This window comes from Rhodococcus wratislaviensis (genome assembly GCF_900455735.1).
Classification (GTDB): Bacteria; Actinomycetota; Actinomycetes; order Mycobacteriales; family Mycobacteriaceae; genus Rhodococcus_F; species Rhodococcus_F wratislaviensis.
This window is the reverse complement of sequence record NZ_UAUI01000011.1, coordinates 285,534-343,204: the sequence shown is the minus strand read 5'-3', so window position 1 is coordinate 343,204 and position 57,671 is coordinate 285,534. Positions and strand designations below refer to the sequence as shown.

Annotated in this window: 46 protein-coding genes and 2 pseudogenes (1 of these 48 only partly in view); 31 read left to right on the top strand and 17 right to left on the bottom strand. The window is 67.7% G+C overall.

The features are described from left to right. Positions 1-29: 29 nt before the first annotated feature. The 4 genes from DTA22_RS15335 to DTA22_RS15320 are packed head-to-tail and all read right to left on the bottom strand — an operon-like array spanning position 30 to position 4,278. Positions 30-1,298 carry an NAD(P)/FAD-dependent oxidoreductase gene (locus DTA22_RS15335; protein ID WP_112299984.1) on the bottom strand — a complete coding sequence of 423 codons (1,269 nt, stop codon included), beginning with the start codon at positions 1,296-1,298 and terminating at the stop codon, positions 30-32. Between the two features lie 4 nt (positions 1,299-1,302). Beyond that, positions 1,303-1,494 (bottom strand): ferredoxin, encoded by a 192-nt coding sequence (locus DTA22_RS15330; protein ID WP_037230252.1) that lies wholly within the window; start codon positions 1,492-1,494, stop codon positions 1,303-1,305. 44 nt (positions 1,495-1,538) lie between these two features. After that, positions 1,539-2,738, bottom strand: coding sequence for a cytochrome P450 (locus DTA22_RS15325; RefSeq protein ID WP_112299983.1), 1,200 nt, complete (start codon positions 2,736-2,738; stop codon positions 1,539-1,541). Beyond that, positions 2,728-4,278: an APC family permease gene (locus DTA22_RS15320; protein ID WP_218027713.1), complete on the bottom strand. Its 1,551-nt coding sequence runs from the start codon at positions 4,276-4,278 to the stop codon at positions 2,728-2,730. The genes DTA22_RS15325 and DTA22_RS15320 overlap by 11 nt, the downstream gene beginning before the upstream one ends. A 162-nt stretch (positions 4,279-4,440) precedes the next feature. On the opposite strand from DTA22_RS15320, the gene DTA22_RS15315 reads away from it, so the two are divergent. Further along, the gene (locus tag DTA22_RS15315) at positions 4,441-5,193 is read left to right on the top strand and encodes a FadR/GntR family transcriptional regulator (protein ID WP_217999419.1); all 753 of its coding nucleotides are present in this window, start codon (positions 4,441-4,443) and stop codon (positions 5,191-5,193) included. Then, positions 5,190-5,930, top strand: coding sequence for a cache domain-containing protein (locus DTA22_RS15310; RefSeq protein ID WP_052033021.1), 741 nt, complete (start codon positions 5,190-5,192; stop codon positions 5,928-5,930). Before DTA22_RS15315 ends, DTA22_RS15310 begins: the two co-directional genes overlap by 4 nt. A 123-nt stretch (positions 5,931-6,053) precedes the next feature. On the opposite strand, the gene DTA22_RS15305 is transcribed toward DTA22_RS15310, so the two are convergent. Genes DTA22_RS15305 through gabT form a run of 3 tightly spaced genes read right to left on the bottom strand, consistent with a single transcriptional unit; the run spans position 6,054 to position 9,740 of the window. Continuing rightward, positions 6,054-6,887, bottom strand: coding sequence for a gamma-glutamyl-gamma-aminobutyrate hydrolase family protein (locus DTA22_RS15305; protein WP_217999418.1), 834 nt, complete (start codon positions 6,885-6,887; stop codon positions 6,054-6,056). Then, positions 6,884-8,350 carry an aldehyde dehydrogenase family protein gene (locus DTA22_RS15300; protein ID WP_037230250.1) on the bottom strand — a complete coding sequence of 489 codons (1,467 nt, stop codon included), beginning with the start codon at positions 8,348-8,350 and terminating at the stop codon, positions 6,884-6,886. Before DTA22_RS15300 ends, DTA22_RS15305 begins: the two co-directional genes overlap by 4 nt. A gap of 31 nt (positions 8,351-8,381) precedes the next feature. Then, a complete protein-coding gene (gabT, locus tag DTA22_RS15295; protein ID WP_112299982.1) occupies positions 8,382-9,740 on the bottom strand; it encodes a 4-aminobutyrate--2-oxoglutarate transaminase in 1,359 nt (452 codons plus the stop codon). A 163-nt stretch (positions 9,741-9,903) separates the two neighbouring features. On the opposite strand from gabT, the gene DTA22_RS15290 reads away from it, so the two are divergent. Further along, positions 9,904-13,089: an NAD-glutamate dehydrogenase domain-containing protein gene (locus DTA22_RS15290; protein WP_245973420.1), complete on the top strand. Its 3,186-nt coding sequence runs from the start codon at positions 9,904-9,906 to the stop codon at positions 13,087-13,089. Between the two features lie 26 nt (positions 13,090-13,115). Here DTA22_RS15290 and DTA22_RS37160 read toward each other — a convergent pair. The 3 genes and pseudogenes from DTA22_RS37160 to DTA22_RS15280 all read right to left on the bottom strand — a co-directional run. After that, a pseudogene (locus tag DTA22_RS37160) lies at positions 13,116-13,190 on the bottom strand (acyl-CoA dehydrogenase family protein); the annotation flags it as partial. 440 nt (positions 13,191-13,630) lie between these two features. Beyond that, positions 13,631-14,260 (bottom strand): annotated as a pseudogene (locus DTA22_RS15285) (TetR/AcrR family transcriptional regulator); the annotation flags it as partial. Between the two features lie 283 nt (positions 14,261-14,543). Beyond that, positions 14,544-14,807, bottom strand: a complete 264-nt coding sequence (locus tag DTA22_RS15280; protein ID WP_112299981.1) for a hypothetical protein — start codon at positions 14,805-14,807, stop codon at positions 14,544-14,546. Positions 14,808-15,559: 752 nt separating this feature from the next. On the opposite strand from DTA22_RS15280, the gene DTA22_RS15275 reads away from it, so the two are divergent. From DTA22_RS15275 to DTA22_RS15260, 4 genes are all read left to right on the top strand, one after another. Then, a complete protein-coding gene (locus tag DTA22_RS15275; RefSeq protein WP_112299980.1) occupies positions 15,560-16,843 on the top strand; it encodes an ice-binding family protein in 1,284 nt (427 codons plus the stop codon). Beyond that, entirely contained in the window at positions 16,840-17,547 is a 708-nt protein-coding gene (locus DTA22_RS15270) for a class F sortase (protein WP_112299979.1), read from the top strand. Before DTA22_RS15275 ends, DTA22_RS15270 begins: the two co-directional genes overlap by 4 nt. Positions 17,548-17,764: 217 nt before the next feature. Beyond that, the gene (gene proS / locus DTA22_RS15265) at positions 17,765-19,201 is read left to right on the top strand and encodes a proline--tRNA ligase (RefSeq protein WP_112299978.1); all 1,437 of its coding nucleotides are present in this window, start codon (positions 17,765-17,767) and stop codon (positions 19,199-19,201) included. Positions 19,202-19,365: 164 nt separating this feature from the next. Continuing rightward, positions 19,366-20,211 carry a hypothetical protein gene (locus tag DTA22_RS15260; protein WP_112299977.1) on the top strand — a complete coding sequence of 282 codons (846 nt, stop codon included), beginning with the start codon at positions 19,366-19,368 and terminating at the stop codon, positions 20,209-20,211. Between the two features lie 43 nt (positions 20,212-20,254). Here the strand turns inward: DTA22_RS15260 and DTA22_RS15255 are convergent, their stop codons facing one another. Then, positions 20,255-21,430, bottom strand: coding sequence for an MFS transporter (locus DTA22_RS15255; RefSeq protein WP_112299976.1), 1,176 nt, complete (start codon positions 21,428-21,430; stop codon positions 20,255-20,257). Positions 21,431-21,574: 144 nt separating this feature from the next. Between DTA22_RS15255 and DTA22_RS15250 the strand changes: the two genes are divergently transcribed. Continuing rightward, on the top strand, positions 21,575-22,936 hold the full coding sequence (locus DTA22_RS15250; RefSeq protein WP_112299975.1) for an amidase: 1,362 nt from the start codon (positions 21,575-21,577) through the stop codon (positions 22,934-22,936). Positions 22,937-22,959: 23 nt separating this feature from the next. Here DTA22_RS15250 and DTA22_RS15245 read toward each other — a convergent pair whose 3' ends face one another. Continuing rightward, the gene (locus DTA22_RS15245; RefSeq protein WP_112299974.1) at positions 22,960-24,147 is read right to left on the bottom strand and encodes a CaiB/BaiF CoA transferase family protein; all 1,188 of its coding nucleotides are present in this window, start codon (positions 24,145-24,147) and stop codon (positions 22,960-22,962) included. A 181-nt stretch (positions 24,148-24,328) separates the two neighbouring features. Here DTA22_RS15245 and DTA22_RS15240 point away from each other — a divergent pair, with 181 nt between their 5' ends. The 10 genes from DTA22_RS15240 (at position 24,329) to DTA22_RS15195 (ending at position 38,651) form a co-directional block, all read left to right on the top strand. Continuing rightward, positions 24,329-25,432, top strand: a complete 1,104-nt coding sequence (locus DTA22_RS15240; RefSeq protein WP_112299973.1) for an XdhC family protein — start codon at positions 24,329-24,331, stop codon at positions 25,430-25,432. Positions 25,433-25,523: 91 nt separating this feature from the next. Continuing rightward, complete coding sequence (locus DTA22_RS15235; RefSeq protein WP_112299972.1) at positions 25,524-27,227, top strand: PucR family transcriptional regulator; 1,704 nt, start codon at positions 25,524-25,526, stop codon at positions 27,225-27,227. A 164-nt stretch (positions 27,228-27,391) separates the two neighbouring features. Further along, a complete protein-coding gene (locus tag DTA22_RS15230; protein ID WP_037230240.1) occupies positions 27,392-28,819 on the top strand; it encodes a uracil-xanthine permease family protein in 1,428 nt (475 codons plus the stop codon). A 76-nt stretch (positions 28,820-28,895) separates the two neighbouring features. Continuing rightward, entirely contained in the window at positions 28,896-29,807 is a 912-nt protein-coding gene (locus DTA22_RS15225) for an FAD binding domain-containing protein (protein WP_112299971.1), read from the top strand. Between the two features lie 2 nt (positions 29,808-29,809). Continuing rightward, complete coding sequence (locus DTA22_RS15220) at positions 29,810-30,454, top strand: (2Fe-2S)-binding protein (RefSeq protein WP_037230237.1); 645 nt, start codon at positions 29,810-29,812, stop codon at positions 30,452-30,454. Next, positions 30,451-32,949, top strand: a complete 2,499-nt coding sequence (cutA, locus tag DTA22_RS15215) for an aerobic carbon-monoxide dehydrogenase large subunit (RefSeq protein ID WP_112299970.1) — start codon at positions 30,451-30,453, stop codon at positions 32,947-32,949. Before DTA22_RS15220 ends, cutA begins: the two co-directional genes overlap by 4 nt. After that, complete coding sequence (locus DTA22_RS15210) at positions 32,946-33,602, top strand: SRPBCC family protein (protein WP_112299969.1); 657 nt, start codon at positions 32,946-32,948, stop codon at positions 33,600-33,602. The genes cutA and DTA22_RS15210 overlap by 4 nt, the downstream gene beginning before the upstream one ends. Positions 33,603-33,785: 183 nt before the next feature. Further along, on the top strand, positions 33,786-35,888 hold the full coding sequence (locus tag DTA22_RS15205) for a hydantoinase/oxoprolinase family protein (RefSeq protein WP_112299968.1): 2,103 nt from the start codon (positions 33,786-33,788) through the stop codon (positions 35,886-35,888). Next, positions 35,885-37,834: a hydantoinase B/oxoprolinase family protein gene (locus DTA22_RS15200; RefSeq protein WP_112299967.1), complete on the top strand. Its 1,950-nt coding sequence runs from the start codon at positions 35,885-35,887 to the stop codon at positions 37,832-37,834. Before DTA22_RS15205 ends, DTA22_RS15200 begins: the two co-directional genes overlap by 4 nt. A gap of 4 nt (positions 37,835-37,838) precedes the next feature. Beyond that, the gene (locus DTA22_RS15195; RefSeq protein ID WP_112299966.1) at positions 37,839-38,651 is read left to right on the top strand and encodes an SDR family oxidoreductase; all 813 of its coding nucleotides are present in this window, start codon (positions 37,839-37,841) and stop codon (positions 38,649-38,651) included. Between the two features lie 40 nt (positions 38,652-38,691). Here DTA22_RS15195 and DTA22_RS15190 read toward each other — a convergent pair whose 3' ends face one another. Then, complete coding sequence (locus DTA22_RS15190) at positions 38,692-40,758, bottom strand: PhoX family protein (protein ID WP_037230377.1); 2,067 nt, start codon at positions 40,756-40,758, stop codon at positions 38,692-38,694. Positions 40,759-40,915: 157 nt separating this feature from the next. On the opposite strand from DTA22_RS15190, the gene DTA22_RS15185 reads away from it, so the two are divergent. After that, on the top strand, positions 40,916-41,932 hold the full coding sequence (locus tag DTA22_RS15185; RefSeq protein WP_037230223.1) for a PHP domain-containing protein: 1,017 nt from the start codon (positions 40,916-40,918) through the stop codon (positions 41,930-41,932). Then, positions 41,929-42,735: an alpha/beta hydrolase gene (locus DTA22_RS15180; RefSeq protein ID WP_112299965.1), complete on the top strand. Its 807-nt coding sequence runs from the start codon at positions 41,929-41,931 to the stop codon at positions 42,733-42,735. The genes DTA22_RS15185 and DTA22_RS15180 overlap by 4 nt, the downstream gene beginning before the upstream one ends. A gap of 43 nt (positions 42,736-42,778) precedes the next feature. Here the strand turns inward: DTA22_RS15180 and DTA22_RS15175 are convergent, their stop codons facing one another. Genes DTA22_RS15175 through DTA22_RS15165 form a run of 3 tightly spaced genes read right to left on the bottom strand, consistent with a single transcriptional unit; the run spans position 42,779 to position 45,620 of the window. Then, positions 42,779-43,390 (bottom strand): LutC/YkgG family protein, encoded by a 612-nt coding sequence (locus tag DTA22_RS15175; RefSeq protein WP_112299964.1) that lies wholly within the window; start codon positions 43,388-43,390, stop codon positions 42,779-42,781. After that, positions 43,387-44,868: a LutB/LldF family L-lactate oxidation iron-sulfur protein gene (locus tag DTA22_RS15170; RefSeq protein WP_112299963.1), complete on the bottom strand. Its 1,482-nt coding sequence runs from the start codon at positions 44,866-44,868 to the stop codon at positions 43,387-43,389. The genes DTA22_RS15175 and DTA22_RS15170 overlap by 4 nt, the downstream gene beginning before the upstream one ends. Beyond that, the gene (locus DTA22_RS15165; RefSeq protein WP_112299962.1) at positions 44,865-45,620 is read right to left on the bottom strand and encodes a (Fe-S)-binding protein; all 756 of its coding nucleotides are present in this window, start codon (positions 45,618-45,620) and stop codon (positions 44,865-44,867) included. The genes DTA22_RS15170 and DTA22_RS15165 overlap by 4 nt, the downstream gene beginning before the upstream one ends. A 79-nt stretch (positions 45,621-45,699) precedes the next feature. On the opposite strand from DTA22_RS15165, the gene DTA22_RS15160 reads away from it, so the two are divergent. The 5 genes from DTA22_RS15160 (at position 45,700) to DTA22_RS15140 (ending at position 50,938) form a co-directional block, all read left to right on the top strand. Continuing rightward, positions 45,700-46,407 (top strand): FadR/GntR family transcriptional regulator, encoded by a 708-nt coding sequence (locus DTA22_RS15160; protein WP_112299961.1) that lies wholly within the window; start codon positions 45,700-45,702, stop codon positions 46,405-46,407. A gap of 169 nt (positions 46,408-46,576) precedes the next feature. After that, the gene (locus DTA22_RS15155; protein ID WP_112299960.1) at positions 46,577-47,224 is read left to right on the top strand and encodes an IclR family transcriptional regulator; all 648 of its coding nucleotides are present in this window, start codon (positions 46,577-46,579) and stop codon (positions 47,222-47,224) included. Positions 47,225-47,391: 167 nt separating this feature from the next. After that, a complete protein-coding gene (locus DTA22_RS15150) occupies positions 47,392-48,612 on the top strand; it encodes a CaiB/BaiF CoA transferase family protein (RefSeq protein WP_112299959.1) in 1,221 nt (406 codons plus the stop codon). An 81-nt stretch (positions 48,613-48,693) separates the two neighbouring features. Further along, positions 48,694-50,025 carry an SLC13 family permease gene (locus tag DTA22_RS15145; protein WP_112299958.1) on the top strand — a complete coding sequence of 444 codons (1,332 nt, stop codon included), beginning with the start codon at positions 48,694-48,696 and terminating at the stop codon, positions 50,023-50,025. A gap of 28 nt (positions 50,026-50,053) precedes the next feature. Beyond that, on the top strand, positions 50,054-50,938 hold the full coding sequence (locus DTA22_RS15140; protein WP_112299957.1) for a hydroxymethylglutaryl-CoA lyase: 885 nt from the start codon (positions 50,054-50,056) through the stop codon (positions 50,936-50,938). Between the two features lie 16 nt (positions 50,939-50,954). On the opposite strand, the gene DTA22_RS15135 is transcribed toward DTA22_RS15140, so the two are convergent. Continuing rightward, positions 50,955-51,668 carry a GntR family transcriptional regulator gene (locus DTA22_RS15135; RefSeq protein WP_037230199.1) on the bottom strand — a complete coding sequence of 238 codons (714 nt, stop codon included), beginning with the start codon at positions 51,666-51,668 and terminating at the stop codon, positions 50,955-50,957. A gap of 169 nt (positions 51,669-51,837) precedes the next feature. On the opposite strand from DTA22_RS15135, the gene DTA22_RS15130 reads away from it, so the two are divergent. The 6 genes in view from DTA22_RS15130 to DTA22_RS15105 are tightly spaced (at most 43 nt apart) and all read left to right on the top strand, a layout consistent with a single transcriptional unit that may run on beyond the window. After that, positions 51,838-53,106: an MFS transporter gene (locus DTA22_RS15130; protein WP_112299956.1), complete on the top strand. Its 1,269-nt coding sequence runs from the start codon at positions 51,838-51,840 to the stop codon at positions 53,104-53,106. Continuing rightward, positions 53,099-53,887 carry a putative hydro-lyase gene (locus DTA22_RS15125; protein WP_112299955.1) on the top strand — a complete coding sequence of 263 codons (789 nt, stop codon included), beginning with the start codon at positions 53,099-53,101 and terminating at the stop codon, positions 53,885-53,887. The genes DTA22_RS15130 and DTA22_RS15125 overlap by 8 nt, the downstream gene beginning before the upstream one ends. After that, a complete protein-coding gene (locus DTA22_RS15120; protein ID WP_112299954.1) occupies positions 53,877-54,632 on the top strand; it encodes a LamB/YcsF family protein in 756 nt (251 codons plus the stop codon). Before DTA22_RS15125 ends, DTA22_RS15120 begins: the two co-directional genes overlap by 11 nt. After that, positions 54,629-55,279 (top strand): 5-oxoprolinase subunit B family protein, encoded by a 651-nt coding sequence (locus DTA22_RS15115; RefSeq protein WP_112299953.1) that lies wholly within the window; start codon positions 54,629-54,631, stop codon positions 55,277-55,279. Before DTA22_RS15120 ends, DTA22_RS15115 begins: the two co-directional genes overlap by 4 nt. Next, the gene (locus DTA22_RS15110; protein ID WP_112299952.1) at positions 55,276-56,139 is read left to right on the top strand and encodes a 5-oxoprolinase subunit C family protein; all 864 of its coding nucleotides are present in this window, start codon (positions 55,276-55,278) and stop codon (positions 56,137-56,139) included. The genes DTA22_RS15115 and DTA22_RS15110 overlap by 4 nt, the downstream gene beginning before the upstream one ends. A 43-nt stretch (positions 56,140-56,182) precedes the next feature. After that, positions 56,183-57,671, top strand: the start of a protein-coding gene (locus DTA22_RS15105) for an NAD-glutamate dehydrogenase domain-containing protein (protein WP_112299951.1). The gene runs 1,904 nt beyond the window's last position; only the first 1,489 of its 3,393 coding nucleotides appear in the window; its start codon is at positions 56,183-56,185; the stop codon falls past the right edge of the window.

Below are 57,671 nucleotides of genomic sequence, written 5' to 3'. Positions count from 1 at the left end.
TCTCCTTGTGGTGTGGGTAGGTCGCGGGGTCAAGAAGTGAGGACTGCGGCGCGCGAGGTTTCGATGGCGTCGCGGTATTTCCGGGCCGACGCGGGTGCGGGCGAGATCATGACGACCCCGACCAGCTGACTCCCGCGGTAGTAACCGACGACGGTGCCGTCCAGTGCGGACGGGTCGTCGTCGATCGGGGCCGACAGGTCCCCCTCGAGTACCGAGACGTGGTCGGCGTCGCCCGGTGAGCCGTAGCCCTGCAGTCGTAGCCCGAACTGATCACTCCAGAACGACGGCAGCGGTGAGAACACGGTGGTGTCCTCGCCGGCACCGTTCAGGTGGTGGATCAGCGAGACCGCGGCTCGCTTGGCGGTATCGGTGGGGATGCACCAGTGTTCGATTCGGCGCGGGATGTTCCCGGTGGCCGGATCGGGGAACCGGGCGATGTCGCCGACTGCGACGACGTCGGGCCGCGATTCGACGCGCAGGTGGTTGTCGCACAGGACACCGTTTCCGAGGTCGAGGCCGTTGCCGTCGAGCCATTCGACGTTGGGGTGGGAGCCGACCGATTCGATCAGCACGTCGGCGTCGAGTCGGGTGCCGTCGGACAGGATCACTGCGGACAGCCGGCCGGAATCATCGCCGCTGGCGACCGCCCGTTCGACGGATACCCCGGTGTGGACGTGCACGCCGAATGCTTCATGCACTCGCCGTAGTGCGTTGCCGAATTCTTCGCCGAGGGGCCGGATCATCGGGACGGCCAGCGGCTCGACGATGTGCACCTCGCACCCGAGTGTGCGGGCGGTGGCTGCGGTTTCGCATCCGATGAATCCGCCGCCGACGACAACGACCCGGTTTCCCGGCTCGAGTTCCCCGCGTAACCCGATGGCGTCGTCGAGGGTACGAATGACATGCCGGCCGGACTTCGGTCCCGGCAGGTCCAGGCGCCGGGGGCGCAGGCCGGTCGCCACGACCAACCCGTCGTAGTGCAGTACCTCGCCGTCGGCGAGGGTGACGGTCTTGGAGTCGAGGTCACTCGACACCGCGGGTGTTCCGAGTTTCCATTGCACATCCGCGATGCTCTTACGTTGGCGGAAGGCGACCGAGGAGTGCCAGTGGTCGAGGGTGGAGTTCTGTTCGTCGCGTTCGGCGGCGAGCACGTCCTTCGACAGGGGCGGGCGGTTGTACGGCATGTGCTGTTCGTCGCCGACGATGGTGATGATTCCGTCGAATTTGTTGGCGATCAGCTGTTCGGCTGCGCGGAGACCGCCCATCGATCCACCGACGATGACAACGTGCGAAGGCATCGGTTCAGCTCTCGTCGAGGAAGATCGCTTGGACGGGGCAGACGTCGGCTGCTTCTTCTACCTCGTCGCGTTGGGAATCCTCCGGATGCTTGTCGTAGACGAGCTTGCCGTCGTCATCCATCTGGAAGACCCTGGGTGACGCGATGGCGCACTGTCCGTGGTCCTGGCACATTCCGTAGTCGACGCGAACGTCCATTTCTTTTACCTCTCTTACCGATAAAGTACTGATGGTGTTGGGTGTCAACCGCGTTCGAACGCGATCGGCAGGAAGATCGGGCCGGTGTTGCCGCTGAGCGGCAGCCAGGTGGCGATGCCGTCGATGGTCGGGTTCTTCAACCGCTGGGCGAGGAGTGGAAGGGCTTCGCTCATGTCGCTGCGGGCGACGAAGTGTCCGAGGCAGTGATGTGCGCCGCCACCGAAACCGAAGTGCGGCGGTCGCTGAGCAGTCAGATCGAAGGGCTCACCGTCGATCACCCGCGGGTCGGTGCCGGCTGATTCGGACAACAGGTGGATGGTGGTGCCGGCCTTGATCTCGACGCCCTGGTACTCGAAGTCCTCGAGTGCTTCGCGTGTCACCCACGTGACGGTCGGGTTGACGCGCATGACCTCTTCCACCGCCGCCGTGCCCAGTTCGGGGTGTTCCCCGAGCAGCGTCCACTGGTCGGGATACTTCATGAACGTTTGCAGGGCCAGGCCCAGCTGGTTGCGGGTGGTGTCCATCCCGCCGAAGATCAGCAGGACCAGCGACACGCGCAGCTCGTCGTGGCTGAGATGTTCACCGTCACGTTCGGCCAGAACGAGCCGGCTGACGAAGTCGTCTCCCGGATTCTTGCGCCGGTCGGCGATCAGTTCGTCGGCATACTCGTAGAGCCCTTCGAGCGCGGCCTCGACCTTGGTGAGGTCCTGCTTGAGTGTGACGCCCAAGGCCAGGCCGATGTCGTTGGACCAGGCGGCGATCTTCTTCCATTCGCTCTCGGGGATACCGAGCATGATCGCGATGACGCGGGCTGCGTACGGTTCGGCGAACTCGGAGGCGAAGTCGCATCGGCCGCGGTCGTAGAACCCGTCGATCAACTCGTTCGCGAGGGCTTGGAACCTCGGGACCAGGCCACCGATCAGTTTCGGCGAGAAGGCGGGGTTCATCAGTCGACGCAGGCGATGGTGGTCGTCGCCTTCGAGGTTGAGCAGCGCGCTCGTCCACCAGTGCGCGAACGGCCCGTCGTGGACGCCGTTGTGCGCCGGCCATGCCCAGCTTCCCTGCCGCAGGCGACGGTCTTTCATCAGCTTGCCGACCTCGTCGTACCGCAGGACGGCGAGTCCGTAGCTGGTATGGGCGTACCAGCTGGCCTCGCGCGCCTGGCGGACGGCATCGGATTGCACCGAGAAGGTGGGATCGGCCAGGTTCAGAAACGGCGCCTGGGTCAGTTGATCAGTGGACATCGGTTGCTCCTGCGGGTTCGGGCTGCGGTTCGACAGAAGCCGCGTGGGTGGGGTTGGGGCGCTGGGGGATCGCGTCGCCGAAGGGTGCGGTCCCGTTGCTGTGGGAGCGGGCGAGTGCCATGTAGAGCAGGCCGGATCCGATGACCGCGGCGCACAGCAGGGCGACGATGTAGTTGTCGTACCAGACGGCGTCAGGGGTGCGCGGCCAGCTGATGTTGACGATGGCGGCGACGCCGTAGACCAGTGCGCCGATGTTGATCGGCATCGCCCACTTGCCGAGCTGGTATTTCCCGTTCGGGATCCAGCCCTTGACGCGGGCACGCAGCGCGGCGAAGACCACCATCTGGAAGGCGATGTAGATGCCGATGGCGCCGAAGCTGATCAGCTTGGTCAGGGCGTCGGTGGACACGGCCGACCCGATGATCAAGATTCCGGGGACGACGGCGGCGAACAGCAGCGCGTACGGCGGGACCGCGCGGTGGTGGTCGAACTTCGACCAGAGCCGGCTGCCGACGATCATCCCGTCACGGGCATAGGAGTAGATCAGTCGGCTCGCCGCCGCCTGCAGGCTCAGGGCACAGGAGACGAACGAGATCAGCACGACGACGATGACGATCTTCGAGCCCACCGGACCGAACGCGTCGCCGAGGACGGTCGCGACCGGATCAGGGTCTTCGCCGCTGATGACGGCACCGAAGTCGACGACCGACAGAATCAGGCTCAGGCACACGAAGGTTGCCGCGGCGCCGCCGATGTAGATGGTGCGGCGCATGGACTTCGGGATCTGGATGCCGGGATTCTTGACTTCCTCGGCGACGTCGCCGCAGGCCTCGAAACCGTAGTACTGGAAGACACCGATCAGGCTGGCGGCGAGGAACGCATACAGGAAGCTGTGCGAGCCCTGCGCCCCGAAACTGTCGAAGAGAACTCCCAGTCCGTGATGACGCTCGGCGACCAGCAACCAGATTCCGACGACGAGTGCGCCGAGCAACTCGGCCCCGAAACCGAAGATCGCGGCATAGCCCAGGACCTTTGTCCCGCCGAAGTTGATGACCGTGGCCAGGATCAGCACCGCGAGGGCGCAGGCGATGGTGGTGGTCACCGAGGGGGTGAACCCGACCACCGTGGCGACGAACGGGCCCGCGCCGTAGGCGACGCCGGCGATCGTGGCGAGCAGGGCGAACAGGTACACCCAGCCCGTCATCCACGCCCACTTTCGGCCCCACAAGCGGCGGGCCCAGGGGTACACCCCACCGGCGACCGGGAACTGCGCGACGACCTCGCTGAAAACCAGGGCTACGAGGAACTGGCCGACACCGGCGATCAGCAGGCTCCAGATCATCGGAGGCCCGGCAGCGACCAGCGCGATCGCGAAGACGGTGTAGATGCCGACAACAGGGGACAGGTAGGTGAAACCGAGGGAGAAGTTCGCCCACAGGCTCATGTCTCGTTTGAACTCGGACTCGAAGCCGAGAGCGGCCAGTTGGGCGTCGTCGTCGGAAATGGCGTCGTCAGGACGCTGAAGAGGTATCTGGGACACGGGTCTCGTTCTTTCGTCGGGAGGTACCGCGGGGCCGTGAGAATCGAATGTCCGGTTTGTGGGGCCGGTCACATCCGTCGCTTAAACATATACAGTGATAGTTCATAGTTCAAGGTGTCAGCGTTACGATCTTGTGTAGCTCTACGACCTCAGGGGGTACCGGTGCCGATCGACCAGCTCGGAGGCTTGACTGCGCTCGGCGCTGTTCTCGCCCCGCTCGATGGCGGCGGCCCCCGGACCGATGCGGTCGTCCAGCGCATTTCCGCAGCTATCGGGCTCGGCGTGATGGTCGACGGCGAGCAGCTGCCGCCGGAACTGGACCTCGCCGGCCAACTCGGGGTTTCCACGGTGACCCTGCGTGAGGCGCTGGCGGTGCTCCGCAACGAGGGGCTGGTGTACACCAAGCGTGGGCGCGGCGGTGGCAGTTTCGTCAAGGCGTCGGCCGACGTCGTCCAGAGCAATTCGCTGACCAGGCTGCAGCAGCTGAGCGTGGAGGAACTGCGGGACATCGGCGACGAACACTTCGCGGTCTCCGGCGCAGCCGCCGCCCTGGCGGCCCGCCGCAGCCTGGCCGCCGATGTGACCCGGTTGCGGGCGCTGGTGACCAGGATGCGGGAGACCGCCGACCCCTTCGAGTGCCGACGCGCCGACAGCCGCTTCCACATCGAGGTCGCCGTGAGCTCGCAGTCGTCGCGGTTGACCCGAACCGAGGTCAGCCTGCAAGCTGAGTTGTCGGCGATGATCTGGCTTCCGCAGGTAGCGGTCGATCCAGCCGAGGAAGCCGCCACCCACCACGCTCTGGTGGATGCGATCGAAGCCGAGAATCCCGATCTGGCACGGGAACTGGCAGAATCACACAGCGTTGCCCACGTTCGCCGCCTGATCAAATTACGCATGGAGTTGAGGAACGAATGAGTCCTGTCGATGACTCTCGGCCGCAGGCAGCCGTCGACTCGGTCGCGGAAGCGACGACGGACCTCGTCGAGGTGATCTACGGTTCCCTCGTCTCGATCGGCGATGCGTTGACCGAGTTGTGGGCCAGGTTGCAGGCCGACGGAACGACACCGCGGTCCACCGACCTCGAGTCGCTCAAGGGCAGCGTGGTCGGCGAACTCGAATCACGCGGGCCGCTGTTCAACGGCGCAGGAGTCGTCATGGCCGACGGCAGCCTCGCCGATCGGCAGCATTACCTCGAATGGTGGCGCGCCGACGGAGGCGACCGTCCCGATTCGCAGCGGCTGGTCCTCGACCTCAATCCCCGTAGCGAGTACTACTACGACTATTCCGACATGGAATGGTTCGTGATACCGCGGGATCGGAACGAGAAGTGGGTCTATGGGCCATATCTCGATTACACCGGTGTCGACCTGTACGTCTGCACCTTCGCTGTTCCGGTCAGGCTCGGCGACGGAACCTTCCTCGGTGTTGCCGGCGCCGATGTTCCCGTGTCGAGTATCGAATCGAGGCTGTGGCCGCAACTTCGTCGCGCGGGGTCCGGTCTGGTCCTCGTCAATGCTGACGGACGGGTCATCGTGGGTAACGATCCGGAGTACATCACCGGTTCCAAGGTCGCTTCCGTGGCCCGGTCGGGCGAAGCGGTGCCGGTGCGGGCAACTCCCTGGTCGCTGGTGCCGCTTCGGGACGCGGAGTAGAACTCCTCCTGGATGAAAACCATTGCTGCACGGCATGTTTGGTAGGTCGGGGCGGCGTGAGGGCCGGGCGTGCTGATCGAGCTCGCCCGGCCCCAACCAGGGATCCAGTTGTACTGGACTTCCTTACACCGCGGGTGTGGTCCGTTGTCCGCGTTTCGCCGCAGCATGCGCCGTTGAATGCTCGACGAACGCGCCGAACAGGGCCCTCCGGTCCTCCTCCGACCCGTCGGTGTCCTCCGGATGCCACTGCACACCCACGATCCATTTGCTCTCGTGCTCGACTGCCTCGACGACACCGTCCACACCGCGGGCTGTCACCCTCAGTCCCTCGCCGACCTCGCCGACCGCCTGGTGATGCCCATTGCGGACGATCACCCGCGATCGTGACAGGATCTGCGCGAGGCGTGAATCTTCGACCACGACGACCGGGTCGTCGAGGAACATCGGCTCCCCGTCACCGCCCCGGTGGGGGTTGTTCTCCCCCAGATCCGGGATCAGCGTTCCACCGCAGGCGAGGTTGATCATCTGGGAGCCGCGGCAGATGCCGAGCATCGGCGCCCCGAACTCGAGCCCGAGATCGATCGCGGCGAGTGTGCGTTCGTCGGTTCCGCGGTCGACCCCGTAGAGATTGTCGACGAACCCGGTGTGCCCGTAGAGGGTGGGGTCGACATCTCCCCCACCGAGCAGCATCACCCCGTCGGTCTCCTCGTCGATGGTGAACGGGGCGTCCCGGGAGATGTCGATGACGTTGACCCGGGCTCCCAGCTCCACCAGCGTGGCCAGCGCCGAGCCGGTGAAGCGCACGATGAGGTCCCGGGTCTCGGTCGTCAGGCCGGGAAAGTTCAGGGGCGCCACGACGGCGATCAGCGGGCCGCTTCCGTGGCTGCCGCCGTCCGGGAGAACGTCCTCGAGCATGACCGGTTCGATGACCGTGCCGTCGAGTGCGCCGGGGCTCATATCGTCGACTGTCCGCCGCGCAGGTACACCGTGGTGGTGTGGGTGAAGAACTCCCGCGCCGAGCGGCCCTGTTCCTTCGGACCGTATCCGCTCTTCTTCGCGCCGCCGAACGGCACGTGGGGGTCGGCGCCGGCGGATTCGGAGTTGATGTGCAGGATGCCGACATCGATGTCGTCGATGGCATCCAGGGTGCGCGTGAGGTCCTGGGTGAAGATGGCGGCAGAGAGACCGAATTCGCTGTCGTTCGCCAGGGCGAAAGCTTCGCCGGCGCTGCCTACTCGCCGGGCCGCCAGTACCGGGCCGAACAGTTCGTCACGCCAGACATCAGGCAATTGCGACGGCAGCTCCAGGATGGTCGGCGGCACGAAATACCCTGTTGCCAAAGCGCCCTCGGAGTATTCGTGGCCGCCGGCGACGGGCAGCGCCCCCTGCTCGATCGCGCGATCGATGCCCGCCCGGATCGAGGCGCGGGCGGCGGCGTCGACCACCGGTCCCATCTCCGTGCCGTCCTGAACGGGGTTACCCACGTTCAGTGCGTCGGCGCGCTTGCCGAGTTCGGCGAGGAAGTCCTCGGCGATGTCGTCGGTGACGATCAGCCGAGAGGTCGCGGTGCACTTCTGCCCCGTCGAGCGGAAGGCACCGAACATCACCTGCTCGGCGGCCAGCTCGAGGTCGGCGTCGCCGAGGACGACCGCCGCGTTCTTTCCGCCCATCTCCGCCTGCACCGGAACACCGCGGGCGGCACCGGCCGCGGCGATCTTGCGGCCGACACCGGTGGAGCCGGTGAACGTGATCGCGTCGATGCCGGGGTGCTCGACGAGACCGTTGCCGACGGTCCGGTCACCGATCACCAGGTTCAGCACGCCGTCAGGCAGGCCCGCGTCGGTGAGGGCCTGCGCCAGGCGCATCGCCAGGAGCGGAACGGTGCCGGCCGGCTTCCAGACCACGGTGTTGCCGTAGGTCAGGGCCGGGGCGATCTTCCACGCCGGGATGGCGATCGGGAAGTTGAAGGGCGTGATCACACCGACCACGCCAATGGGTTTGCGGGTGACCAGGATGCGTTCACCGCGGCGCGGCGAGGAGAAGACCTCGCCTGCGTCGCGGTCGGCGTCGTTGCCGTAGTAGCGCAGGATCTGGGCCGCGCGCAGTACTTCGCCTATGCCTTCGGGTTTGGTCTTGCCTTCTTCGCGGGCGAGTTCGGTGCCCCAGTCCTGGGCTGCGCTCTCCACGATTCCCGCGGCACGCACCAGGATCGCGCCCCGTTCGTGCGCGGGAGTGCGCGCCCACTCTCGCCTGACCCGTCGGGCCGCCGTGACGGCCCCGTCGAGTGCCGCGGTGTCTGCCAGTCGTCCCTGGGCAACGACGACGTCCGGCTCGGCCGGACTGGTGCTGACGACGGTATCGCCGGCGCCGTCGAGCCATTGTCCGTCGACGAGATGGTGCAGTTGCGCGGGTGTGGTCATGAGAGGGTCGTCCTTCTTCGGGTGTGGGGTACTACAGAGCAGCGAAGGCTTCCCGAAGGACCGAGAAGCCTTCCATGAGGAGTTCGTCCGAGATCGACAGCGGGGGAAGGAAACGCAGGACGTTGCCGAAGGTGCCTGCGGTCAGGGTGAGCAGACCGTGGGCGAGGCAGAAGCGGTTGATCTCGGCGACGGCCTCGCGGTTAGGGGTCTTGGTGCCGGGCTGGACGAGTTCGATCGCCACCATGGCACCGCGGCCCCGGACATCGCCGATGATGTCGGTGTGGGCGGCGATGTCGCGCAGTTCGCGGAACATGAGGTCGCCGATGGCCTGCGCCCGAGCGAGCAGGTTCTCCTCTTCGATGGTGTCGAAGACACCGAGCGCGGCCTCGCAGGCGGCGGGGTTGCCGCTGTAGGTGCCGCCGATGCCGCCGGCGTGCGCGGTGTCCATGATGTCGGCGCGACCGGTGACCGCGGCGAGCGGCATCCCGCCGGCCAGCCCCTTCGCGGTCACGATCAGGTCCGGCACGATGCCTTCGTGCTCGGAGGCGAACCAGTTGCCGGTGCGGGCGATGCCGGCCTGCACCTCGTCGGCGACGAACAGGATTCCGCGATCCCGGCAGAAGTCGGCGATGCGGCGCAGGAAACCGTCGGCGGGGACGATGAATCCGCCCTCGCCCTGAATGGGTTCGACCACGACGCAGGCCACGGCGTCGGCGCCGATCTGCGAATCCACCAGCATCTCGAACTGGGCGAACGCTTCGTCGGCCGCGTTCTCGGCGCCGCTCGGCCACCGGTAGGGGTAGGCCATCGGTGCGCGGTACACCTCGGGTGCGAAGGGACCGAAGGTGCTCTTGTACGGCTGGTTCTTCGCCGTCATCGTCATGGTCATCAGCGTGCGCCCGTGGAAGGCGTGGTCGAAGGTGACGACCGCGGGCCGGCCGGTGGCCGCCCGCGCGTACTTGACGGCGTTCTCCACCGCCTCGCTGCCGGTGTTGAACAGCGCCGTGCGCTTCTCGTGATCACCGGGGGTGAGCCGGTTGAGCGCCTCGGCCACCTCGATGTACGGCTCGTACGGGGTGGCGAGGAAACAGGTGTGCGTGTACTTCGCCAGCTGGCGGGAAGCCCGCTCGACCACACGCGGTGCAGCGTTGCCGACGGTGGTCACGGCGATACCGCTACCGAAGTCGATGAACGAGTTGCCGTCGACGTCGACGAGTACTCCGCCACCGGCGGCCGCGGTGTAGATGTTCGCGCCGCTGGTCAAGCCTGCGGGGAGGGCGGCACTACGGCGGGCTGCCAGTTCCCGGGAGCGGGGTCCGGGTACCTCGGTGACGATGCGGCGTACCTGCTCGAGCTGCGGTCCGCCGACGGGTGTGTGCACAGCAGTCATGTCGTGTCCTCCAGTCGGTTTACCGAGACTGTATGGGCGAAGTCGCCCAGCAGGACATGGCCGAGCTGTACATTTCGACGACCGATCATGGCCCTCCTGGATAACCCGGTTTCGGCGACTGACACGCACACTTGCTGCACCGAGACTTGGGAAGGACACTGCGATGGGCAACGGCGCCGCAATGGCAGATCAACTCGAATCACCCCTGGCTGTGGACGTCGGCGAGGCAATCGGCCGACTACTGCTCACCAGCAGCGACCGATCGGGAACGCCTCGGATGATCTTTCTGTCCGACACGACCGGAGGCAGCACCGCCGAAGCCGTCATCCTCTGGCCGAACGGCACACCTCTCCTCGCCGACGTCGCACATCTCTTCGAGCACTTCGGATTGCGCGTCGCGGACCGAGACACCCTGCCGCTGCCTCCCGGCATGTCCACCGCGGCCGCACTCCACAAATTCACGTTCCAGGCACCGAGAGTGTCACGACGCCGGTCACTGAGCCGGGTGTCGGAAGCCTTCGAGGCGCAGACGCTCCATGGATTCGAAATCGACGACTTCGCCAAGTTGATCGTCGCCGCCGGTCTGTCCTGGAGGGCGATCGTTCTCATCCGTGCGGCAAGCCGATTCGTCCGTCAAGCGGGGCTCGGCCTGTCCGAGAGCTACGTCATCGACACCCTGCTGCGGCACACCGAGTTCGCCGAGTCTCTCGTGCACTACTTCGGTGCGCGGTTCGATCCCGACCTCGACGACCGAGATACGGCTGTCGCGGAGACTGTTTCGGCCGTGCGTGAACACCTGGATGCCGCAACGACCTTGGACGAAGACCGGATCATGCGGTCGCTGGAGTCGTTCGTCACCGCGTGCCTGCGCACGAACTGGTACCAGACCGATGCCACGGGCACGGCGAAGCCGTACGCCTCCTTCACGCTCGACTCGAGCAGACTCGCGCTGACCGGGCCGGTTGTCCCCTACCGTGAGATCTACGTCTACGCCAACGACGTCGAGGGAATCCACCTGCGCAGCGGCGCCGTCGCGCGTGGCGGGCTGCGATTCTCCGACCGCCCCGAGGACTACCGCACCGAAGTGCTGGGCCTGATGAAAACCCAGACGGTCAAGAACTCCCCGATCGTTCCCGTCGGCGCCAAGGGCGCATTCGTCCGCAAGAATCCGAACATCACCCCCGCAGAGGCATATACGACGTTCATCAGGGGACTTCTCGATGTCACCGACAACATCGTCGACGGTCACACCATCGCACCGCAGCGCACCGTCACCTACGACGGACCCGACACCTACCTCGTCGTGGCCGCCGACAAAGGAACGGCCTCTTTTTCGGACCTAGCCAACAACATTGCCCTCGACGCCGGCTACTGGCTCGGAGATGCATTCGCCTCCGGCGGCTCGACCGGATACGACCACAAAGCCATGGGCATCACCGCCCGCGGCGCCTGGGTCTCGGTGCGCAGGCACCTCGACGAACTCGACGTAGACGTCGACACCGACCCCTTCACCGTCGTCGGCGTCGGCGACATGTCCGGTGACGTCTTCGGCAACGGAATGCTGCTGTCCGAGTCGATCAAGCTGGTCGCCGCCTTCGACCACCGGCACATCTTCATCGACCCCGACCCCGACCCTGCCCGCGCGTTCGCCGAACGCCAGCGCCTGTTCACACTCCCCGGAACCACCTGGGATCACTACGACCGCAACACCCTGTCCGCCGGTGCCGGCATCTGGCCGCGCACCGCCAAGCGGATCTCGCTCTCGCCCGAGGCCCAGAAACTCCTGGGCGTGCAGCAGAATCTGATCTCACCGAACGACCTGATCAAGGCAATCCTGTCGGCCCGCGTCGATCTGTTGTGGAACGGCGGAATCGGCACGTACGTCAAAGCGTCGACCGAAACCCACGCCGACGCAGCCGATCCGGTCAACGATTCGGTGCGAGTGGACGCGGCCCAACTGCGCTGCGCCGTGATCGGAGAAGGCGGCAACCTCGGGCTGACGCAGCGGGCGCGCATCGAATACGCGCTCGGAGGCGGTCGGATCAATGCCGACTTCATCGACAACGCCGCCGGGGTCGCCACGTCAGACCTCGAGGTCAATCTCAAGATTGCTCTCGACGGCGCCGTGCGCAGCGGGCGAATCAACCATGACGAGCGCAACGCCCTACTCTCCGCGTCACGCCGGGACGTTGCCGACGCAGTACTCTGCAACAGCGAGAGTCAAACGCTGGCAATCAGTCTCGCCTCCTCTCAGGCCCCGCAGCTTCTGAACCGTCACGAGCGGCTCATCGACAACCTCGAACACACCAACGGCATCAACCGGGCCACCGAGGTTCTGCCGACAAAGAAAGAGCTGGTGTCGCGGACGCAGGCCGGTCTCGGGCTGACACGACCCGAGATCGCCATCCTCCTCGCTCAGTCGAAGAACGTGGTTCAGCAGGACCTGCTCAATTCATCCGTTCCGGACGAACCGGTCTTCGCGCAGGCCCTGTCGGCATACTTCCCGCCTCGGATCCGCGAACAACTCTCCGAGGAGGAGATCCGCGGCCACCGCCTGGCCCGCGAGATCGTGGCGACGAAGATTGCCGACGACCTGATCAACCACGTAGGCCCCGGCCTGATCTATCAACTCGACGAGCGCCTCGGCGTCACAACCCCGGCAGTGGCCCGGGCCTACGCCGTTGTCCGGGCCGTGTTCGACATCGACGAACTGTGGTCGGACGCCGAACAGCGCACCGACGTCACGCAGGCCGAACGCTGGAACCTCCTCCGCGCTCTCCAGCACTTCATCGAGCACACCGCCACGTGGATTCTGCGCCGCCGCCCCGCCCCACTGAACGTCGAGGCGGAGATCGACCGGTACCGTCCCAGCGTTCGCGAGTTGGTGGCACACCGTCCCCACCCGACCACGATCGCCGAGACCACCGAGAGACTGCGATTCCTCGGCGAGGTCCTCGACCTGATCGAAACCGCCCGACATGGCGGCTGCCCCGTCGAGGCTGCCGCGGCCATCCATGCCCGAACAGACTCCGTCCTCGGACTGACCTGGTTGACCGGCCGCCTCGAGCACCACGTCACGACCAATTGGTGGGATGCGATGGCGGCCGCGACAGTGCGCGACGACCTCGCCGAACGCCATCATGCGCTCGTCGGGGCCGTCCTCGATCTCGACACCGGAGGCGACGACCAGGTGCTCGTATGGCAGGAACGCACTGCGGACGCCATCAACCGCTTCTCCCGCATCACCGCCGAACTCCGACGAGACGGGGTGGTGGACGTCTCCCGCGCCTGCACGGCCGGCGCCGAGTTGAACCTGCTGATACGGAGCACCCGCACAGGCTCCATGTAGTCGAGTGTCGCGTGAGCCGGCGTCGGCTACAGCGACTTCGCGATGATTCCCTTCATCACCTCGTTGGCGCCCGCGTAGATCGTCTGGACGCGGGCGTCCTCGTCATGAGACCTCCTTCTCTCCTTCTCTCCTGCCCTCTCCTGTCCGGCGAGCTTGATCTCAGACAGTCTGCACCAGGCCGCAGCCAAGTGGACAGCGCTGGATCGTTTGCCCGGCCAGGCAAGCCGATCTGCGCCAACGGTGTTGGCAATTCCGTGGAACCCGGTTCGACTGTTGAGGAAGCAGAATGAACCGACCGCACGACGTGTCCCTACCAGTTCGGGAGACCGGCCTTCACCAGACGTCTGTCGCCCTACAGGCTGGCGCTGGTATTCATGCCCGAGCGGGGACATCGGGGCAACAATCCCGCAGGCTCTGTGCCCGAGCATGTCCCGTTCCCTATTGGGGCGTGCCGGCATGCCGAATTCGACGGCTGAGGGGATGCCGTCCGGTTACAGGGGTCGCCTACTGTTTCGGGATGGTGCTTAGGTGAGCAATCCTGGCGGGCCTTCGTGGCGATGATCTGGACCAGATCGTCGAGTGCGGTGAGGGTGGCGCCGCTGTCACGGTCGACGAGCCAGCGCAGTACCAGCCCGTCGAGCGCAGCCAGGGCGAAGCGCGCGACCTGGTCGACCGGAGTGCTCCAGGTGACGCCGGCCCGGTGGGCACACAGGTCGAGGAACGCGACGGCCTCGGTGTCCATGGTGCGGTACTGGCGGGCCGCGATTGCTCCGGCGGAGTCATTGCCGGCCCCGCGTTGGCGCAGGGCTTGCGCGGTGATCTCGTAGGTCAGCAACTGATGGTCGGGACTGGCTTCGATGATCGGCCACAGGCCGCGAATTCCGGCCCCCAGGAGTTCTCGAAGACCCGCAATACCGCGCAGTTCCAGAGGACCGACCAGCTGACTGAAGGCTAGGCGCATCGCCTCACTGATCTCGAGGATCAGGCACTGCCCCATCTCGGTGAGAAGCTCTTCCTTGTGCTCGAAGTGGTAGTGCACCACTCCGAGCGACACCCCGGCGGCCTCGGCCACATTACGGATGGTCAGCGCAGCGAGACCCTGTTGCGCGGTGACAGCGAGCGCCGCCTCGATGAGCTGTCCGCGGCGAACATCAGCGGGAAGCCTTTGCATTCCCGGATCGTATGCGTTCGATCCTTTCGAGGAGACGAATCGGACCGCCACCGTGTCCCATGTCACGGTGTGCCCAGTCGGACCGTAGGGTCAGCTGGGGCTCCAGCGGCCATCGTGTTGTGGCGTCCCTCCCTGGGTCCCATTGTCGGTGCCGCCGAGCAACAGTGCACGATCGGCGAGGCTCGAAATGCTCGAGATTGCCCTGCCGGCGGCGAGACGATCCCTACCGATGAAATCTGTGCGGCTCGGGGCCGGAGGCGAGATCGGATGTCCTCGGTCGGGGTTACTTCGACGATAGCCACAGCCTGAATGCTTCGGCCGTCGCCGCCTGCAAAGTCGTCCCGCGGGTGGCTACTTCGATCTTCACCTGCCGCAGCAACTCCGGGTCCACGCGCGCGGAGAACTGCGGGAGCTTCGTCGCACCGACGGAGACTGGAGCGGCCTCGGCTGTAGTCCTCGGTAAGAGCGGATCCGAATCACAACCCGGCGCCGCGATCTGCAGAACGGTGTCGGACGCTCCCGCAGAGTGCTCGTTGCCCATCTTCATCTCCTTGACGTACCGATGAGGTAGCTGTTCGACGAGATCGGCGGCCTCGGTGCCGCACCCTCGCGTGTTCAGTCCGGGAGGGCTGACTTTGCAGGCACATGTTGAGCGTTACGCGAAATATCGGAAAAAATTCTGTTGCCACAGTTACGACCGGAGCGGTCGGAACTTGAAAGCTGACGCATTGAAAGATAGCACGCGTGATCGCAACGTAACTTGTTACCAGAAAAATAAACAAATACGAGAATGGTGACATCGGTCCAAAAGGGCGAGGATTTACCGTTCCTGAAATTGTTTGACGCCGCGTACCGTACCGCGGGTATGAAAATGCATGCAATGTAGCTTGGTAACAATATTTCAATTTAACTTATCGAACGTCCAAGCAGTATAAATTGGCGAACCTTGCTGTACGTCCAACCGAGAGCGAAACGCGCACTACCAGGTCAGATCCGGGGTTCTCTTGCTCAGGCGCGTGCTTCTCGCTTGTGAAGAAAAATGCTTTTCGCCGTGACGGCCGCGGTCACGCCTCTTCGGTCGACAGTTTCCAAAGTTGCCGATTCCCGCGAGCGCGGATTCGCCATTCGGACGTAAATTATTTAATAACCGACACACCGCGCCGGTCGTTGACACATACCGGGTGGTTTGCGAATGATTCCTGCCATCAACCGCTCCACGGTGAGGGGAAATTCGTGACATCGGTGCACACTTCGACCCAGGCGCGTACTCCGCGACGCTGGTTTGTCGCGGGGGCCGCCATGGCGACCGCCACGGCTGTGATCATCTTCGGTGGAGTCGCGTCAGCGGCCCACCCTCCGGTCGGACTGGGGACAGCCACCTCCTTCGCGATATTGGCGGGCCAAACGGTCACCAACACCGGCCCTTCGATCATCTCCGGGGATCTGGGTGTCAGCCCGGGCAGCGCGGTCACCGGCTTTCCACCAGGAACGGTGATCAACGGCACGCAACACGTTGCCGATGCTGTTGCACTGCAAGCTCAATCCGACTTGACGACGGCATACAACGATGCGGCAGGACGGACGCCCACCACTGCGGCGCCCCCCGATCTCGGTGGCCTGACTCTGGTCGACGGCACCTACAACACGGCCGGTCCGATGGGCCTGACCGGGACCGTCACCCTCGATGCGCAGGGTGATCCCAACTCGGTGTTCATCTTTCAGGCCGGGTCCACGTTGATCACCGCGTCGAACAGCACGGTCGCCCTCATCAACGGGGCCTCACCGTGCAACGTGTTCTGGCAGGTGGGTAGCTCTGCGACCCTGGGGACCAACACCACCTTCGTCGGAACCATTATGGCGTTGACCTCGATCTCGGTGCAGACCGGCACCACCGTGAACGGACGCGTATTGGCACGTAACGGCGCAGTCACTCTGGACACCAACACCATCACCCGACCCAACTGCGGCACGCCGCCGCCGACGTCGACGACGACACCGCCGCCGACCACGACAACCACGACCACGGCGCCACCGACCACCACCACTACGACCGTCACCAACGGTCCCATCATTCCGATCCCCATTCCCATCCCCATCCCCATTCCGATCCCCCCCGGCGGAGGCATCCCCGGCATCCCCGGCATCCCCGGTGTCCCCGGCATCCCCGGTGTCCCCGGAATTCCCGGCCCTCCCGCTCCTCCGGGCCCGCCGGCACCCCCCGGCCCTCCGGCTCCTCCAGTTCCCCCCGCTCCTCCGGCTCCCCCCGGCGGTCCTGGTGGACCTGGTGAACAGGGCGGACCGGGCGAACAAGGTGGCCCGGGTGAGCAAGGCGGACCCGGTGAGCAGGGTGGCCCCGGCGAACAAGGTGGCCCGGGTGAGCAAGGCGGCCCCGGCGGCGGAGGCAAGGGCGGCCCTGGCGGCAACGGATACATCATCCCCAAGGGGCATCCGGAAACGGGGGCCGGCGGCACCACTCCACCCTCCCGTGACAGCGTGCTTCTCCGATCCCTTGCAGTGCTGGCCCTGGCCGGATCGGGCATGGCGGCAGGCCAGGGGGCGCGACTGCGCAGGAGGCAGCGATGAGCGACCCGAGCTCCGAAATGTCAGAGCCCGTCCCGGGCCCCGAGTGGCCAGGGCCCGAGGGGGCGATGGGCAGGGTGAAACGCTGGTGGGTGGTGGCAGCGGTCCTGATACTCATCGCGACGGCTGTCCTCGCCCTACGCAGCTATCAGGATTCGGGAGATCCGCAGCTCGGACAGCCATCCGTGACCGACACCGCGCCGGCGCCCTCCGACGGGGCGTCCGGCCCGGCACCGGTCGCGCTGCGGATCCCTGCGCTGGGGGTGGACGAATCACTCATCACTCTCGGACTCAATCCCGACGAAACAGTCGAGGTGCCCACCGATTTCGACAAGCCAGGGTGGTACAAGTTCGGGCCGGCTCCGGGCCAACTGGGTTCGGCAGTGATCCTGGGGCACGTCGATTCCTATGAGGGTCCGGCGGTGTTCTACCGATTGAAAGACCTCGCGGCGGGAGACTCGATCGAGGTGAGCTTGGCCGACGGCACCATCGCTCATTTCGCGGTCACCAAGGTGGAGACGTATCCGAAGACGGAGTTCCCGGCCGAGGAGGTGTACGGCTCGCACGGTGATGAAACGCTGCAACTGGTCACCTGTGGAGGAGAGTACGACGCGGACGCCCGCAGCTACCTGTCCAACATCGTGGCCTACACCTCTCTGGTTGATACCGACAGCGGGGAAGCTCCGGCAGCTGCCGGCCAGAAATGATCTGGCAACCGGGAAGTTCACGGGAGGTGAGCATTCGGCCCACCGTGGTCGGTTGAGGCACGCTGTGGACTCGACGCGACTGTGGGGTACCACCCCGAGCAGGTTCTCGGCACGTCGAGATGTAGTCGATCAATCTTGTCGCCGCAGCCCGAGCGGCCGGCAGCCGGGTGCGCCAGGATCGACCACGGCTCGGGCATCCCGAGTAGTCTGTCTGGGCATGGCACGGGATGAGCGCGGTGTGACAGCCCAGAGTGAGGACTTCGCTGCCTGGTACAACGAGGTGGTCTTCAAGGCGGGCCTCGTGGACCGGGGTCCGGCCAAGGGCACCATGGTGATCCGACCGTACGGGTACCGGCTGTGGGAGCTGTTGCAGTCCGAGTTGGACCGCCGCATCAAGGACACCGGTCACGAGAATGCGTACTTCCCGTTGCTGATTCCGGAAAGCTACCTCGGGCGGGAAGCGGAACATGTCGAAGGGTTCTCTCCGGAACTGGCGGTGGTCACCCATGCCGGCGGGAAGATGCTCGAAGAGCCGCTGGTGGTGCGGCCGACGTCGGAGACGATCATCGGCGAGATGATGGCCAAATGGATCAGTTCGCACCGCGACCTGCCGCTGCTGCTGAACCAGTGGGCGAACGTGGTGCGGTGGGAGCTACGGCCTCGAATGTTTCTTCGCACCACGGAATTTCTGTGGCAGGAGGGCCACACCGCGCATGCCGACGAGGCGGCCGCCCGCCGCGAGACGATGCTGGCGCTCGACATTTATCACGAGGTGGCGCGTGAGCTGGCCGCGATGCCGGTGGTCCCGGGTGAGAAGACGCCGGGTGAACGGTTCGCCGGTGCGGTGGCGACCTACACGATCGAGGGGATGATGCGTGACGGCCGTGCGCTGCAGTCCGGCACCTCGCATTACATGGGCACCAACTTCGCGTCGGCGTTCGATATCCGCTATACCGGCGAGGCGGATCGGGAAGAGTTGTGTCACACCACGTCCTGGGGAATGAGCACCCGGATGATCGGTGGCATCGTCATGACTCACGGGGACGACAAGGGCCTGGTGTTCCCGCCGCGGTTGGCGCCCCACCAGGTGGTGATCGTGCCGATCACCCGTGGCGGCAACGTAGGGGTCGAGGACGCGGCCAACGACCTGGCCCGCCGCCTGCGGTCGGCAGGAGTGCGTGCCCATGTCGATGCCCGCCCGCAGCTCACCCCGGGGTTCAAGTACAACGAGTGGGAGATGCGCGGCGTTCCGATCCGGCTCGAACTCGGTCCGCGGGATCTGGAGGCCGGCACCGTGATGATGGTGAGAAGACTCGGCGACGGCAAGCAGGCCGTGCCGATCGACTCCCTGCCCGAGACCATGCCGGGGGTCCTGGACGACTTTCAGGCCTTTCTGCTCGCTCGTGCGACCGCGTTCCGCGACAGCCACACTCGAACCGTCGACAACCGGGAGGCCTTCGCGGATGCGGTGTCGACCGGGTGGGGACTGGCACTGCACTGCGGGAGTTCCACGTGCGAGGAGGAGATCAAGTCCCTGACCGCTGCGACCCCGCGGTGCGTTCCCCTGGGCGGCGAACCGGAGACAGGCGTGTGCGTGCGATGCGGAGCGGCGTCGGCGTACGGCAAGCGAGTGATCTTCGGGCGCGCCTACTGAGCGGGGCGACCCGGGCGAAAGGGCGCACACGGTGCGTGCGTGAAGGGGTGGCTATCACCACCCCTCGGGGGACTATTCGCAGGCCGGGCACTCGACGGACGCTGGGAATCTCGAAAACCGACCACTCGGAGAGAGAAGTCCCGCGATCGAAAGGAACCCGTCGCATGCCCCGCATCCTCGGCACCACCGTCCCCGACGTCCACGAACATGATCCGCCGGGCGCGGCCATGCCTGCCGCCGAATCCGTCCCGAAGCCGGTCCGTCACCACTGGGCCTTTGCACGGATCGGCCTGTACCTGCTGCTTGCGTCCCTGCCGCTGCTCGCGATCTCGGCGCAGGTGTTCGGCGTCGTGCCGATGAACGCCACCGGTGCGCTGGTGATCATTCCGCTCGCCGCCACCCTCGCCGTGTTGTGCGTGTTCGCTCCGCACCCGATCGACCGCATCGTCGGTCATGGCCTCGGCTGGGGGATGTTCGCGTGTCTTGCCTACGACGTCTTCCGCCTCGACACCGTGTATCTGCTCGGGATGTGGGGCGACTTCATTCCGAAGATGGGGACGTGGCTCCACTCGGGAACCGACACCCGGACCGGCGCGATCGTCGGGTACCTGTGGCGCTACCTCGGCGACGGCGGCGGCATCGGAATCGCGTTCTTCCTCATCGCCCTCGCGCTCGGCCTCCAACATCGGTCACGCCGCGTCGTCCTCCTCGCGTTCGTCACCTTCGCGGTGTTCCCGGTATGGGCCGGGCTCATCGGAACGGTCGCCCTGTCGCCACGCGGACAGCACGACATGTTTCCGCTCACGCCGACCACGATCACGCTGTCGCTGATCGGGCACCTGATCTTCGGGCTCGTGCTCGGCCTCGGCTTCCTGCGTGCGCGGGGCCGCCTCGGCCAGCACTGGCCGTGGCCGCCGCTGCTCCCGGTGCGGTCGCGGGCCGGTGCGCCGCAGTTGCGCAGTGAGGCGCTGGTGCCCGCGTGCGGCGAGTGCGGCGCGACCGAACGGTAACCCCCATGTGAGCGGCAAAGCGTGCCCGGACACGCTTTGCCGCTCACGTGCGGGTGAGGTGCCGGTCCTTCACCTTCCGGCCCACTGCCACGGACAGCAGCATCAGCAGCGCCGACCCCGCGAAGCAGGTGGCGTAGCCGAGGTCCGGGGCAAGAAGTGAAATGACGAACGGGACGGCGAAGCCGACGTAGATCAGGCAGTAGAACACCGCCACGGTCTGCGCGAGTTCGTCGGCCGGCGCCAGTCTTTCGACGGACGCGAGACCGGAACCGAGCAGGATGCCGTAGCAGGATCCGAGGAGGAAGGCCGCGACGACGATCGCGGCGACGGACAGCGCACCGTCCGTATACGCGACCACGGTCGCGGCGCCGAAGCCCAGCACCCCGAGGGTGATGCCGACCCGGATCCCGGTGACGGCGTCGTCCTGCTGCGACCACCGTTTGGCCCACGGCTGGATCACCGCCCCGGTGATCAGGGTCAGTGCCGCCACCAGCCCGGTGAACGCCACCGACGTGGAGCGCAGCGACTCGGAGACGAGCGGCGGAAGGGTCGCGAACGACACGGTCGCCACACCGAACACCCACGGTGCCCAGGGTGCGATGCCCCACCGGAACTGGGGCGTCGCCAGCACCGACAGGGGTGTCGCGGTGAGATCGGTCGAACGGATTCGCTCGTCGGGCACCGCCCACACCAGCGCCAGGGCGCAGACCATCAACGCGATGTGCACGAGGTACGGGAGTAGTTCGGGGGCGGGCAGCCACTGCGCGATCACGCCGGCGAACAGGGCTCCGCAACCGAATCCCGCGGACAACGACACGGCGGCGCGGCGTGCACCCGCCCCGGCGGGCGCGGTGGAGCTGAGTTCCTTCATCCAGGCGGTTCCGGCGCCGAACGCCATGCCGGAGGCCAGTCCGGCCAGCACCCGGCCCAGGTAGAGCAGGTCGGGGACGGCGGCCCCCGCGATGAGGACGAGGGAGGAGACGATGCCGACGGGGATCATCGGGCGGATCACCGCGCGCCGGCCGAACCGGTCGGACACGCGCCCGAAGTACAGCAGGGCGGGTACGAGCCCGACGACATACGACGCGAGCATTGCGGTGAACGAACCATTCCCGAGACCGAGATGTTCGCGGTAGACGAGCTGCATCGGGGCGAACTGGTTGGCACCCCAGCTGACCGCGAACAGCGCGGCGGCGAGGCGGACCCAGGGCGAGAGCATCACCTGATCCTCCCAGAGCCCGTAGCGCGGCGAAGTATCAACTTTTCACAGCTCGGGCGGCGGATTCCTGTGCACCATGGCCGTGTGCGGCGGGTTCGGGGACCTCTAGCGTCGACCCCTGAGCACACGAGCCGAGGAGGACATGTGTGGGGTAACGACGGCAGCTGGGTCGGCTCGGACGCGCAGACGATCGCCCGCGCGGTGACGAACCGGGAGGTGTCCGCGAGCCAGGTGCTCGACGACCACCTGGCGCACATCAAGGCTCGGAATCCGGAGCTTAATGCTCTCGTCACCGTCGCCGAGGATCAGGCGATCCGGGCCGCCGACGACCTCGACACCCGGATCGGCCGAGGGGAGGACGTCGGTCCGCTGGCCGGGGTCCCGTTCACGGTGAAGGACCTGATCGCGACCGCCGGTGTCCGGACGACGGCGGGATCGCGGACGCTCGAGCACAACGTGCCTTCTGTCGACGCACCCGCGGTGGCCGCGATGAGGGCGGCCGGCGCGATTCTCGTCGGGAAGACGAACACCCCGGAGTTCGGGGCCAGCGGCCTCACGCACAACGACCTGTTCGGGTACACCGTGAACCCCCTCCGGCCCGGCGGCGTCCCCCGCTCCCCCGGCGGTTCGAGCGGCGGTGAGGCGGCGGCGGTCGCGTCCGGGATGAGTGTCGTCGGTCTCGGCACCGACTTCGGCGGCTCGGTCCGCTGGCCTGCCCACTGCACGGGACTGCGCTCCGTGCGCCCGACGATCGGCCGGGTGGACCCCGACGGGCAGTATCCCGGTGTCCCGTCGGGCGATCACCTGCTGACCAATCCGGCGACCATGCACGGCACACTGCAGACGATCGGTCCGATGGCACGGACCCTCGACGACGCGGCGCTGGTGCTGCGGGTGCTCTCGTCCCGGCAGTATCTCTGGACGGACCCGGGTTCGGTGGACCTCGCGCGCCTCGACATCACGTGGGCGCCCGGTGACGGGACCGTGCCCGTCGGCGTCGAGATCGTCGCGGCCGTTGCAGGTGCGGCCCGAAGGCTCGGTGCCCGCTCGTACGAGGGCGGGGCGCTGGCGGAGGGGAACGACCTGTTCGGGACGTTGCGGTCGGTCGAAACCCACACCGACATCGAGGAACTCGGCACCGACTTCGGGGCGAACATCGCCACCATGCTCTCCGGCGTGCGGGACGTGGATCGGCAAGTGGTCGAGCGACTGTGGGCGCAGCGGTCGGACCTCGTCCACCGGTTGCTCGGCGAGATGGGGGACGTCCTCGTCCTTCCCGTCGCCTCGATCCCGGCGCCGCCGCTCGGCGAAGAACTGTTCGACGTCGGTGGGCAGTCGCTCACCTGGGCGCAGGCCCTGGCGAGTTGCCGCGCGATCAGCGTCACGGGTCTGCCGTCCGTCGTCGTTCCGGTGGGAAACACGAAGTCCGGGTTGCCGATCGGCGTGCAGGTCGTCGCGCGGCCGTGGTGTGAGCACGTGGCGTTGGCCGTGGCCGCCCGGTTGTGAGGCGACCACGGCCGACGCGGGTGTCAGATTACCCGGTCTCGCCGCAGGCCCTCGATGTCTTCGTCGCTCAGCCCGAAATCACCGAGCACCTCGGCCGTGTCCTGTCCCAGCACCATCGGCGGCGCATTCCGGATGGGCAGCGTCTCGTCGTCCACCCAGAACGGACCACGGACCAGCGGCACTTCACCGCCGTTCGGTGTGGCCACCGGCTGCACCATCTTCAGCGCCTGCACCTGCGGGTCGGCGAAGGCCTGATCGATCGTGTGGACGGGACCGCACGGGATGCCCGCCGCGCGAATCGCCGTCACCCATTCGGCGGCCGGCCGCACGGACAGCAGTTCGAGGAGTTCCTTGGTGAGCCGATCGCGGTGCGCGAGTCGTGACTGGCCGGTGCGGTATTCGGGCCGGTCGGCGAGTTCGGGATCCCCGAGAACCTGGCACAGCGACTCCCAGTGCCGATCCGAGCCGGTCGCGATGATGATGGGGAAATCGGCCGTGTCGAACGTGCCGTACGGCGTGATCGTCGGGTGCGTGTTGCCGTTCGGCTCCGCGACGCGTCCGGTGCTCAGGTAGTTCTGCGCCTGGAACGACATGATCGACAGGGCCGATTCGAGCAGCGACGTCTGCACGTGATGGCCGGCGCCGTCACGGCCCCGCGACACGAGTGCCGCCGTGATGCCCAGCGCCGCATAGATACCGGACACCGTATCGATGATCGGGATGCCGACGCGCATCGGCGTGTGGTCGCCCGCGCCGGTCACCGACATCAGACCCGACATGCCCTGCGCCACCTGATCGAGTCCCGGGGAGAACTGCTCGGGGCCGGTCGGCCCGAAACCGCTGACACTCATGACGATCACTCCGGGATTGTCCTCGGCGAGCGACTCCTGATCGAGCCCCATGTCCGCGAGGACGCCGGGTCGGAAGTTCTCGACGATGACGTCCACGTCGACGGCCATGCGGCGCAGCAGTTTCCGACCCTGCTCGCTGCGCATGTCGAGCGCGACGGACCGTTTGCCGCGGTTGACGGAGGCGAAGTACAGGCTGTCGCTGCCGTCGAACGGCGGCCACTGCCGGGAACTGTCGCCACCGGAACGGGTCTCGACCTTGATGATGTCGGCGCCGAAATCGGACAGCAGTGCCGTGCACAGTGGTCCGGCGAGGGCCCGCGTGAGGTCGAGGACCCGGATCCCGCTGAGCAACTGGTTCATGGTGGATCCTCGGTTCTCTGTGAAGGAAGGGGGGACCGTCCGAGAATTGCGGAGTCGCGGAACGATAGCGATGGCGAGAATGCACAAGCGGCCGCTGGGGATTTCGGCGCATTGTGTGCCGCGACGGGCTGCCGCCGCCGGTTAGCGTGAGCTACCGAAGAAACCCGAGGAGGACGAGACGATGCGCGACATCCTGACGGGTCTGGAATCGTGGTTCGGCCGCGGCGAAAATTTCGCCCTCGCCACGGTGGTGCGCACCTGGAAGTCGTCCCCGCGGGCACCGGGCGCGGCGATGGCCGTGTCGGAATCCGGTGAGGTGCTCGGAAGCGTGTCCGGTGGGTGCGTCGAGAGCGCGCTGTACGAGACGGCGCGGGACGTGCTGGCCGACGGGCGCAGCCGGACGGAAGTGTTCTGCGTGGCGGACGACGACGCGATCGGTGTCGGTCTGACGTGCGGCGGCACCATCGAGGTGTTCGTGCAGCGCATCGGGCACCAGGACTTCCCGGACTTCGCGCAGGTGGCGCGGCGCATCCGCGGCGGTGAGTCGATTGCCGTCGTGACGGAGACCGGCGACGGATCACGGACCCGGCGCTGCGTGATCGCCGGGGGTCGGCAGGCGGGCGACCTCGACCTGCCCGAGACCGACGTCGAGAGTGTCCGCCGCCGGCTCGAAGCCGGTGAGTCGCTGGTGTATCAGCTGCAGTCCGAGACGGTGTGCATGGTCGAGATCTTCGCGCCCCCGCCGCGGATGTACATCTTCGGGGCCATCGACTTCGCGGCGGCCATGTGCACGCTGGGCGCGTTCGCCGGCTACCACGTCACGGTGATCGACGCCCGCGCCGTGTTCGCGACGCGGGCCCGGTTCCCGGACGCTGACGACGTCGTCGTGATGTGGCCGCACCGGTTCCTCGAGACCGCGGCGGTCGACCGCCGGACGGTGCTCGCGGTGCTCACCCACGACGAGAAGTTCGACATTCCGCTGCTCGGGCTCGCCCTGCGATCGGACGCCGCGTACATCGGCGCGATGGGCAGCCGGGCCACGCACGAGCGCCGGGTCGCCTTGCTGCGCGAACAGGGGACGACCGCGCCCGAGTTGGCGCGGCTGCATTCACCGATCGGCCTCGACCTGGGCGCCCGCACTCCCGAGGAGACCGCGGTGTCGATCCTCGCCGAGATGATGAAGACGACCCGGGGCACCACCGGGCTCGAGCTCCAGCAGCTGAGCGGTCCGATCCACCGTGATGCGCCGGCCGGGACCGGCCGTCCGCTCGAGTGCACCGCGTGACCATCGTTTGACGGGTATTCGGGTCGCGACTTAAGGTCACACTTTCGCGCCATCCGGGGCGAGTATCGGATCAGGTGAGCAGGGTGTTGCAGTGACGGCGAGGGATGTCGGTAGTTCCGCTCCCGGGTTCCGCGCAGCCGCCGACACCGGCGACGGGCCTGGTCCGGGCGTTGCGCCGCAATCGTTCGCCGACCTGCTGCTGTCCGATCTCCTCGTCTCCCCGATCCTGGTCGCCGGCGAGACCGGCACGTCCCGCGAGGTGTCGAACGTCGCCGTGATGGCGGTGCCGGACATCGGACCGTGGCTCCGGGCCGGACAGTTGCTGATCACCACGCCCGCGGTTCTCGGCCGGCTGGCCGAGCCGATCGACGCGTTCCTGGCCCGGCTCGACAGGCGAGGCGTCTCCGGGCTCGCCGTCCGACTCGACGACCCCACCGCGACGCTGCCGGCCGAGATGTCCGATGCGGCCGACGAACTCGGGCTTCCCGTCGTCGTGGTCTCAGACCTGTATTCGCAGACCCACCCGCTGTCCGGTGCTCTCGCGGAGTTGTCGGCCCGGCAGGTCGACGCCGTGTTCGAGGCGGACCGGCTGCGGAGAGTGCTCGTCGACGTCGTGATGGCCGGCGGAGGATTCGCCGAACTTGCTGTCGCAGTCGCGGGTGAACTGGGCGGGGCCGTGCTGATCACGACACCCGACGGACGTCAGTTGTGCCGGGCAGGCGACGAGTCCGAGCTGAACCGGCTGGCGTCGAGCGCGGCGCTCGACTCCACCGGGCGGGTCCGCACCGATTCGACGGAAGGCGGTCTCGGACTGCACCGGCTGGGCGACGAGTTCATCGCGGTCTCAGCGATTTCGGCCAACGGCATCGATCACGGGCGGCTGGTGCACTTCAGCACCGGGCACCCGCTGCGCAGCGAAGACCTGTATCTCGTCGAGCAGGCGGCGGCGGTGTGCGCCCTGGTGGTCGCCCGCGAACTGGTCGTGTCCTCGGTGGAGGAGAAACACCGCGCGAACTTCGTGCGGGACCTGCTGCTGGGCCGCGGCGGCGAACACGAGCACGTCGTCGCGCACGCGAAGACGTTCGGCTGGGACCTGGACCGTCCCGTGGTCGTCGTGGTGATCGAACCCGATCCGGTCGGCGAGGACGAGCCGTCGATGCCCACCCGGATGCCCCTCGTCGAGCGGCAGGCGCGGGCATTCACGAGCGCCGTCGCGGGCCGTGACACGGGCGCCGCCGTCACCGCGCTGGCGACGGAGACGGTGATCCTGATGGGTGTCGGCACCGACACGATGAACCTCGTCCACGAACTCGTCGCCTACGTGCGCGGCGACGGCGGCGGCGGGCGCAGGCCCTTCGGGGTGGGGGTGTCCCGGCCGACGGACTCGGTGGACGGGATCCCGGCCCTCTACGGCCAGGCCCGGACCGCGCTGAAGGTGGGACGGCAGATCACCGGTGCCTGGGCTGTGACGCATTTCGACGACCTCGGCGTCTACCGGCTGCTGAGCCTCGTCGAGGACGACCGCGAACTCGAGTCGTTCGCCACCGAGACCCTCCGCGAACTGACCGCCGACACAGCCGAGGCGCAGGACATGCGGCGCACCCTCGAGGTGCTGCTCGCCACCAACATCAACATCGCCGAAACCGCACGTCAACTGCACTTTCACTACAACACCCTGCGGTACCGGGTGGTGAAGCTGGAGAAGATGCTCGGGTCGTTCACCGACCACCCCGAATTGCGGCTCGACCTGTCTCTCGCCCTCAAGATCATGGCGATGCGCGGCATCAATTCCTAAAGTTGCCAATTTCGCCGGGCACGCACTGGCAGATTCTTCTCACGCCGGGTGGCTGACGCTGTAATAACGTTTCCCTCCTATCGAGGTGCAACTGTGACATGCGGCACATCATCGGAGCTGGCCGCCGGCACCCCTGCACCGTCACCTGTCTGAAAGGTCACCCTATGCCTATCTGGACACTGCACGGAGATGGCAAGACCATCGCGCCCGGGGAGGTCGTCGCCCCGAGCGAACGGCTGACCTGGGGTCGCACGATCGGGCTCGGCGGGCAGCACGTGGTCTCGATGTTCGGGGCCACGTTCGTCTTCCCGATCATCATGGGTCTCAATCCTCAACTGGCCGTGATGATGTCGGGGTTCTGCACCCTGTTCTTCCTGCTGGTCGTCAAGGGCCGGATCCCCAGCTACCTGGGGACGTCGGCCGCGTTCGTCGGCGGCATCGCCGCCATCCGCGCCCAGGGCGGCACCTCGGCGCAGGTGACGGGGGCGATCCTGGTGTCGGGTCTCGTGCTCGCCGGGATCGGCGTGCTGATCCACTTCCTCGGCGGCGGGGTGGTGTTCAAGATCCTGCCGCCCGTGGTCACCGGCGCCGTCGTGATGCTGATCGGGTTCAACCTGGCCCCGGTCGTGGCAGGCACGTACTGGCCGCAGGACCAGTGGGTCGCGTTGACGGTGATGGTCGTGCTGGTGGTGGCGAGCGTCGCGCTCCGCGGATTCCTCGGACGGGTCGCGATCTTCCTGACGCTGCTGTTCGGATACGTGCTGTCGTGGGTGCTCGACCTGACGACCGGCATGATCACGTCGTACGACCCGGTCGCCGGCGGGGTCACCGAGCACTTCCGGGTCAACTGGGACGGCGTCTCCTCGGCGTCGTGGATCGGGCTTCCGCCGTTCTCCGACGAGGCGAACGGCATCGTGGGCATCCACGCGCCGTCGTTCAGTCTGACGTTCATCGTCCTCGTACTGCCCGGTGTGATCGCCCTGATCGCGGAGAACGCCGGACACGTCAAGGCCGTCGCCGAGATCACCAAGACCGACCTCGACCCGATGATGGGACGCGCCCTGATCGGCGACGGCCTGGCCACCACCATCGCGACCAGCGTCGGCGGATCCCCCACGACGACGTACGCCGAGAACATCGGCGTCATGGCCGCGACGAAGGTGTACTCCACGGCCGCATACGCCGCGGCGGGCGTCATCGCGATGCTGCTGGGCTTCTCCCCCAAGTTCGGTGCCGTCATCTCCGCGACCCCGGGCGGCGTGCTCGGCGGAATCACGGTGGTGCTCTACGGGATCATCGGCCTGCTCGGCGCGAAGATCTGGAAGGAGAACGGCGTCGACTTCGGCAACCCGCTCAACCTGATGCCCATCGCCGCCGGCCTGATCATCGCGATCGGTGACACGGAGCTGACGTTCACGGACAGCTTCTCCCTCAGCGGCATCGCGCTCGGCACGATCGTCGTGATCGGGATGTACCACCTGTGCCGGGTCATCGCCCCGAAGGACACCGACGACACCGGCACCGGCCGACACCACCCGAAGCCGACCGCGGACGACGGAACGGCCCCGGATCGCGTCGGCCAGCTCACGTGATCTGCCATCGTCAGCACGTGAGTTTTGTCACTAGTTCACGAAACGTCGAGCGTACGATACGGGCAGGATCTGAGGAATGAAACCGTCGCCACTGACTTATCACCGACCTCGGTCGATCGACGAGGCCTGTCAGATCCTCGCGGACGTGGCTCACGAGGGAAAGGTGCTCGCGGGCGGGCAGTCGCTGATCCCGTTGCTCTCGATGCGGCTGGCCGCGCCGGCGCATCTCGTCGACATCGGATCGATCCCCCGGCTGGACGCGGTGTCGTCGTCACGCGAGCTCGGTGTCACGTTCGACGCACTGACCACCCATTCGGTGCTCGAATCCGACCGCGGCGCCGCCCGGGTGCAGCCGCTGATCGGCCGCGGGCTGCGTCTCGTCGCACACCCGACCATCCGCAACCGCGGCACGACGGTGGGCTCGATCGTTCACGCCGACCCGTCCGCCGAGATGCCGGCCGTGCTCGCGCTGCTCGGTGGCTCGGTCACCGTGCGTTCCGTGCGCGGGGTCCGGGAAATCCGCTCGACCGACCTGTTCGCCGGGCCGCTCGAAACGACGCTCGAGCCGGACGAGATCGCCACGAGCGTCACCGTCCCGGCCGCCGAGCCCGGTGTCGGGACGGCGATCGACGAGATCGCCCGCAGACACGGCGACTACGCACTCGTCGGGGTCGCGGCGCAGGTGCGGGTCGAGGGCGGCGCGGTCGCGGAGGCCCGGATGACGTACGTCTCGGCCGGCGAACTCGGTGAGGTCGTCGACTACACGGACGTGCTGCGGGGTGCATCCGCGACGGACGACCGGGACCCGTTGTGGCGGAATCTGTCCGAGTTCGCGCGGGAGCGGATCGACACCGAACCCGACATCCACGCCACGGCGCGGTACCGGTCGCAGCTGGTGGCGGCGCTGACCGCCCGGATCGGGTTCGCGGCCGCGCAGGATGCAGTGCTCGACGGTGCCGCCGTGCACGCGTCGGCGGGAGGAAGGTGACCATGGCAAAGGCAACGCGCAGCATCGACGAGCAACTCGCCGAACTGCAGGAGGACACGGGCGAACAGCACGTCGCGGTGACGTTCACGCTCAACGCGGTGACGCAGACGGTGGTGCTCCCGTCGCGCACGCTCGCATCCGACGCGATCCGGCATCATCTGCGCCAGACGGGCACACACGTCGGGTGCGAGCACGGGGTCTGCGGCGCATGCACCGTGCTGCTCGACGGGAAACCGGTGCGGTCGTGCCTGGTGCTCGCGGCGAGCCTCGAGGGCCGGGAGATCACCACCGTCGAGGGACTCGTCGAACCCGACGGCACGCTGCATCCGGTGCAGCAGGCGTTCATCGACTGCCATGGCCTGCAGTGCGGATTCTGCACTCCCGGCTTCGTGACGACCATCGCCGCATTCCTCGAGGAGAACGACTCGCCCACCCGCGAGGAGGCCACCGACGCGATCGCGGGCAACCTCTGCCGGTGCACCGGCTACCAGAACATCCGGGCGGCCGTGCTGCGCGCCGCGGAGATCAAGCGCGAGCGTTCGGGCGAATTCCCGCTCGGCAAGGACGACGAGTCGGCACGGGCCTCACTCGACCCGAAGGTCCGCGGCACGACCAACCCCGTCGGTGGAAGGGCAGGGCGAGCATGAGCGTCACGAAACCCCGCACCGAGCCCGCGCGGACCAAGGGCGCCGACGCGCCCGCAGCGGCGGAGAAGTTGTTCGGCAAGCCGATTCCCCGCACGGAGGACGCCCGGCTCCTGTCCGGCAACGGCCGCTACCTCGACGACCTGGGCCACAACGCGCTCATCGCCGCGTTCGTCCGATCACCGCACGCGCATGCCCGCATCACGGGGATCGACATCGATGCCGCGCTCGATCTGCCCGGTGTGCACGCGATCTACACGTACGACGACCTCGCGGACGACTCCCCGGAAATGGCGGAGAACCTCCCCCTCCTCATCCCACATCCGGCGATCACCGCCCCGCGCAACGGGTATCCGCTCGCCAAGGACGAGGTGAACCATGTCGGCGAGGCGATCGCGATGGTGGTCGCCGACAACCGGTACATCGCCGAGGACGCGTGCGCCAAGATCGATGTAACGTACGAGATGCTCCCACCGGTCGTGGGCATCGACGTGGCGCGGCAGGCGGACAACGCCGTGCACGCGGACGTCCCCGACAACGTCGCGGCGCACCTGCAGCACGGGTTCGGCGACGTGGACGCGGAACTGGCGAACGCACCGCACCGGCTGACCCTGAACCTCGAGATCGAGCGGTCGGCGTCGATGCCGATGGAGGGCAAGGGCGTCTACGCGCGCTGGGACACCGACGAGCAGGCGCTCACGTTCTGGACGTCCACGCAGACGTCGACGTCGGCCCGCGCGGCGATCGCGGCCCGACTCAAGATGGCGCACAACAAGGTCCACTGCATCGCACCCGACGTCGGCGGCGGCTTCGGCGTCAAGATCGTCCACCCGTGGCCGGAGGAGGTCATGGTCACCTGGGCCGCACGGCGGCTCGGGACGGCGGGCATCTCGAGCGAGGTCAAGTGGGTCGAGGACCGGCGTGAGCACTTCGTGTCGAGCGCGCACGAGCGCGGCCAGATCCAGGAAGTGACGGTCGGATTCGACGACGACGGCACACTCCTCGCGTTCGACTTCACGTTCTGGCACGACAACGGCGCCTACCTCCCGTACGGCATCATCGTCATGCTGAACACCTCGACGCAGGTGCTCGGGCCGTACAAGCCGAAGTCGTTCCGGGTGGACGCGTATTCGCTGTACACGAACACCGTCATCGTCACGCCCTACCGCGGGGCGGGCCGCCCGCAGGCCGTGTTCGCGATGGAACGGGCGATGGACGCGATCGCGAAATATCTCGGCAAGGACGTCATCGAGGTCCGCGAACACAACTTCATCCGGCCCGAGGAGATGCCGTACGACTTCCACCTCACGTTCCAGGACGGTCGCCCCCTGATCTACGACACCGGCAACTACCAGGCCGGGATCGACAAGCTCAAGAAGCTCATCGACTGGGACGGGTTCGCCGAGTACAAGAAGCAGGCGAAGGCCGAGGGCCGGGCCGTGGGCATCGGGATCGGAGCCTACGTGGAAGGCACCGGACCGGGCCCGTACGAGGGTGCCCACGTCCTCGTCGAAACGTCCGGGAAGGTCAAGGCCGCAACGGGTCTGACCACCCAGGGGCAGGGACACCAGACGGCGTTCGCGCAGATCGTCGCGGACGACCTCGGCGTGCCGGTCACCGACGTGGAGATCGTCACCGGCGACACCCGCCGATTCGGCTATGCCGTCGGCACGTTCGCGTCCCGTGGCGCGGTGATGTCGGGTTCGGCGTTCCACGTGGCCGCGCAGATGGTGGCGGAGAAGGCCCGCACGATCGCCGGTGAGGCGCTGAATCTCGATCCCGCCGAACTGGAACTTCGTGGTGGGCACGTGTGCAAGATCGGTACGGTGCCCGGCGCCGAGGGCACGTCCATCTCGCTGGGTGTGGTCGCCGTGCTGTCGAACCCGCTGCGCTACGCGTTCGACGACGCGTCGAGGCAAGCCACCGGATTCGCGAAAGCCGATACGGACATGACGATTCCGCCGGTCCGGGAGGGCGAACAGCCCGGGCTCGAGGCCACCGGCTACTACTCGCCCCCGACGTCGACGTTCGCGTCCGGCGTGCACGCGGCGATCGTCGAAACCGATCCCGTGACGGCGGAGATCCACGTGCGGCGGTACGCCGTGATCCACGACTGCGGCAACGTCATCAACCCGCGGATCGTCGAGGGCCAGGTCATGGGCGCCGTCGCGCAGGGTGTCGGTGGCGCGCTGTACGAGAAGATCGTCTACGACGAGCACGGCCAGATGCTCAACGCGTCGTACATGGATTTCCTGATGCCGTTCGTCACCGAGATGCCCGACTCGCTCGAGATGGACCACACCGTCACCCCGTCCGGGCTCAATCCCCTCGGGATGAAGGGCGCAGGCGAGGCGGGCGTGATCCCGACGTCCGCCGTCATCGCGGCGGCGATCGAGGACGCGGAAGGCATCCCGATCACTTCCATGCCGATATCCCCTTCAGAGTTGTTCGAGCTTCGCCTCACACACGCGTCGTCACAGAGCAAGGAGAACGAATGAGAATCGCCGGCACCGCCCTACTGACGGCCCCACCGGAGGCCGTGTACGACAACCTGCAGGACGGACGGGTCCTCGCGGCGACCATCCCCGGGGTGCAGTCCCTCGAGCAGCTCAGCGACAACCATTACAAGTTGTCCATCACCGCGGGTGTCGCGTCCATCAAGGGCACCTATGACGGCGAAGTGATTCTGTCGCAGCAGAATCGGCCCCAATCGTTCGTGATGACGGCATCGGGAGCCGGCGCCCCAGGCACCGTCAAGGCCGACGTGACGGTGCGGCTCGAGGAACGCGACGGCGGCACCCTGCTCAGCTACGACGCGGACGCCGTCGTCGGCGGCATGGTCGGCGGCGTCGGGCAGCGGATGATCACCGGTGTCGCGAAGAAGATGGCCGGGGTGTTCTTCAAGGGCATCGACGGCGTGATCGCCAACGGCATCCCACCGGCCGAGGTCGCCGCGGCGGCGGGCGAGGCGCCTGCGGTCGCCGGTGTCGCGGCGGCAGCCCCGGTTCCCGCGGCGGCCCCCGCGCGGGTGCGGGTACCCGAGGGAACCTCCACGACAACCGTTCTCGCGTCGGCCGCACTGGGCGCGGGTATCGCCCTCGCCGGTGTCCTCGTCGGCGGCATCCTCGTGCGGGGCACCTGCTCGAAGTAGCGCCGCGAACACCTCGTCACCCAGCACCCCGAACCGTCCGGTTCGGGGTGCTGTCGTCTGTGCAGGGGCACCCGGTCGCGGGCAGCGCCGAACGAGGCCCGGTGAGTTCGGCGATATGTGACAAAGAAACGGGGCGGCGGAAGCGGTGCAATTGCTGTACGCGAGACGAGCCCAGGAGGAATCGTGGAATCCAGAAAGATTCGGGTCGGTATCGACACCGGCGGAACATTCACCGACGTCGTGGCTGTGGACGAGGAGTCCGGAGCCGTCGTCACCACCAAGACACCCTCGACGCCTGCCGACCCGGCGCAGGGGTTCCTCACCGGAATCGAGAAGGTGCTCGCCAAGCTCGGCGAGACCGGCGACGCGATCGGCGCCGTCAGCCACGGCACCACCGTCGCCACCAACAAGCTCCTCGAAGGCAAGGTCGAGAACCTCGGGTTCATCACCACCGAGGGCTACGAGCACGTGCTCGAGATCGCCCGCCAGTCCGTCCCCGACGGCTACGGCAACTCCTACTTCTGGGTCAAGCCCGACCGCATCGTTCCCGCCGACCGCGTCCGCACCATCGGCGGCCGGCTGGCGTTCGACGGCAGCGAGATCCGCCCCCTCGTCGAGGACGACGTCCGCACGGCCGCCCGCTTCTTCGCCGACCGCGGCATCCGCACCATCGGCGTGTGCCTCATGCACTCCTACGCCAACCCGAGCCACGAGACGCGCGTGCGCGACATCCTCCTCGAGGAATACCCCGAGGCCACGGTGAGCATTTCCAGCCAGGTGCTGCGCGAGTACCGCGAATACGAGCGGTCCATCACCACGCTGGTCGACGCGGCCGTGAAGCCGAACATCCGCAACTACGTGAACAACATCGCCAACCGGCTGCGCGAATTCTCGTCCGACGAGGGCGAGGCCCGCGACATCCCGTTCTACGTGATGAAGTCGAACGGCGGCGTGCTCTCCGCCAAGGAGGTCGTGCACCAGCCGATCACGACGGTGCTGTCCGGCCCGGCGGCAGGCGCACTCGGTGCGGCGCTCATCGCGAGCGTCGCGGGTGTCGAGCAGGTCCTCACGTGCGACGGCGGCGGAACGTCGACCGACGTCACCGTCGTGGTCCGTGGTGAGCCCGCGCTCACCACCGAGGGTCGGGTCGGGGCGTACCCGTCGAAGATCCCGATGATCGACGTCGTCACCGTCGGCGCCGGCGGCGGCTCCATCGCCTGGCAGACCCCCGAGGGCACGCTCCGCGTCGGACCGCAGTCGGCGGGCGCCGACCCCGGCCCGCTCTGCTACGGCAAGGGCGGCAGCGAGCCGACGATCACCGACGCCCACGTGCTGCTCGGCCGCATCCCACCCCACCTGCTCGGCGGCGAGATCCCCCTCGACACCGAACTGGCCCGCAAGGGCGTCGAGCAGCTCGCGCACCAGCTGAAGCTCGACTTCGAGGCCTGCGCCACCGGCATCCTCGAGGTGTCGGCGTGGAACCAGGCCAACGCGCTGCGGCAGATCACGGTCAAGCGCGGCCTCGACGTCCGCGACTTCACCCTGGTCACGTTCGGCGGATCCGGTTCGCTGCTCGCCTGCCGGCTCGTCGACATCCTCGGTCTCAAGGACGTCCTCGTCCCGCTGAACCCGGGCAACGTGTCCGCGTTCGGGCTGCTCACGGTCGACGTCCGCAACGACTACGTGCAGACCCACGTCTGCAGGCACGACCGGCTGGAGATCGAGGAACTGCAGTCGGGGCTGGACGCGCTCGCCGCCGAGGCGGAACGGGCACTCGCCGACGAGGGCTTTGGGGAGTCGGAGCGCAAGTACGCGCGCTCGGCGGATCTCCGCTACCTCGGCCAGGCCTTCGAGGTCCGGGTGCCGGTCGGTGAGGGTGCCGTCACCCAGGAGCTGATGGACGAGGCCGCGGAGCGGTTCCACCAGGCACACCAGGAGCTGTACGGCTACGACTTCCGCGGCGACCCGCACCAGCACGTCGAGTGGGTCAACCTCCGCGTCAGCGGCATCGGCCCGATCAAACGCCCGACGCTGAACGAGATTGCGGCGGGGACCGGGGCCGAGTCCGCGGTGACCGGCACCCGTCCGGCCTACTTCGACGAGTGGGTCACCACCCAGGTCTACGACCGGGCCCGGCTCGGCGCGGGCGACGTCCTCGAGGGTCCGGCGGTGATCGAGGAATTCAGCTCGACCATCCCCGTGCACCCCGGTTTCCAGGCGCGGATCGACACCTTCGGCAACATCCGCATCACCAAGATCGCCGACTCGAACGGAGCGAACCGATGACCGTCACCACCGAACCCGTTGCAGTGCAGGCGGCCAAGCCCTACCGGCTGACACCGGTCGACGGCACGACGCCCGACCCGGTGCTGGTGGAGATCGTCGCCGGCTACCTCGCCAGCGTCGAGATGGAGGTCGAGACGTCGATCTCGCGGACCTCCCGCTCCCCCATGATCCGCGACGCGCACGACTTCCGCGCCGGTATCCACGACCGTAACCTCCGGAAGCTCACGGGCCGTTCGTATTCGGCGCTGGTGCACCCGGTGGCGCGGGACTTCCCGCTCGACACGATGAAGCCCGGCGACGTCTACTTCCACAACGACGTCTACCTGTCCGAAGGCGGCATCGGCCACCTCCCCGACCTCTGCGTCACCGTCCCGGTGTTCGCCACCCGGCCGGGCGACGCGGAACCGTCCGTCGTCGCGTTCGTGCAGGCGTTCGGCCACCACGACGACATCGGCGGCTGCTGCCCGGGATCGATGCCCTCGGGCGCGACCACGGTGTACGAGGAGGGCCTCATGGTCCCGCCGATCAAGCTGTGGGATCAGGGTGTGCCCAACGAGGCGGCGCTGCGGATCATGACCCGCAACTCGCGGATGCCCGACGCGCTGGCCGCCGACCTCGACGCCGAGTGCTCGGCGTGCCTCATGGGCGCCCGCCGCCTCACCGAGCTGTTCGAGCGGTACGGCTGCGACACCGTCGAGGCCTGCTTCGACGCGATGATGGACGCGACCACCGAGACGTACCGGCGGGAGATCCTCAGCAAGATCCCCAAGGGCGAGTACACGTGGGAGGACTACGCCGAACACGACGGCGTCGACGAGCCCATGCTGCACCGCCAGCGGATCACGCTCACCAAGACCGGCCCGGAGGACGAGGGCGGCGAACGCCTCATCCTCGACTTCAACGGCACCGGACCGCAGGCCAAGGGTCCCATCAACCACTGCGGTGACTACGCCGACGGCAACTTCCTCATCAAGTGGCTCGCGCCGATCCTGCGCAACCTCGCCGACAGTCCCGAGCGGATGGCGGAACTCGACGTCAACGAAGGTGTCGTGCCGTTGATCGAGATGAAGTTCCCGGAGAAGGGCACGCTGATCACCCCGATCTTCCCGGCGCCCACCAACGCCCGGACGTTCGTGATCCTGCGTCTGCTCGGTGTGCTCGCCGGCGTCGTCGCGAAGGCCGTCGACGGGAACATGCCCGCCGACCAGGAAACCATCCGCTACACGGGTGTGTACGGCGAGGACTTCGACGGGCACTCGTACCTGATGCGCGAGGTGCTCGGCGGCGGTTCCGGCGGCAGGCACTACGCGGACGGCGAGGACACCATCCACGTCGTTCCCGACTCGCGGAACCTGCCGACCGAGTTCACCGAGAGCCGGTTCCCGTTCATCGTCGAGAAGCTGGGCCTGGCGAAGGATTCCGGCGGCGCCGGACGCTACCGCGGCGGCCTCGGCTACGAGAAGCACATCCGGATGCTCAAGGACGCGAACTTCATGTCCATCGCCGACCGCTCGATCCTCTCCTGCTGGGGAGTCAAGGGCGGCAAGGCCGGACGGCCCTTCTCGGTGGTCCTCGACCCGGGCGGCCCGAACGAGCGCGAGTTCGACGCGCTGACCGACGCCGAACCGATCAAGGCCGGCGAAGTGGTGCGCATCCGCACCACCGGTGGCGGCGGCTGGGGCGACCCACTCGACCGGCCGGTGGAGGAAGTCGTCCGGGACGTGCTGTGGGGCAAGGTGTCCGCCGAGGGTGCACGCGTCGACTACGGTGTGGTGCTCGCGTCGTCGACCGGGGAACCGGCCGCGGACGTCGACGCCACCGAGGCGTTGCGCGAGCATATGCGCAACGACCGCGGACTGGACGAGCCGTTCTTCGACCGCGGTCCCGGGTACGAACGCCTCTCCGGCGGTGCGAAGTTCGCCGAATTCGACTTCATCGACCGGTGATCCGATGACCGAGTCACTCTCCCGCGGCACCGAGATCGCAGTCCTCGGCGCCGCGGGGAAGACCGGAGCCGCCGCCGTCGCGGCGCTCGATGGGCTCGCCGACGTACGCCGGGTGGTGCACACCGCCCGGCGTCCCGGCGACTTCGCCGTCGACCTCGAAACGGGCGCGGGACTGGACAGGGCGCTGTCGGGTTGCCGGGGCGTCTACTTCATCGCCCCCAACGTGCACCCCGACGAGCCGGCGCTGCTGCGAAACGCGCTGGCGGCGGCCGTGTCCGCGGGGGTCGAGCACGTCGTCTACCACTCCGTGGCCTGGCCGTACACCCCGCTCATGCCCCACCACGTCGACAAGGCGCGGTGCGAGGACGAGCTCAGGACGTTCGGCGGGTTCCGGTGGACCGTCCTGCAGCCCTGCGCCTACGCGGAGAATTTCGGGGCGGTGCTGGACCGCTCGGCCACGACCGTCGAACTGCCCTACAGTCCCGACGCGACGTTCTCGTTCGTCCGGCTCGCGGACGTCGCGGGGGTGGCTGCGCGAGTGCTGTCGGAGGGCCCGGACATCCACCACGGCGCCACCTACGAACTCGGCGGACCGGAAGCCCTCAGCGTCCGGGAACTGTGCGACCGGGCGGGTGGGCCGGTGTCGGTGAAGCAGGTGTCCGTCGACGAGTGGATGTCGCGGCACGGGCGGGACCTGACGGACGACGGTCGCGCGCGGTTGTCCGCGATGTTCGAGTTCTACGACCGGTACGGGTTCCTCGCGGGCGGCGCGATGTTCGAGTCGCTGCTCGGGCGCCCGCCCGCCCCCGTCACGTGAGTGGCAAAGCGTGCCGGGGCACACTTTGCCACTCACGTGCTCAGACGCCGATCCGGCCGCCCGACTTCCACACCGCCACGACGGCCGGACGCGGCTGAGCGTCGCCGCCGTCGGGCCAGTGCGACGCCGGGTTGTCGGCGCTCGCGTCGTCCAGTTCACCCGGGTGCTGCACGCACACCGTGACCCGTTCCTCGCCGACGATCGGACCGCACGTCTCGGCGCCCTTGGGCACGGTGAGGAACTGCTTGGTCTCCCCACGGTTCGGGCCGTCGAGGACGACGCTGAACAGGCCGTCGTTGGACTTCAGCGCGTTGCCGTCGGTGGAGATCCACAGGTTGCCGTGCGGATCGAACGCCAGGTTGTCGGGGCAGGAGATCGGGCTGACGCTGTCCTTGTCGAACCCTCCGAAGTAGGTGTCGGCCTCCTTCGGGTCACCGCACACGAGCAGCAGGTTCCACGTGAACGCGGTGCCGGCGTGGTCATCGGTGAGTTCGAGGACCTGACCGTTCTTGTTGTTGTTCCTCGGGTTGGCCTCGTCGGCCGCCGCGGCACCGTCGACGCCGCGCTTGGTGTTGTTGGTCAGCGCCACGTACACCTTGCCGGTCGTCGGGCTGGGTTCGAAGTCCTCGGGACGGTCCATCTTGGTGGCACCGACCTTGTCGCCTGCCTGACGGGTGAACACCGCCACCTCTTCGGCGCTCATGCCGTCGACGAGCGACTCCCCCTTGCCGTCCTCACCGGTGCGGAGCAGCGGGATCCACTCGCCGGTGCCGTCGAACGTCCCACTCGACGGCAGCGTGCCCGACCCGTCGATCTGGTCCGCCGAATTGCCGCTGAACTTCGCGACGTACAGGGTGCCCGCGTCGAGCAGCGTCATGTTGTGGCGCACGGCCGCCTGGCTGCTGCCGTCCATCGCCTTGCGGCTGGAGACGAACTTGTACATGTAGTCGAAGCGTTCGTCGTCGCCGCTGTACGCCACGACGGTGCCGTCGTCGGTGACGTGGATGGTGGCGGCCTCGTGCTTGAACCGGCCCAGTGCCGTGTGCTTGACGGGCGCCGACGTCGCGTCCCACGGATCGACTTCGACGACGTAGCCGAAGCGGTTGACCTCGTTCGGTTCCTGGGCGAGGTCGAAACGCTTGTCGAACCGTTCCCACTTGCGCTCGGACGCAGCACCTTCCACGCCGTACCGCTTCAGCCGTGCGGCGACGACGGGGTCGGTGACCAGTTCGGCGTTCGCGAAGTACTGGTTGAAGTTCTCTTCCCCCGACAGCACCGTGCCCCACGGTGTGACGCCACCCGAACAGTTGTTCAAGGTACCGAGCACCTTCGTGCCCGTCGGGTCGGCGGACGTCTTCAGGAAGTCGCTGCCCGCGGCGGGGCCCGTGACGACGAATTCCGTGGTCGCCGTGATGCGCCGGTTGTACGGCCCGAACTCGGGAGTGAGCGTGCCCGAGGCGGATTCACCCTTCACCTGCACCACCGACAGCCCGTGTGCGGCGAGCGCGGTCTGGAACTGCTCCGGCGACGGGTTCTCGGCGTCGTAGCCCGTGAACATGAACGGCTCGGTGGTGTACTCGTGGTTGACCACCAGCAGGAAGGTGTTCGGCTGCCCCTCGACAGGCAGGAGTCCGGCGAAGTCGTTGTTGAAGCCGAACTGCTGCGCCTGCGCCTGGGCGGTCTGGTTGTCGAAGTCGAACGCGGGAGCCCCGGGCAGCACCGGGTCGCCCCAGCGGATCACGACGGCCTGCTCGTATCCGTCGGGGACGACGAGGGTGTCCTCGGTGTTGGGGGCGACGGCGTCGAAGTTCGTTCCGGCGGGCGCGCCGTCCGACCCACCCGTGCCGGAGACGCTTCCGTTGCCGGAGTCGTCCGAGCAGGCCACCAGCGCACTGCCCGCGCCGACGGCGAGGACGGCCATCCCCGTCCCGCGCAGCATCCCGCGCCGCGACAGGGCGGTTCGGGCGATGTCCCGGAAGTACTCGCCGGGCGAAGTGTTGGGCACGTCGTGGGAGCATGCGTTTCCGCACTTGTACTGACAGGTGACGGATGCGCGCGAGGACACTCCGTCGTGTTTGACGAACAGTGCGAGGGGTTTCAAGCTCACCGTGGCTCCCGATTCGAATGTGGACAACTCCGGCACCGTAGAAGTCGTAAGCGAGACGAAGGGAACGTGTGTGTGAACGTGCGGACAACGAGGTGACCCTAAGTTCTGGCAGAAATTGCTTCTAGCCAGCAGCCCGGCAGCCGTGCACCATTGAAAGATGGACCCCGTCGAAGCGCTGCGGGAAATTGCGTTCTGGCTCGAGCGCTCGCGTGACGAGGCACCGAGGATCGCCGCATTCCGGCGGGCGGCCGACGTGCTGACGTACGCGGACGAGGACGAACTGGCCGATCTGGAGGAGCGGGGCTGGGTGTCGCCGCCGGACATCGGGTCCGAGGCCGCCGCAATCATCCGTGAGTGCGCCGAGTCGGTGCCGCTGTACCTGACATACCTCCGGAATGCGGCCGAGCCGATCGGCCTCGGGGGGACCGAACTGCTCGACGCGCTCCGCGGCGACCTGCACACCCATTCCGACTGGTCGGACGGCCGGTGTCCGATCCGGGAGATGATGCGTCGCGCGGCCGCCCTGGGCCACGAGTACTGCGCGATCACCGACCATTCGCCGCGGCTGACGGTCGCGAACGGGATGTCGTCGGAGCAGCTGCTCTCCCAGCTGAGCGTCGTCGCCGAACTGAACGCGGAACTCGCGCCGTTCCGCGTGCTCACCGGCATCGAGGTAGACATCCTCGTCGACGGCACCCTCGACCAGGACGACGACCTGCTCGCCGACCTGGACATCGTGGTGGCCAGCGTGCACTCGCACCTGGACACCGATCGCGCGACGACGACCAAGCGGATGCTGCAGGCCGTGAAGTCCCCGCACGTCGACGTCCTCGGGCACTGCACCGGCCGGCTCGTCGAGGGTGCACGGGGACCGCGGCCCGAATCGAAGTTCGACGCGGAACGGGTGTTCGACGCGTGCCGCGAGTACGGCACCGCGGTCGAGATCAACTCCCGCCCCGAGCGGCGCGACCCGCCGGGACGGTTGATCGACCTCGCACTGAGCAGCGGCTGCAAGTTCTCCATCGACACCGACGCGCACACCACCGGTCAGCTCGCCTGGCAGGGCTATGCCTGCGAGCGCGCCGCCGAACGCGGAGTCGAACCGACGGACGTGATCAACACCCTGCCCGTGGCCGAGCTGCTGGAGTGGGCCGGAACCCCGATTCGGCAATGATCCGTGTCGGGATCGTTGCGCTCCTGGTTGTCGCTGTGCTGATCGCCGTCGTGTGGGTGTTGCAGCGACGACTGATCTACTACCCCGACACGTCCCCGGTGCCGCCCGCCGACCGACTGATCGCCGGGGCCGAGGACGTCACGCTGACCACGTCGGACGGCCTCGAACTCGGCGCCTGGTACGTCCCACCCGCGAGCGGGGACCCGCTGATGACCGTCCTCGTGGCCCCCGGGAACGCCGGCAACAGGGCCGACCGGGCGCAGCTGGCGTCGGACCTCGCCGCCGCCGGTTTCGCCACGCTGCTCTTCGACTACCGCGGGTTCGGCGGGAATCCCGGTCACCCCAGCGAGGACGGACTGGCACTCGACGTCCGGGCGGCCCGCCGGCACCTCGTCGACGAGCGACGCGTGCCGCCGGAGCGGCTGCTCTACTTCGGGGAAAGCCTCGGCACCGGCGTCGTCACCGAACTCGCCACCGAGCATCCGCCCGCGGGCCTGTTGCTCCGGTCGCCGTTCGTCGACCTCGCCGCCGTCGGCCGGCATCACTACCCGTTCCTGCCTGTCCGGCTGCTGCTGCGCGACAGGTTCCCCGTCGCGGAGTACGTCGCACGCATCGACGTGCCCACCACCGTGGTCTACGGCACGGCCGACATCGTCGTCCCACCGGAACAGAGTCGACGCGTTGCCGATGCGGCGCTCGGCCCGGTGGAAACCGTCGTGCTGGCCGGGGCCGGGCACAACGACGACGTGATGTTCGGCGGCGCGGAGATCGTCCGCGCCACGAGGGCGCTCCGCGCCCCGTGAGTGGTTGACGAGTCTCTGGACTCGTAAGCCACGCACAGGCGCGTCAGCGCACTATGACGACGTCCAGCGTCCGGGGGCCGTGGACGCCCTCGACGCGGTTGAGTTCGATGTCGCTGGTGGCGCTGGGACCGCTGATGAACGTCAGCGGCTTGGTCGCGTCGAGGGTCTGGAAGGCCTGCGGCACGGTGTCGACGATCTGATCGGTGCGGACGATGCAGATGTGGTGATCCGGGACGAGGGTCAGCGCCCGCCGCCCCTGCCCGGCGCCGCCGTCGAGCACGATCGTCCCCGTGGCGGCGATCCCGAGGGTGCAACCGGTGACGACCACGTCGAGCGCGTCGAGTTCGAGCGTCGACAGTTCGGCGGGGGCACCGTCGACGACGACGTCACGTCGCGGCCGCCACGCCTCCGGAAGGTCCGGTGGGACGACGGCGCGCGCGCCCTCCGCGATCAGCCCGGTGACGATCTCGGCAACGGTGCTCTCGTCGGCGCGATGGACCTGCGCGCGGTAGTCGTCGACGGTGTGGACGAAGAACTCGACGTCCCCGGGGCCGGACGCGGGTTGCCGGTGGTAGTCGCGGGGAACGGGTTCGGGGGCAAGCCCTTCGGCGAGCGCCGACCGGATCCGGGACAGTATCTCTTCGCGTGCGGTCATCGTGTCGTGTCCTCGTGAGTGCGGGCCCACCATTGTCGGAAGGTTTCCTTCGGCGGGGAGGGGAGGTCGCGGCTCGCGGTCCATTTCGACCCCGGGTACGGCAGCGACGTGATGTGTCCCTTCTTGCCGGCCAGTACCCGGCCGACCTTGGACGCCGTCTCGGCGGCGGCGAACCGCTTCTCCGAGCCCATCACGAAACCCGCGGCCTTCATCGCGAGGTCCTGGCCGCCCGGAAGGCCGTGCCGCTCGGAGTCGACCTGTTCCGCGCGCAGGTGCACGAGAATGCTGGGGATGTCGATGCGCACCGGGCAGGCGTCGAAGCAGGCGCCGCACAGCGTCGAGGCGAACGGCAGCGACGCGTTGGGGTCGTCGTGACCGGTGGTCCCGGTGAGTTGCGGGCTGAGGATCGCGCCGATCGGGCCCGGATACACCGACCCGTACGCGTGACCGCCTGCCCGCTCGTACACGGGGCACACGTTCAGGCAGGCACTGCAGCGGATGCAGTGAAGAGCGGACCGTCCGACCTCGTCCGCGAGGACGTTGGTGCGACCGTTGTCGAGGAGGACGACGTGGAAGTTCTGCGGGCCGTCGCCGGGATGCACCCCGGTCCACATCGAGGTGTACGGGTTCATCCGCTCGGCGGTGGACGACCGCGGTAGCAGTTGCATGAACACCTCGAGGTCGGTGAACGTCGGGACCAGTTTCTCGATGCCCATGAGGGTGATGAGGGTGTCGGGGAGGGTGAGGCACATCCGCCCGTTGCCCTCCGACTCCACCACCGCGAGGGTCCCGGTTTCCGCGACCCCGAAGTTCGCGCCGCTGACCGCCACCGTGGCGGAGAGGAACTTTCGCCGAAGGTGTGCCCGCGCGGCCATCGCCAGCGCCCGCGGGTCGTCGGTGATGTCCGTGTCGATGCCGGGCATCGACTTCAGGAAGATCTCGCGGATCTCGGCGCGGTTGCGGTGGATGGCGGGAACGAGGATGTGGCTCGGCTTGTCCTCGCCGAGTTGGACGATGAGTTCGGCGAGGTCCGTCTCGATCGCCGCGATCCCGTTCTCCTCGAGGTGCTCGTTGAGGCCCGTCTCCTGGGTGGCCATCGACTTGACCTTCACGACCTCGTCGGAGCCGGTGGCCCGGACGAGGTCGGTGATGATCCGGTTCGCCTCCTCCGAGTCGCGTGCCCAGTGGACGGTGCCGCCGCGGGCGGTGACGTTCTCCTCGAACTGCACGAGCAGTTCGGGGAGCCGCGCCATCACGTCCGCCTTCAGGGCGCTGCCCGCCCGGCGCAGTTCCTCCCAGTCGTCGACCTCGGCGACCGCGGCGATGCGCTTGTTGCGGATGGTGGTGGTGGCCGCGCCGAGATTGGCGCGCAACTGGGTGTCGGCGAGTGACTTCCGCGCCGCGTCGGGGAAAGATTCTGTGCCCCGGATGTTTCCGGTGCCCGCGTGGAAGGTGGGCGAGCCGAGGAACGTGGTCATGCGTTGCTCCCGATCTTCTCGGTGCTCGCCAGGATCTCGGCGAGGTGGACGGTGCGGACGCCGCTGCGCAGCCGGGACAGTCCGCCGCCGATGTGCATCAGGCAGGACGAGTCGCCGGCGCTGCACACCTCGGCGCCCGTGCTCAGGACGTTGCCCATCTTGTCGGCGAGCATCGCGGTCGATGTCTCGGAGTTCTTCAGCGCGAACGTTCCGCCGAAACCGCAACAGGATTCGGCCGCGGGGAGTTCGATCAGCGTCATTCCCCGCACCGCGCGTAGCAATTGCAGCGGCTTGTCGGCGACCCGCAGCATCCGCAGCGAGTGGCACGTCGGGTGGTACGTCACCCGGTGCGGGTAGTAGGCGCCGACGTCGGTGACGCCGAGGACGTCGACGAGCAGTTCCGACAGTTCGTACGTCCGGGACGCGACGTCCTCGGCGCGCGTCGCGAGTGATTCGTCGCCGTACCGGCGGGCGACCATCGCGTGCTGGTGCCGGACGGATCCGACGCAGGAACCGGACGGCGCCACCGCGACGTCCCAGGACGGTCCGCTCTCGAACGCTTCCACGTGGTGACGCACGAGCGGCAGCGCCTCGGCCTGGTAGCCGGTGTTGACGTGCATCTGCCCGCAGCATGTCTGCTTCTGCGGGAACACGACCTCGTGGCCGAGCCGCTCGAGCAGGCGGACCGTCGACGTGGCGGATTCGGGGAACAGGGCATCCGCCAGGCACGTGGCGAACAGGGCGATTTTCATCGGGTACTCCAACCGGGCTGGGCTGTGGTCTGACCACAGTAGCGCACTGTGGTCAGACCACACCAGGTAAACTTCGCTCGTGCGCACACACGAGGTCGTCCTGCACCGCATCGAGCAGGATCTGGCGGCAGGCAAACTCACCGTCGGCGGTCGTCTGCCCGCCGAGCGCGCGCTCGCGGAGGAACTGGGGGTCGGACGCTCGTCCGTCCGCGAGGCCATGCGCGTGCTCGAGGCGATGGGCATCGTCCGCACGGCCGTCGGGTCCGGACCGGACGCAGGCGCGATCGTGGCCGCCGACCCGGCCGCGTCCATCGGCGCGGCCCTCCGACTACACATGGCAACGCGCACGCTGCCGATCCGCGACGTCGTCCAGACGCGCACGCTGCTCGAATCGTGGGCGGTGCAGGAAGCCGCCGGGCAGGCCCGCGACCTCGACTTCTCGGCCATCGACACCCTGCTCGACGCGATGGACGACGAGGACCTCTCCCCGGAGGCGTTCCACCGGCTCGACGCCGACCTGCACGTCGCGATGGCCGGACTCGCGGGCAACGTCCTCGTCGAGGCGATGATGGTCTCGCTCCGCGACTCCATCCACGGCTACGTCATGCAGGCCGTTCCGCTCCTCGACGACTGGCCTGCGGTCGCGACCCACCTCCGCTGCGAGCACCGCGGCATCGTCGCGGCCCTCCGTGACGGCCACGGCGCCGAGGCCGCCGGTCTGGTGCGGGAACACATCGAGGGCTTCTACGGGCGCTTCGCGCCTGTGCGTGGGTCGGGTGACGTGTAGGGGCGGGCGGTGATCGGGCGAGTGAAGCATCCGCACCGCCGCCGCCGAGATCGGGGAGGTGGCCGGACCAGTTGTCCGTAGTGTCGCTGGTGCTCGAAGCTAGGATCGTTTGACACAGGCGGCAACACCATGCAGTTCGCGGGCGTGGTTTCGTGGGGAGAATCGGGCCATGGCGGACGAGCAGCGCAAGACGGTCGGTGTCTTGTCGCGTGCGTTCGCCATCATCGACGCCGTCGAGTTACGACCGATGATCACCAGCGAACTTGCGCGCACTGTCGGTTTGTCGAAGTCGACCACCCAACGTCTCGTGGCCGAGCTCGCCCACTATGGCTACCTGCGTCGAGATGCCGAGGGCCGATACTGGCTCGGGTATCGCTTCACTGCGGCGGGGATGACCGATATCGCGATGCCGGTGCTTCGGGAGCTGAGCGACAGCACCGGTGAGTCCTCGCAATTGTGGGTCCGGCGCGGTGACCTGCGCTTGTGCGCCGCCAGTGTCGAATCGTCGAACGAACTGCGGGCCACCATGCCGGTCGGCACCACATTTCCACTGGCGGAAGGGTCGAGCGGCCACGTGCTGGCCGGAGATTTCGACAACGACCCCGTCGCGCGACGCCGCGGCTGGTGGCAGACGCTCTCCGAGCGGGTTCCCGGCCTCGGCTCGGTCAGTGCACCGGTACAAATACACGGCGAGATCGTCGCGTCGGTGTGCGTGTCGGGCCCGTTGCACCGGCTCGGTGACGATCCCGGACCCCGCCTCGGTCCCTCGGCCATCGACGCCGCTCATCGCATCGAAAAGTCACTTCTCGACTCCTGACCCCGGCGGTTGCGTCTTTTCGTGTCATCTCGACCTGTGCCGGCCGGCATGCATCGTTGCGCCCTGTGACCCGGAGCACTATGGTTGCCCCATTATTCGGGCCGTGATGACCCAAATAATGGGTCATCACGAAGGTTGATCGCATCGCCGACAGGAATCGGAGCGTCATGAACAACGCCACCACAGGTCCGCTCGACGGCATCACTGTCCTGGAACTGGGCAACTTCATCGCAGCGCCCTTCGCGACTCGGCTGCTGGCTGATTTCGGCGCCGAGGTCATCAAGATCGAACGTCCCGACGGTGGTGACGAGCTGCGCGGTTGGCGTCGCAGCAGGGGCACCACCTCGATGATGTATCGCACCATCGCCCGCAACAAACGATCGGTGACGCTCGATTTGAAGAGCGCCGAGGGGCAGCAGCTGGTGCTCGACCTGGCCACCAAGGTCGATGTCGTGATCGAGAACTTTCGCCCCGGCACGCTCGAACGCTGGAACATCGGCCCCGACCAGTTGCAGGCAGCGAACCCTGACCTTGTCCTGGTTCGGATCTCCGGCTACGGCCAGAACGGCCCCTATGCACAGCGCGCCGGCTTCGGCGGGGTCGCTGAGGCGTTCGGTGGATTGCGCTATGTAACCGGCTATCCCGACCGTGAGCCGGTGCGTCCGGCAGCACCGCTGGGCGACACCCTCGCCGGTCTCTACGGCGCGGTCAGCGCGTTGATGATGCTTCTGGCCAAAGCCCGCGGCGGCGACCACCCGCGGCCCAAGGTCGCCGACGTCGCACTCTACGAATCGGTCTTCATGGCGATGGAGTCGCTGACCGCTGACTACGACGCCTATGCCATGGTGCGCGAGCGCACCGCCGGCAATCTTCCCGGTGTGGTGCCCAGCGGCTCCTACCCGTGTGCCGACGGCTCGGTTCTGATCGCCGGGAACGCCAGCGGGGTCTTCGCAAGGCTGATGAACGCCGTCGGCCGCCCGGACCTGGCCAGTGATCCCGACCTGGTCGACGGCACCAAACGCTACCTACGGGAGGACGATCTCGACGAGGCGATCGTGGCATGGACGACGACCAGATCCACGAGAGACGTGGTCACCGAACTGTCCGACGCCGGTGTCCCGGCCAGCGACGTCTACGACGCTGCTCGCATCGTCTCCGACGAGCACTATCTGGCCCGCGGGATGATCCAGCCGTTCAAGGTCGACGTCGAAGACGGCTCATCCGAGGAGGTGCGCTTCCCCGGCGTGGTACCTCAGTTCGACGGCCAGGCAACGAAAGTCGGATGGCTGGGTCCCGATCTCGGTGCCGACACCGAGCCGGTACTGGGCCGGATGCTGGGCCTGACGCCCGACCGCCTGAACGCACTGCGCACAGCAGGCGTCATCTGACCCGCGGGCATCCGCCGCCCCTCTGCTCCCTGGTGCAGCCGCACCTTTCCCGTTTGCCCCGCACGGAAAGAACACGGTCCCATGGTCTACGCCATCTCCATCCTCGCCCTCGTACTGATCTTCACCATCGCCACCAAGGTGCCGATCAACATGGGCATCCTCGCCTTCGCCGGCGCCTTCCTCGTCGGCGGATGGGTGTCGGGGATCCCGATCGACGACATCGTCGACGCATTTCCCGGTGACATCTTCCTGATCGTCGCCGGCATCACCTTGCTGTTCGCCATCGCCAAGGCCAACGGCACCATCAACATCATCGTCGAATCGGCCCTACGCCTGGTCCACGGACGGCGCTGGGCGCTGGTGTGGATGATGTTCCTGCTCTCCGGCGCGCTGATGGCCCTGGGATCGCCGATGGCGGCAGGCATGCTCGCCCCCATCGCGATGCGGCTGGCCGGGAAAAAGAAGATCAACCCCCTGCTGATGGGCATGGCCATCAACCACGGCGCTCTGGGCTGCGCGTTCTCGCCCATCACGATCTACGGCGCCTTCGTCAACGGATTGATCAAATCCGCCGGGTACGAGGCGAATCCGCTGCTGCTGTTCATCGTTCCCTTCGCACTGAACACCCTGTTCCTCGCCGTACTGTTCACCATCTACGGCCGCGACCTGCTCCACGAGCTGCCCGAAGACCGTGACGAGATCACCGGCGCCGGCGCCAGCTCAGGCGCACCGACCCGCCCCCATCCCAGCCCGGGATCCGGCACCGCCTCCGCGACCGCCGTCCTGCCCGACGTCGATGTCATCGGCCGCACCCCGCTCAACCGGGAGCGGGTCGCGACGCTCATCGGAATCCTGCTCCTGGCAGTAGGTTCGGTGGCCTTCAACGTCGACGTCGGAGTCAGCTCGATCTGCATCAGCACGGTTCTGCTGCTGATGGCCCCGAAGAAGATGCCCCGGATCGAAGACAAGGTGGCGTGGCCGGCCGTCGTGCTGGTTTGCGGCATGCTCACCTACATGACGGTGCTCAAACAAAACGGCACCCTCGACTTCCTCGGCGATGCCGCCACCCACCTCGGCTCCCCTCTCGCCGCCGCGCTGATCCTGCTGTACGCCGCCGCGATCATCTCCGCGGTCGGCTCCTCGATCGGCACGCTGGGAATCGCGTTGCCGCTGGCCGCCCCCATGCTCGCCGCCGGGGAACTCGGCGCGCTGGGATTCATCATCGCGCTGGCCTTCGCCTCCACCGTCGTCGACGTCAGCCCCTTCGCCACGAACGGATCCATCGTGGTGGCCGAGGCCGATGTCGAAGACCGTCAACGGTTCCAACGCAGCGTCCTGGCCTACTGCGGCCTGGTTGTGCTCCTCGCCCCGCTGGTGGCCTGGGCCCTGATCGTCGTTCCCACCTCGCTCTGACCCCCGGCCCTCTCGAGAAGGTTCTCGCATGCCCGTCACCATCACCGACGTCGTCCTGCGCGACGGTCTACAGGACGAGAACGTCCTCGTCGCCACCGACGACAAACTCACCATCGCCGACGCGCTGGTGGCAGCCGGAGTCCGGCAGATCGAAGCCGTGTCCTTCGTCTCGCCCACCCGCGTTCCTCAGATGGCCGACGCCGACGCACTCATCGCCAGGTTGCAGCCCTACCGCGCCACCACACAGGTCAGCGCGTTGGCACTGAACGCCACCGGGGTCCACCGTGCAGTGGCCGCCGGAGTCGACGTCGTGCACATCGCGGCATCGGCCAGTTCCGCACACAGCCAAGCGAACGCCGGCAAGTCCGCTGCGCAGGCCCTCGAGGACCTGTCCCAGGCGGTGGCCGGCTACCCGGAGCAACGGTTCCTCGGCGGGATATCCACCGCATTCGTCTGCCCGTTCGAGGGAACCGTCTCACCCACACGTCTGGTAGAAGTCGCCGAACAGTTCGCAGCCATGGGGATACGCGCCCTGGGGCTGGCCGACACCCTGGGCACCGCCACCACCGAGCACGTGCTCACCGCGGTGGGCGCCGTGCGCGAAGCACTGCCCGACATCACCATCGGATTGCACCTGCACAACGCCGACGGCCAAGCACTCACCACCGCCCTGCAAGCGGCACGACATCTGGGGATCGCACACTTCGACAGCGCGGTCGGCGGATACGGCGGGTGCCCGTTCGCGCCGGGCGCACACGGCAACCTCGCGACCGAGGAGCTGGTCGCGCATTTTCACAGTCATGACGTGGACACCGGCATCGATCAGGCGCAGGTCACCGCCGCAGCATCGTGGGTCAGGCGTGTCCTCGCAGCCTCGCCGCAGCTCTCGCGCTTCGCGCCCGTGCGTGGTTGACGAGTCTCTGGACTCGTCAACCGCTCACGGGGCGGTACGCCCCCAGGATCTGCGCCTCGGCGTCTTCGAGGTAGGTCTTGAGTAGCTGACCTGCGGCTTCGGTGTTGCCGGCCTTCAGCGCGTCGTAGATCTCGTGATTGCGGGTGAGGTACGGGCCGTGGAATCGGTGGGCGTCGTCCATGACGTGGAAGACGAGCCGCGCCTCGTTCCACACGCTGCGCATCAGTTCGTCGATGCGATTGCTGTTGTTGAGGCTGGCGAGGGCGCTGTGGAAGTGGATGTCGGCGGTGCCGACTCCGGTCCAGTCCTCGACGGCGTGCCGTTCGTCGGCCAGGTCGAGGGCTTCGGCGACGCGGGACAGGTCGCCGGTGGCGGGGTCGAAGCCGTTGACGCCCGCGCATTCGACGACGCGCCGGCAGATGTACAGCTCGGTGATGTCCTCGGCGGTGGGCACGCGGACGAAGACGCCGCGGTTGAGTTCGTGCGCGACGAGCCGGTCTTCGATGAGGATCTGGAACGCCTCGCGCACGGTGTTGCGGGAGACGTCGAGGGCCGCGCAGATGTCAGGTTCGGAGAGTCGCGCCCCAGGTCGGAACGTTCCGTCGATGATCGCGTCCCGCAGAATGCCGGCTACCCGGGTGGTCCTGCTGGTGCGTTCGAGCAGGCCGCGGTGAGCGGCCAGGCGGGAATGCGCATCGCCGCGAAGGGCATTCGAGCTGGTCAAGTCCACTCCTCAGGTTTCGATCTCGACCGCAATCATAGTTGTGAGCTCGGTTCCGCGATGACTTCCATGTTAAACGATCCTCTCAGGGTATTGCAGGATCGTTGAACGATTTGTACCGTGATGGGAGTTACACCGTTTCTTCCGGCAGTTACATCCCTTCTTCAGGCGAGGTGCCATGACCACAGATACACAGACCGAGGTCGCGCAGGCGCGCCCCTTCGACTGGTTCCGCACCCTCGGGCCGAAGGGAAAGAGAGCCTTCATCGGCGCGTTCGGCGGGTACGGACTCGACTCCTACGACTTCCAGGTCCTCCCGCTCGGCCTCGCGGCCATCGCCGCCTACTTCGGCCTCACCACCGGACAGGCTGGTCTGCTGACGACGGTGACGCTGGTCGTGTCCGCGCTCGGCGGTGCCCTCGCCGGCATCCTCGTCGACAAGATCGGCCGGGTCCGCACCCTGCAGGTCACGGTCGCGACGTACACGATCTTCACGGTGCTGTGCGGCTTCGCGCAGAACTTCGAGACGCTGCTCGTCTTCCGCGCCTTCCAGGGCCTCGGCTTCGGCGGCGAGTGGGCGGCGGGTGCGATTCTCGTGGCCGAATACGCCCGGGCCGAGTACCGGGGCCGGGCCGTGGCGTTCGTCCAGAGCGCGTGGGCGGTGGGCTGGGCGCTGGCGGTGATCGTCTACACGGTCGTCTTCCAGCTGTTCGATCCCGACGTCGCGTGGCGCGTGCTGTTCTTCACCGGTGTGCTGCCCGCCTTCCTCATCATCTGGGTTCGCCGGAATCTGAAGGACCCCGAGGTCGTCACGGAGCGCCGCGAGTCCGCGGGCAAGCAGACGGGCTCGTTCGCCGCCATCTTCCGCGGCGGACTGCTCCGCACCACCGTGCTCGCGTCGCTGCTCGCAACCGGTGTGCAGGGCGGCTACTACACGCTGGCGTCCTGGCTGCCCACATTCCTGAAGACCTCGCGCGGACTCGACGTCGTCGGCACCGGCGGGTACCTCGCCATCCTGATCTCGGGTGCGTTCCTCGGTTACGTCAGCGGCGGCATCCTCACCGACAAGCTGGGCCGCAAGCGGACCATGCAGCTGTTCGCGTTCCTGTCGGCGATCTTCATGGTCGGCTACACCCAGGTGCCCGAGGGCGCGAACACGTTGATCCTGATCCTGGGCTTCCCCCTCGGCTTCTGCACGTCGGCGATCTTCAGCGGATTCGGATCGTTCCTGTCCGAGCTGTACCCGACGCAGTCCCGCGGCACGGGCCAGGGCTTCACCTACAACTTCGGCCGCGCGGTCGGTGCCGTGTTCCCCGCGGTCGTCGGTTTCCTGGCGGCCACCCAGCTGGGTATCGGTGGCGCGATGATCTTCGGTGCGCTCGGTTACGCCATCGCCGTCTTCGCCCTGTTCTTCCTCCCCGAGACCCGCGGGATCCAACTTGACTGACTCACCGGCCGACCTCCGCTCCGCGTTCCGTTCGGGACGTGTCACCCCGACCGCCGGTCTGGCGCCCGGATTCGCGCAGACGAACCTCATCGCCGTTCCGCAGGACTGGGCCTACGACGTTCTGCTGTTCACGCAGCGGAACCCCAAGCCGTGCCCCGTCCTCGACGTCGGCGACGTGGGCTCCCGGGAGACGATGCTCGCCCCCGGCGCCGACATCACCACGGACCTGCCGCTGTACCGCGTGTGGAAGGACGGCGAACTGGCCGACGAGACCGCGGACGTGTCGGCGCTGTGGCGGGGCGACCTCGTGGCCTTCCACATCGGGTGCAGCTTCACGTTCGAGCATCCGGTGGCCGCTGCCGGGGTGCCGCTGCGGCACGTCGAGCAGGGCAGCAACGTCCCGATGTTCGTGACCAACCGTGAATGCAGGCCCGCAGGCCGGATGAGCGGACCGATGGTGGTGTCGATGCGGCCCGTTCCCGAACGTCAGGTCTCGCTCGCGGCGGCGATCTCCGCGCGGATGCCCGCCGTCCACGGTGGACCCGTGCACATCGGTGATCCCGCGGAACTCGGCATCGCCGACGTCGCGGCCCCCGACTTCGGCGATCCGGTGAACTTCGAGCCCGGGGACGTGCCGATGTTCTGGGCCTGCGGGGTCACCCCGCAGGCGGCGGTGATGGCGTCCCGGTTGCCGTTCGCGATCACCCATGCGCCCGGGTACATGCTGATCACCGACACCCCGGACAGCGAGTACGTCCTGGAGGTTCCCGATGCGCGTTGATCTGAACTGCGACCTCGGTGAGGGCTTCGGGCAGTGGACCCTGGCGGACGACGAGGCCCTCCTCGACATCGTCACCAGCGCGAACATCGCGTGCGGATTTCACGCGGGGGATCCGATGATCATCCGCCGGGCCTGCGAGGGTGCGGCCGAGCGCAACGTCGCGATCGGTGCGCACGTGGGTTTCCGGGATCTGGCCGGATTCGGCCGCCGTGAACTCGCGGTGTCGCCGGCGGATCTGCGCGACGAGACGCTGTACCAGATCGGCGCGCTCGCCGGGTTCGCGCGCGCCGCCGGATCCCGCGTGTCGTACGTCAAACCGCATGGTGCGCTCTATAATTCCGCTGCGCTCGACTACGAGCGCGCCGAGGCGATCGCGTCGGCCATCGACCGGTTCACCGAACCGCTCGCGCTGATGGGCCCACCCGGCTCGCAGTTGCAGCGTGCCGCGGAAACCCACGGCATCGATTTCGTCGCCGAGGGTTTCGCCGACCGCCGCTACACCGCCGCGGGCACGTTGACTCCGCGCTCGGTGACCGGCGCCGTCATCGACGATCCCGACGTCGCCGCCGCCCAGGCCGTGCGCATGGTGTCCAGCGGAACGGTGGAGTCGATCGACGGCGACGACGTCGCGGTGTCGGTGCACAGCATCTGCGTGCACGGCGATTCGCCCGGATCCGTGCGCACGGCCCGCCAGGTCCGGCACGCCCTGGAGAATGCCGACGTCACGCTCGGGTCCTTCACATGACCACCGCGAGCACCGGCACCCGGATCCTTCCGGCGGGCACCCGGGCCCTTCTCGTCGAACTGGAGTCGGAACCCCTCGTCGTGTCGCTGACCGAACGCCTCCGCCGCACCCCACTTCCCGGTGTGGAGGACGTGCTTCCCGCGGCGCGCACGGTGCTCGTCACCACGACACCGCGCACCGATCTCGACGAGGTACGCCGTGCGCTGCGGACGATGACCGACGGACTCGAGGTGCACGAGGACAGCCGCGCATCCGAATCCGAGCCGGTCACGATCCCGGTCCGCTACGACGGCGCCGATCTCGCCGACGTCGCCGACCATCTGCGGATGAGTCGCGACGACGTGATCGCGGCCCACACCGCCGCCACCTGGCGTTGTGTATTCATCGGATTCGCACCGGGTTTCGCCTACCTGAGTTGCGGCGACGACCGGCTGACCGTGCCGCGACGGGCCCAGTCCCGCACCGTGGTGCCCGCCGGGTCCGTGGCCCTCGCCGGCGGTTACGGCGCGGTGTATCCGCGGTCCTCACCCGGTGGATGGCAGATCATCGGAACCACGGACTCCCCGATGTGGAACCTCGACGCGAACCCTCCGGCGCTGCTGCAGCCGGGGCGCCGCGTCCGATTCGTCGACGAGGAAACACTGTGAGTGAACTCGAAGTACTCGAAACGGGTCCGCTCAGCCTGATCCAGGATCTCGGCCGCCCCGGCTACCTCAGTTCGGGTGTGGGCGTGTCCGGCGCCGCCGACCGCGGGTCCGCGAAGCTGGCCAACCGGCTGGTCGGAAACGACGAGAACCGCGCGTGCATCGAGGTGTTGATGGGCGGCCTCGCCCTCCGCGCGCGGGAGGTGACCATCGTCGCCGTCACCGGTGCACCCGCCACGGCGCTGCTCGACGGAATCCCGATGGGCCACGCGAGCGTCATCGTGATGCAGCCGGGACAGACGCTGCGCCTGCAGTACGCGCAGGTCGGCCTGCGCAGCTACGTCGGCGTCCGAGGGGGCGTCGCGGTGCCGGACGTGCTCGGCTCCCGCAGCACCGACACCCTCTCCGGAATCGGACCGGAAGCGTTGAAACCCAACGACATTCTACCCGTCGGCACCGCGCCGATAAGCTTCCCGAACGTCGACGTCGCTCCCGTTCCCCCGATGGACGCGGGAACGCTGCCGGTCCGCGTCGTCGGCGGCCCCCGCGACGACTGGTTCACCAACCCCGACGCGCTGACCGCGGGGGTGTGGGCCGTCTCCCCGGACACCGATCGCATCGGGGCGCGCCTCAACCGGCACGGCGACGCGCCCGCGCTGGTGCGGACGTCCGAGGCCGAGCTCCCGACCGAAGGTGTCGCGCTCGGCTCCATCCAGGTTCCGCCGAGCGGGCAGCCCGTCGTCTTCCTGGCGGACCATCCCATCTCGGGCGGCTATCCCGTCATCGGCGTCGTCGTGGACGAGGACATCGACCGGATCGCCCAGGCTCGACCAGGCCAACTGATTCGCTTCACCACTGCGTGATCGGCTTCGCACCGATCCCACTACAGGAGATCACCCCATCGTCATGAACAGCATCGGCACGGAACTCGACACACCCTGGTCCCACGAGCTGTGGCGCAGCACGCTGCTCGCGGAACCGCACCGTCAGGGCACCGCGGTCGCGCGCCACTACGCGTCCGCGCTGCCGATCAGCTACGCCACCGAAACCGATCCGGCACAGGCGATCCGCGACGTCGCCGAGGTGGAGCGTCTCGACGTCGACAGTGTGGCGCTGACGTTCACCACCACCGAGGCGTCCGCGCCGTACGAGAACCTCAAGATCTACGCGGTCGGGAAACCCGCACCGCTCAACGAGGTTCTGCCGATCCTGTCCAGCCTGGGAGTCAACGCGCTCGACGAACGGCCGGCCGCGCTGACCCGCCCCGACGGGCACCGCGCCTGGATCTACGACCTCACCGTCGATCTGGTCGCCGTGACGGACGGTCACGGTGTGACCCGCGACAGCCGGATCGCGGACGCGTTCCGGGCGGCGTGGACGGGTGAGACCGAGGTCGACGGGTTCAACGCGCTCGTCCTGCACGCCGGGCTCGGCTGGCGTCAGGTGACCGTCCTCCGCGCATACGCCGCCTACCTGCGCCAGGCCGGGCTCCCGTACAGCCGCAGCAACGTCGAACGAGTCCTGCTGAGCAACAGTGCAATCACGCAACTCCTCGTCGAGTTCCACGCTCTTCGGCTCGACCCGGGCATCGAACGCGACGCCGCCGCGGAGGACGCACTCGAGGGCCGCATCGTGGACGCGGTCGACGCCGTCGCGGGAATCGACGCCGACCGGATCCTGCGGGCACTGCTGTCCCTGATCCGCGCCACCACCCGCACGACGTACTACGCCGGCGACCGTCGGCCCGCGCGAGCTCTCGCGTTCAAGTTCGACTCCGCATCGATCGACGAATTGCCGCTGCCCCGGCCGAAATACGAGGCCTACGTGTACTCGCCGCGGGTGGAGGGCGTGCACCTGCGATTCGACGACGTCGCCCGCGGCGGCATCCGGTGGTCGGATCGTCGCGACGACTTCCGCACCGAGATCCTCGGACTCGTCAAGGCGCAGGCGGTCAAGAACGCCGTCATCGTCCCGGCGGGAGCGAAGGGCGGCTTCGTCGTCAAGAACCCGCCCGTGCCGACCGGTGACGCCGCCGCCGACCGGGAGGCGACGGCGTCGGCGGGCATCTCCTGCTACCGCGAGTTCATCTCGAGCCTCCTCGATATGACGGACAACCTCGACATCACCACCCGGCAGGTGATCGCGCCGGAGGGCATCGTCCGCCGCGACGGCGACGACACCTACCTCGTGGTCGCCGCTGACAAAGGGACGGCGGCATTCTCGGATGTCGCCAACGCGATCGCGTTGGAGCGCGGGTACTGGCTCGGCGACGGATTCGCGTCCGGCGGTTCCGTCGGATACGACCACAAGGCGATGGGTATCACCGCCCGCGGCGCGTGGGAAAGCGTCATGCAGCACTTCCGCGAGATGGGCGTCGACACCCGCACCGACGACT

Excerpts from the sequence above, each read along its gene's own strand:
- DTA22_RS15155 (WP_112299960.1), top strand. The coding sequence starts at position 46,577 with ATGGCGGACGAGCAGCGCAAGACGGTCGGTGTCTTGTCGCGTGCGTTC.
- DTA22_RS15140 (WP_112299957.1), top strand. The coding sequence starts at position 50,054 with ATGCCCGTCACCATCACCGACGTCGTCCTGCGCGACGGTCTACAGGAC.
- DTA22_RS15210 (WP_112299969.1), top strand. The coding sequence starts at position 32,946 with ATGAGAATCGCCGGCACCGCCCTACTGACGGCCCCACCGGAGGCCGTG.
- DTA22_RS15270 (WP_112299979.1), top strand. The coding sequence starts at position 16,840 with ATGAGCGACCCGAGCTCCGAAATGTCAGAGCCCGTCCCGGGCCCCGAG.
- DTA22_RS15325 (WP_112299983.1), bottom strand. The coding sequence starts at position 2,738 with ATGTCCACTGATCAACTGACCCAGGCGCCGTTTCTGAACCTGGCCGAT.
- DTA22_RS15260 (WP_112299977.1), top strand. The coding sequence starts at position 19,366 with ATGCCCCGCATCCTCGGCACCACCGTCCCCGACGTCCACGAACATGAT.
- DTA22_RS15245 (WP_112299974.1), bottom strand. The coding sequence starts at position 24,147 with ATGAACCAGTTGCTCAGCGGGATCCGGGTCCTCGACCTCACGCGGGCC.
- DTA22_RS15200 (WP_112299967.1), top strand. The coding sequence starts at position 35,885 with ATGACCGTCACCACCGAACCCGTTGCAGTGCAGGCGGCCAAGCCCTAC.
- DTA22_RS15335 (WP_112299984.1), bottom strand. The coding sequence starts at position 1,298 with ATGCCTTCGCACGTTGTCATCGTCGGTGGATCGATGGGCGGTCTCCGC.
- DTA22_RS15120 (WP_112299954.1), top strand. The coding sequence starts at position 53,877 with ATGCGCGTTGATCTGAACTGCGACCTCGGTGAGGGCTTCGGGCAGTGG.
- DTA22_RS15305 (WP_217999418.1), bottom strand. The coding sequence starts at position 6,887 with ATGAGCCCCGGCGCACTCGACGGCACGGTCATCGAACCGGTCATGCTC.
- DTA22_RS15230 (WP_037230240.1), top strand. The coding sequence starts at position 27,392 with ATGCCTATCTGGACACTGCACGGAGATGGCAAGACCATCGCGCCCGGG.
- DTA22_RS15175 (WP_112299964.1), bottom strand. The coding sequence starts at position 43,390 with ATGACCGCACGCGAAGAGATACTGTCCCGGATCCGGTCGGCGCTCGCC.
- DTA22_RS15170 (WP_112299963.1), bottom strand. The coding sequence starts at position 44,868 with ATGACCACGTTCCTCGGCTCGCCCACCTTCCACGCGGGCACCGGAAAC.
- DTA22_RS15180 (WP_112299965.1), top strand. The coding sequence starts at position 41,929 with ATGATCCGTGTCGGGATCGTTGCGCTCCTGGTTGTCGCTGTGCTGATC.
- DTA22_RS15195 (WP_112299966.1), top strand. The coding sequence starts at position 37,839 with ATGACCGAGTCACTCTCCCGCGGCACCGAGATCGCAGTCCTCGGCGCC.
- DTA22_RS15280 (WP_112299981.1), bottom strand. The coding sequence starts at position 14,807 with ATGAAGATGGGCAACGAGCACTCTGCGGGAGCGTCCGACACCGTTCTG.
- DTA22_RS15115 (WP_112299953.1), top strand. The coding sequence starts at position 54,629 with ATGACCACCGCGAGCACCGGCACCCGGATCCTTCCGGCGGGCACCCGG.
- DTA22_RS15310 (WP_052033021.1), top strand. The coding sequence starts at position 5,190 with ATGAGTCCTGTCGATGACTCTCGGCCGCAGGCAGCCGTCGACTCGGTC.
- DTA22_RS15225 (WP_112299971.1), top strand. The coding sequence starts at position 28,896 with ATGAAACCGTCGCCACTGACTTATCACCGACCTCGGTCGATCGACGAG.
- DTA22_RS15255 (WP_112299976.1), bottom strand. The coding sequence starts at position 21,430 with ATGCTCTCGCCCTGGGTCCGCCTCGCCGCCGCGCTGTTCGCGGTCAGC.
- DTA22_RS15300 (WP_037230250.1), bottom strand. The coding sequence starts at position 8,350 with ATGACCACACCCGCGCAACTGCACCATCTCGTCGACGGACAATGGCTC.
- DTA22_RS15165 (WP_112299962.1), bottom strand. The coding sequence starts at position 45,620 with ATGAAAATCGCCCTGTTCGCCACGTGCCTGGCGGATGCCCTGTTCCCC.
- DTA22_RS15150 (WP_112299959.1), top strand. The coding sequence starts at position 47,392 with ATGAACAACGCCACCACAGGTCCGCTCGACGGCATCACTGTCCTGGAA.
- DTA22_RS15130 (WP_112299956.1), top strand. The coding sequence starts at position 51,838 with ATGACCACAGATACACAGACCGAGGTCGCGCAGGCGCGCCCCTTCGAC.
- DTA22_RS15330 (WP_037230252.1), bottom strand. The coding sequence starts at position 1,494 with ATGGACGTTCGCGTCGACTACGGAATGTGCCAGGACCACGGACAGTGC.
- DTA22_RS15145 (WP_112299958.1), top strand. The coding sequence starts at position 48,694 with ATGGTCTACGCCATCTCCATCCTCGCCCTCGTACTGATCTTCACCATC.
- cutA (WP_112299970.1), top strand. The coding sequence starts at position 30,451 with ATGAGCGTCACGAAACCCCGCACCGAGCCCGCGCGGACCAAGGGCGCC.
- DTA22_RS15240 (WP_112299973.1), top strand. The coding sequence starts at position 24,329 with ATGCGCGACATCCTGACGGGTCTGGAATCGTGGTTCGGCCGCGGCGAA.
- gabT (WP_112299982.1), bottom strand. The coding sequence starts at position 9,740 with ATGACTGCTGTGCACACACCCGTCGGCGGACCGCAGCTCGAGCAGGTA.
- DTA22_RS15220 (WP_037230237.1), top strand. The coding sequence starts at position 29,810 with ATGGCAAAGGCAACGCGCAGCATCGACGAGCAACTCGCCGAACTGCAG.
- proS (WP_112299978.1), top strand. The coding sequence starts at position 17,765 with ATGGCACGGGATGAGCGCGGTGTGACAGCCCAGAGTGAGGACTTCGCT.
- DTA22_RS15185 (WP_037230223.1), top strand. The coding sequence starts at position 40,916 with ATGGACCCCGTCGAAGCGCTGCGGGAAATTGCGTTCTGGCTCGAGCGC.
- DTA22_RS15275 (WP_112299980.1), top strand. The coding sequence starts at position 15,560 with ATGGCGACCGCCACGGCTGTGATCATCTTCGGTGGAGTCGCGTCAGCG.
- DTA22_RS15290 (WP_245973420.1), top strand. The coding sequence starts at position 9,904 with ATGGGCAACGGCGCCGCAATGGCAGATCAACTCGAATCACCCCTGGCT.